The organism is Agromyces sp. H17E-10 (assembly GCF_022919715.1).
In the GTDB taxonomy this organism is placed as follows: Bacteria; Actinomycetota; Actinomycetes; order Actinomycetales; family Microbacteriaceae; genus Agromyces.
This window is the reverse complement of record NZ_CP095042.1, coordinates 2,556,998-2,614,144: the sequence shown is the minus strand read 5'-3', so window position 1 is coordinate 2,614,144 and position 57,147 is coordinate 2,556,998. Positions and strand designations below refer to the sequence as shown.

The window sequence follows — 57,147 nt, the reverse complement described above, 5'->3', positions numbered from 1 at the left end:
GAGCCTCAACGCGCCCAGGGTGAGCGTCAGCGCGTCAGCGTCAGCTGCACCGCCGAGCCCGGCTTCGCCGTGATGCGCAGCGTCTGCTTCTTCGCGTCGTAGTGCGCCTTTCCTCCCGTGACCGAGACCTTCGGCGCGGTCGCGTACGCGGCGCTCGGCACCCAGAGCTCGGTCGGGCCGGCGGCCGCCGTGTAGCTCAGCGTGTAGCGCCCGGTCGCCGCGTCGAAGTGCTCGGCACCCGGCTGGCCCGAGATCGCCCGCGCGTAGGGCCCGAACGCCGGTTCGTTGCCGGGAGCGGCCTGCCCCGAGGCATCCAGCGCGCAGTAGCCGCCCGAGGCGCTGCGGCACCAGTAGAACATCGCCCAGCCGCTCGCGAACCGTTCCATCGAGTCGACCTGCGCGGCGACGAGGGCCGCGTTGCCCGGGGTACGCGAGTTCGGCACGCCCCACTCGCCGACGATCGTCGGCATGCCGCTCGCCGCCGGGTAGGCCGAGATCGCGGCCTCGTAGTTCTCGACGAAGCCGTCGTCGCCGGTCCAGTCGCCGCCCTCTTCGACGGCGGTGTTGTAGAAGTGCGGGGCGTAGCCGATGCGCGGGCCGCCCGCGCGCGGGTCGTCGAACGAGCGCAGCTGGGTGGGCACGCCGTAGCCGACGAGCACGGTCGGCTCGACGAACAGCCACGCGTCGTCGTCGACCGTGCGGATCGCGCCGATCAGCCGGTCGTACATGTCGCTGAGCTGCGTCGCCTCGATGCGGCCCGACGCGGTCGCCAGGTCCTCACCTTCCTGGAACTCCCCGAACGGTTCGTTGAAGAGGTCGTAGCCGAGCAGGCTCTCGTGCCCCTCGAGTCGGTCGGCGAGCTTCACCCAGAGCTGCTCCTGCGCGGCGCGCAGGTCGGCGTCCTCGTAGAGGTGCGTGAACGCCCGCATGACCGCGGGCTGGAAGTAGTCGTTGAACCAGTTCGACGGGTCCATCTCGTAGGGCAGGCCGTCGGTGCGGGTCGCCCACGTGGGGATGCCGCCGTGGCCGAACGCCGGACCGTACACGTCCTGGTGCATGTCGAGCATGACGTGCACGCCCTCGCGGTCGGCGGCGTCGAGCACCGACTCGACGTAGTCGAAGTACGCCTCGTCGTAGTGGCCCTGCTCGGGCTCGAAGTACTCCCACTGCACGATCAGCCGCAGGAAGTTGAAGCCCTGGTCGGCCATCGCCGCGACATCCACGGCGGTGACCCGGTCGTTCTGCCACTTGCCGGCGTTGAAGCCGCGCAGCTGCAGGGCGCGACCCTGGTCGTCGGTGATGAAGGTGCGGCCGTCGGGCGTCGTGACGGTGCCGCGATCGCGGTCGGATGCCGCGGGGCCGACGGCCTTCGACGAGGTGCTCGTCGTGGCCGGCGTGGGGGCGGGGGTCGCGGCCGAGGCCGCCGTCGGAACGGCGAGGCTCGCGGCGAGCGCCAGTGCGAGTGCGGCACCGGTGCGGTGCAGGGTCGAGGGCACGTTCGGGTCTCCTTGCGCGTCGTTGCGGGGTCGAGATGCGAGGAGCCTACGACGAAGTGGGTCAATTGTCCAAGTACGGGAATCCGGGCCTCGCATAGCGGTCGCATTGCGTTCGTTCAGCCGCCGCATGGCGAACGGGGTACAGCAATGGGGGACATCCGGCACGATCGGGGGACACATTCGGAACCAAGCGGTAACAACCTCGAAACGGCCGTTCCTCAGGCCGGGGGTGCGGTGTTAGCCTCGCGGCACCGTGCCCGGCGACCCCGGGCGCTTCCACGAAGGAGTGCAAGTGAAACGACGCACGATGCTCGCCGTCACCGCGGCGAGCGCGACGATGATGACGGGGCTGGCGTTCGGCCCCGCGGCAGTGGCGGCCCCGCCGGCCCACGATCCCGGTTCGGCTCCCGCCGCCGCCCAGCGCCTCGACAACCGGCCCGGGCCGCTGACGAAGTCGCAGAACGAGCAGCGCAAGCTCGCGCAGCAGCTCATCCGGGAGGGCAAGGCCTCCCCGAACGAGGATGGCGTGGTCGCCCTCGACGCGGCCGACGACAAGTACGCCCAGGCGTCCGTCACCGGAACCGGACGGATCTTCACGATCCTGTCGGAGTTCGGCGACTCGGGCAGCGGCAAGCTGGGCACGGTGCCCGGGCCGCTCCACAACCAGATCCCCCAGCCCGACCGTGCGGTGAACAACAGCACGCACTGGATGGCCGACTTCAACAAGGCCAGCTACGAAGATCTCTTCTTCGGCGACGGCGAGTCGTTCGCCGACTTCTACTCGAAGCAGTCGAACGGGCTCTACACGGTCGACGGCGAGGTGAGCGACTGGGTGCAGGTGCCCGGCAACGCCTCGACCTACGGCGACAACTCGGTCGAGGACTACGGCGGCGCCTGGCAGTTCATCCAGGACACCGGCAACGCCTGGTACGACGCGCAGAAGGCCGCCGGCAAGAGCGACGCCGACATCAAGGCCGAGCTCGCCTCGTTCGACGTCTGGGACCGCTACGACGCGGACGGCGACGGTGACTTCAACGAGCCCGACGGCTACCTCGACCACTTCCAGGCCGTGCACGCCGGCGAGGGCGAGGACGCCGGCGGCGGCGCCCAGGGCGAGGACGCCATCTGGTCGCACCGCTGGTACGTCAACTCGACCGACTACGGCACGACCGGCCCCGAGGGCGCGAAGTTCGGCGGCGCCCAGATCGGCGACACCGGCTTCTGGATCGGCGACTACACGGTCGAGGCCGAGAACGGCGGCCTCGGCGTGTTCGCGCACGAGTATGCGCACGACCTCGGCCTGCCCGACTTCTACGACACGAACGGCGGCGAGAACTCGACCGCGTTCTGGACCCTCATGTCGAGCGGCTCGTGGCTCAACCACGGCCAGAACGACATCGGCACGACGCCGAACTACATGGGCCCGTGGGAGAAGATGCAGCTCGGCTGGCTCGACTACGCGATCGTGGACAAGGGCGAATCGGGCTCGTACACCCTGAGCCCGGCCGCGCTCCAGACGGACGGCCAGGAGCAGGCGCTCGTCGTCGACCTGCCCGATGAGCAGATCACGCAGACGTACACGACGCCGTACTCCGGCTCGAACGCGTGGTGGACCTCGAGCGCCGACGACCTGAACACGACCCTCACCCGCACGCTCGACCTGAGCAAGGTGAAGTCGGCGACGGTCACGGCGAAGGCCTGGTACGACATCGAGGCCGGCTACGACTACTTCTACGCGGAGTACTCGACCGGCGGCGGCGCGACGTGGCTGCCGGCCGGCAAGTCGCTGAGCGACACGTCGAACGGCAAATGGACGACGCTTCGGTACTCGGTGCCCGGCGGCTCGGCCGACACGCAGTTCCGGTTCCGCTACCAGTCCGACGGCGGCGTGCACCTCGCGGGCGCGTTCCTCGACGACATCGTCGTGAAGAGCGGCGGCACGACGCTGCTGAGCGACGACGTCGAGTCGGGCGACAACGGCTGGACCGCCGTGGGCGGCTTCACCCGCAGCGACGGAACCGGTTCCTCGACCGGCGACCGCTACTACCTCGCCGAGAACCGCACCTACTCCGGCTACGACTCGACCCTCCAGGTCGGGCCGTACCAGTTCTCGAAGGGCCTCACGGCTCCCGACTGGGTGGAGCACTTCGCGTTCCAGGAGGGCCTGCTGGTCTGGATGGTGAACGAGGCGTACACCGACAACAACACGATCGACCACCAGGGCGCGGGCCTCGCGCTTCCGGTCGACGCGCGGTCGGCCAAGTTCGGCTGGAGCGACGGCACGGCTCCGAGCAACCGGCGCCAGCCGTTCGACGCGACCTTCGGCCTGAAGGACTTCGCCGACGTCGTGCTCCACAAGGAGGTCGTGGTCGGCAAGGGCAAGGCGCAGCACGTCGAGACGCTCAATGCTGCCGCGCCGCCCGAGGCGCAGGACGCGACGTTCGACGACACGAACGTCGACGCGTTCAACGACCCGTCGAACCCGCTCGGCGGCGTCAAGGTCGCCGACGAGGGAGTCACGATCACGGTCACCTCGCAGAACACGGGCGGCACCATGGGCGTCACCGTGAACTACCCCGCGAACTAGCCTCCGGCTGTCGCTCGAACGGGCTCGCCTTCTCACGAAGGCGGGCCCGTTCCGCATGCGGCGCGGCCGGACGGCGATCGCTGGGGATGCCCCGGGGCCGACGCCGCACCGCCCGTCGCGTCGATCCCGCGATTCGGCTCGCCGCGGTCGTACGCTCGGCACAAGTCGTCGAGAGGGGGAACCTCGAATGGCCGAGCCCGTGTACCCGCCGCCGCCGTCGGACGCGCTCAACACGATCGAGGACATGCGCGACGCGGTCTTCTTCGACGAGCCGGGTCGGGCGCAGCGCGTGCGACGCTTCTGGATCCTGCTCGCGCTCTCGTCGGCCATCGCCGCGAGCGGGGTCGTCGGCGACTCGACCGCGACGGTCATCGGAGCCATGATCGTCGCCCCGATGATGCTGCCGATCCAGGGCACGATGCTCGCGACCGTGCTCGGCGAGCGCGTCAACTTCGGCCGCTCGCTGTTCACGATGATCGCCGGCGCCGCGGCGGCGATCGCGATCGGCTACCTCGTGGGACTGCTCGTCGTCGTGCCCGAGACGGCCGCGACGAACCCGCAGATCGCCGAGCGGGCGACGCCCGACCTCATGAGCCTGTTCGGCGCACTGGCGACGGGTGCCGTCGCCTCGATCGCACTCGTGCGCAAGGACATCTCCGACACTCTCCCCGGCGTGGCGATCGCCATCTCGCTCGTGCCGCCCCTCGTCGTCGTCGGTGTCGCCGCCGAGTCCGCCGACTATGCGGCGGCGATCGGATCGCTGCTGCTGTTCGTCGCGAACGTCGCGGCGATCCTCGGAACCGGGGTCGTCGTGATGGCGCTGTACCGGGTGCAGCGCTGGGGTTCGTTCGCCATCCCGGGCACGGCTCCCGTGACGACCGCGACGGGCACGATCCGGCCGCTCGCGACGGTGAACCGGCGACGCTCGCACATCACGATCGCACTGCTGCTCGTGCTCGTCGCGATCCCGCTCACGCTCTCGACGTACCGCACCGTGACGACGACGCTGCAGTCCTCCGACGTCGACGGCATCGCACGATCGTGGGCCGACGACGAGGATCTCGAGGTCCTCGACATCGCGACCGCGTCGCCCGGCTACGTCGTGCGCGTGACCGGCGGCGACTCGGTGCCCGACGTCGCGCCGCTGCGCACGGCGCTCGAGGCCGACGACATCGCCCCCTCGACCGTCGCCGTCGAGTGGGTGCCGACGACCCGCGTCAGCGTCGGCGGTTGAGCACTCGCCGCGGCATCCGGGTCAGGTCGGATGCCGCGCTGCACGCCGACCGCCGCGCTCAGCCCGCGCGCAGCCAGTCGCCGAGTGCGGCGCGGAACGCCTCGGGCTGCTCGACCCACGGGTAGTGTCCGCAGTCGTCGAGCCAGCGCAGCTCGGCACCGATCGCGTCGGCGTACGCCTCGACGGTGCGCACTCCGACGAGGATGTCCTCGTCGCCCGCGATCACGAGCGCCGGACGCCGCGGGGCGCTGCGGATCTGCTCGACGGCATCGTCGGGGATGCCGGTGAAGTAGGCGTCGAGCGCGGCGAGCGACCACCCGCCGACGGCGGCATGCTGCTGCTCGCGCTCGGTCCAGCGGGCGTAGCCGGCCGGGCCCTCGAGCTCTCGGGCGAGCTCGAACTCGGCCTGGTCGCGCGGTTCGGGCCCGGTGAGCGAGTCGAGCGCGCGGTCGACGAGCGGGTCGTTGCGGCGCCGCCCGATCTCGACGCTGTCGCGCGGCGCGTCGGTGAACCAGGCCGCAGCGGGCGTGACGAGCGCGAGACGGCGCACGCGGTCGGGCGTCCGCGCCCAGGCGGCGAGGGCGAGCCGCGTGCCCGCCGAGTGCGCGACGAGTTCGACCTCGTCGAGGCCGAGGTGGTCGGCGAGGTCGACCAGGTCGTCGGCGTCGGTCCACCAGCCGCGCGAGAGGCCGCCGGTGCTCGGGGTGCCGCGCGGGTGCAGCACGGCGAGCGTGCGCCCGGTGGCGTCGGCGACACCGGCGAGGTCCTCGAGGTACTCGGCGCCGCGGCACGGCCCGCCGGGCACGACGATGGCCGAGGCATCCCCGTTCGACGGGCCGATCAGGTGGAAGGCGATCTCGCGGCCGTCGCGCGCGGTGAAGGTCAGCACCCGCCCGACGATAGCCGACGCGGGCGACCCGCTCGGACGTCCAGGCGAGCGACGACGTATCGACGCGTCGGGCCGATGCGTCGGACCGACACCTCAGCCCATGCCGGCGCTGCCGATGTCGGGCCCCTCGCGCTCGCGCTCGCGCCGGTGCTCGCCGTTGCGTCGTTCGAGTTCGGCGCGCTCGGCGTCGACCCCTTCGGAGGGCGGCTGCCGTCGAACCTGCAACGACCGCACGATCATGACGATCACGAGGAGTGCGAGCACTCCGGCGACGATCCAGAACAACGGATCCATGGCGGACCTCCGCTCGAGCGGTCGGGTCGCTGCCGAAGCTACGCCCGCCCCGCACGCAGCCGCAAGCGATCGCGGACGAGCGGACGCGAACGCGAACGGGCCCGCCTCCGATGAGGCGGGCCCGTTTCCACGGCGCGGGGCAGGGGTGCGCCGCGGTCTCCGCGCACCGAGCGGCGGCGGGGTCTGCGCTGGGGCTAGCCCGCGAGCAGCGTGAGCGAGTCGATCACGCGGTTCGAGAAGCCCCACTCGTTGTCGTACCAGGCGACGACCTTGATGTGCTTGCCGTCGACACGGGTCAGCTCGGCGTCGAAGATCGACGAGTGCGGGTTGCCGACGATGTCGCTCGAGACGAGCGCCTCCTCGGAGTACTCGAGCACGCCGACGAGCGGGCCCTCGGAAGCGGCGGCCCGGTACGCGGCGAGCACCTCGTCGCGGGTGACGTCCTTCGAGACGGTCGCGTTGAGCTCGACGATCGAGCCGACCGGCACGGGAACGCGCATCGAGTCGCCGTTGAGCTTGCCGTCGAGGTTCGGCAGCACGAGGCCGATCGCCTTCGCGGCGCCCGTCGACGACGGCACGATGTTGACGGCGGCGGCGCGGGCGCGGCGCGCGTCGGAGTGCGGCGCGTCCTGCAGGTTCTGGTCCTGCGTGTACGCGTGGATCGTCGTCATGAAGCCGTGCTCGATGCCGGCGAGGTCGTCGAGGACCTTCGCGAGCGGAGCGAGCGCGTTCGTGGTGCACGAGGCGTTCGAGACGATGACGTGCGAGTCGGCGTCGTAGGCGTCGGTGTTCACGCCGTAGACGAGCGTGACGTCGGCGCCGCTGGCCGGCGCGCTCACGAGCACCTTCTTGGCGCCCGCGGCGAGGTGGGCCGAGGCGGCGTCCTTCGACGTGAAGCGACCGGTCGACTCGAGCACGACGTCGACGCCGAGCTCGCCCCAGGGCAGCTTCGCGGGGTCGCGCTCGGCGAGCACCTTCACGCGGCGGCCGTCGATCACGAGCACATCGCCGTCGACCTCGACGGGGTAGCCGAAGCGGCCGGCGGTGCTGTCGTACTTGAGCAGACGCGCGAGGGCGGCCGGGTCGGTCAGGTCGTTGACGGCGACCAGCTCGAGGTCGGCGCCGCGCTCGACGAGTGCGCGCACGACGTTGCGGCCGATGCGTCCGAAACCGTTGATGGCGATGCGGGTGGTCATGCGGGGGTGGGTCCTTTCAGTCCGCGATGGTTCCATGTTCGGCGATGGATGCCGCGGGCGGGAGTGGCACGCAAGACAGTGCTCGTAAGAATCTCGCCAAGCACGCACCGCTAGCCTGAACCCATGCCCTACGCCCCACTCGCCGACGCCCTCGAGACCGAACGACTGAGCCTCCGCCTCTGGAGCGAACGGGACGCCGAGGGCTACCGCCGGCTCGTGCTCGAGCGCGAGGAGACGCGGGCCGAACGCGAGGGCAACGAGGTCGATCCGGGCGCTCTGCTGAGCCTCGACGAGGCTCGCGCCGAGGTCACCGGCGCTCGCGAGAACGCCCCGGCACGCGGCATCCACGGCCTGACCCTGCGCCGTCGCGGCGACGACGAGTTCCTCGGGTACTGCGCGCTGGTCGTCGGCCGGGCGACGATCGACGAGCCCGAGCTCGCCTACGAGCTGCTGCGCAGCGCGCACGGGCACGGGTACGCGACCGAGGCGGCCGCGGCCGTCGTCGACGCGGCCCGCTCGACCGGCCGAACGCGACTCTGGTCGACCGTGCGCACCTGGAACACCCCGTCGCTGCGGGTACTCGAGAAGCTCGGGTTCCGGCACGACCACTCCACGACCGACGACAAGGGCGAGATCGTCTGGAACGTGCTCGACCTGTAGCCGCCGGGCGGGCGACTACTCGCCGCGCGCGAACGTCTCGCGGTAGTCGCTCGGCGAGGTGCCGAGGATGCGCTTGAAGTGCAGCCGCAGGTTCGCCCCGGTGCCGAGGCCCGAGCGGGCGGCGATCTGCTCGACGCCGAGGTCGCTGCGCTCGAGCAGCTCACGCGCCATGTCGACCCGGGCGCGCAGCACCCACTGCATCGGCGTGTAGCCCGTGTCCTCGACGAAGCGCCGCGAGAACGTGCGGGGAGAGACGTTCGCGTGCCGGGCGAGGTCGCCGAGAGTGAGCGGTTCGTCGATGCGCCGCAACGCCCATTCGCGGGTCGCGGCGAACACCGGCCCGAGCTCGGGCGGCAGGCTGCGCGGCACGAACTGCGCCTGCCCGCCAGATCGGTACGGCGCGGCGACGAGGCGACGGGCGGCGTGGTTCGCGACGCCGACGCCGTGGTCGCGGCGCACGAGGTGCAGGCACAGGTCGAGGCCGCTCGCGGCGCCGGCACTCGTGAGCACCTGCCCCTCGTCGACGAACAGCACGTTCGAGTCGACATTGACGAGCGGATGCCGCGCCGCGAGCTCGCGCGTGTAGTGCCAGTGCGTCGTCGCCCGGCGCCCGTCGAGCAGTCCGGTCGCGGCGAGCGCGAACGCCCCCGTCGAGATCGCGGCGAGCCGGGCGCCACGCGCGTGCGCCGCACGCAACGCCTCGACGACCGGCACCGGCGGCTCCTCGCGGTCGGGGTGCCGGTAGCCCGGGATGAACACCGTCTCGGCCCACGCGAGCGCGTCGAGCCCGTCGGCCACGTGGTACGAGAGACCGTCGCCGCCGGTCACGAGCCCCGGCGCGGGCCCGCACACGCGCACCTCGTACGGCATGCTCGCGCGCGTCGAGAACACCTGTGCGGGAATGCCGACGTCGAGCGGCTTCGCACCCTCGAGCACGAGCACGGCGACGCGATGCAGTCGACTGGCCATGAGGCCAGAATGCCATGGATCGCAAGGTGCGCGCCATCAGGCGGTCGTCGGCGGCTCCACCGGGATGCGGACGACGAAGCGGCAGCCGGCGCCCTCGTTGGCGACCGTGACCGTGCCGCCGTGCAGCTCGGCGACCCGCTGCACGATCGAGAGGCCCATCCCCGTGCCGCCGCCGCGTGCCGCACCGCCGTCGGGTCGACCCGGGCTGCGCGCCTCGGTGGCGCGCCATCCCGGCTCGAAGACCCTGTCGAGGTCGGCCTCGGCGATGCCGCCGCAGCGGTCGTGGACCGATACCTCGACGACCTCGCCGGCACGGACGGCCCGCACCCGGACCTCGCCGCCGGCCGAGGTGTGCCGGATCGCGTTGACCACGAGGTTCTCGATCGCTCGCCCGAGCCGGCCGGCGTCGGCCGCGATGACGAGATCGCCCCCGACGTCACCCGTGAGGGCGACCGAGGCGGCCTCGGCGAGCGGGGCCGTCGAGGCGATCACGCCGGAGACGACGTCGCCGACGTCGGTCGGCGAGCGATCGATGCCGAGTCCGGGCGCGTGCAGCCGCGAGTAGGCGAGCAGGTCGTCGACCATGGCGCTCATGCGGGCGTTCTCGCCGAGGATGCCGCGCAACGCGTCGCCCGGCGCGGTCACGCCGTCCTCCCCCGCCTCGGCGAGCGCCCGCACCGCGGCGAGCGGCGTGCGCAGGTCGTGCGAGATCCACGCGATGCCCTCGCGCCGTCGGGCCTCGGCGGCGGCATCCCGTTCACGAGCCGCGACGGCGGCGGCGCGCTCCTCGCCGAGCCGGTGGGTGCGCACCGCCGAGACGAGGCCGACCGCGAGCGCGGCGGGCACCGCAGCGACGAGGAGCCAGAGCACCGCCGAGACGGCGGCGTCGGGCAGCAGCATCGTCTGCACGCTCACCGCCACGCCGCCGGCGAGCGCGGCGACGACCGCGAGCGGGCCGAGCGCCGCGGCGAGGGCGGGACGGCGGCGGGCGACGGCCAGCACGACGAGGGCGCCGGCGAGGCCGATCGCGGTCGCGACGACGGCGGCGACCGCGAGGGCGGGCAGCATGTCGGGCTTCACGCGCGGTCCCATCGGTAGCCGATGCCGAAGACCGTCACGAGGCGCTGAGGCTTCGCCGGGTCGAGCTCGATCTTCTCGCGCAGGCGACGCACGTGCACCGTGACCGTCGACAGGTCGCCGACCTCCCAGCCCCAGACCTCGCGCAGGAGCGTCTCGCGGTCGACGACCGCACCCGGGTGCCCGAGGAACCACTGCAGCAGCCCGAACTCGCGCACCGTGAGCGACAGCTCGCGACCGTCGCGCCAGGCCCGGTGGGCGACCGGGTCGAGCCCGATCCCCGCGTCCTCGAGCACCGCGGACTCCGGTTCGCCGCCGCCCGTGCGCCGCAGCACCGCCTGCACCCGCAGCACGAGCTCGCGCGGGCTGAACGGCTTGACGATGTAGTCGTCGGCGCCCGCTTCGAGTCCGAGCACCCGGTCGTCCTCCTCGCCGCGGGCGGTGAGCATGAGCACCGGCACGCCGGGATGCGACGTGCGCAGGCGCCGGCAGACCTCGAGCCCGTCGAGGCCGGGCAGCATGAGGTCGAGCACGACCGCGTCGGGGGCGCTCGCCTCGGCTGCGGCGAGCCCGGCCGGTCCGTCGGCAGCACGGTCGACCGCCAGGCCGGCGCGCTCGAGGTACGCCACCACCACGTCAGCGACGGTGACGTCGTCGTCGACTACCAGCACGCGCGCCACGAGGCCAGCGTAGATCCCCGGCGCACCCGCATGTCCGCCGGACGCCCGCCCCGCGGCATCCGTCAGCACCTCGTAAGAGGACGGTAATCGCGCCGTCATGGTGTTCGGGACGAGCCCGCGCTGGACTGGCCGAGCGGCCGCCGGGAGCGGCCGCCCGCCCGGCCGGCCAGGTCGGCCGGATCGATCGGCCGGACCCGCTCCGGCGGAGAGGAACCCATCATGAACCGACGCACCCGCATCAGGCTCGCCGGCGCCGCCGCCTCGGCCCTCGCGCTCGTCCTCGTGCCGACCGCGGCGAACGCCGCAGGATCGGGCGGCGTCACGGGCGCCGCCTTCTACGTCGACGGCATCCAGTACCGCACGGTCGCGACGCCCAACAACCTGTCGGGCACCGGCGCCCCGACCCACTCGTTCGACGTGATCTACGACTTCGGCGGCGCCCAGCCGAACGTCGCCACGGCCGCCCCCGGCGACCGCGACTTCAACGGCGGACGCTGGATGGTGCACGCCCTCGGGTTCCCCGACGGCTACGCCGCCGCGCTCGCGATCGGCGACGCCGACGGTGACGGCGTGATCGACTCGGACACCGAGCTCATGACCGCGCTCGACGCGGGTGCCGCGGTCGACCTCGGGGTGGTCAAGTCGTTCACGTGCCCGGTGATCCCCCTGCACGGGTGAGGCGCGGTCGCGCCGCCCGGGCGTCGGCGCGCCCGGGCGGCGCAGACTCAGAGCAGCCCGCGCCGGGCGAGACCGCGGTAGAGCTCGTCGATGCCGAGGGTCCAGGGCGCGACGGTCTCGGCGTGGCGCACCCGGTTCACGAGGGCGCCGAGCTTCGGTTCGCGGATCGTGACGACGTCGTCGAGCTTGTGGGTGAAGCCGTGGCCGGCCTCGTCGCGCTCCTGGATGGGCGCGAACAGCGTGCCGAGGTAGAGCACGAACCCGTCGGGATACTGGTGGTGGCTGCCGACCGTCTGGGCGACGAGGTCGACGGGGTCGCGGCTGATGCGCTCGAGCGGGCTCGTCGCCTCGAGGCGGAACCCGTCGGCGCCCTCGACCTCGAGGGTCACGACCGCGCGCCGCACATCGTCGATGCCGTACCCGCCGTCGAAGAGCCGAATGAAGGGGCCGACCGCGGCCGACGCGTTGTTGTCCTTCGCCTTGCCGAGCAGCAGCGCCGACCGGCCCTCGATGTCGCGCAGGTTCACGTCGTTGCCGAGCGTCGCGCCCACGATGCGCCCGTCGGCGGCGACGACGAGCACGAGCTCGGGCTCGGGGTTGTTCCACACCGACTTCGACAGCACGCCGACGTCGGCGCCCGACCCCACGGTCGAGAGCACGGGCGCCTTCGTGAACACCTCGGCGTCGGGCCCGATGCCCACCTCGAGGTACTGGCTCCACAGGCCCTGCTCGATGAGCAGCTGCTTGAGGGCGGATGCCTCGGCCGAACCGGGCACGAGGTCGTCGAGCGATCCCCCGATCGTCGCGAGCACCTCGTCGCGCACGTCGGCGGCGGAGTCGGCGGCCCCGCGGGCGCGCTCCTCGATGATGCGCTCGATCATCGACACCGGGAAGGTGACGCCGGCCGCCTTCACGACGTGCAGGTCGATCGGCGAGAGCAGCCAGGGCCGGCCCGGGTCGCGCACGTCGTCGGGGGTGTTCGCGACGATCTCGGCGAGCGTGCCGAGCACGGGTCCGTGGGCCGCGGCGAGGGCCGCGGCCGGGTCGGCCGACTCGGTGAGCGCGCGCATCGTGGCGAAGTGGCGGCTCACGTCGACGACGCCCTCGGCGCGGATCGCGACGACGCTCGGCCCGCCCGCGGCGGGGTCGAAGACTCGGCCCGCGAGCGTGCCGGCCGTGCCGTCGACCGGCAGCATCGCGGCGGCGTCGGCGGTGGGGTGGCTGTGCAGTCCGTTCGTCACAGGTTCGAGCATCCCAGTTATGGGCCCCGACCGCACAGCCTCACGCCTACGATCGGAGCATGACCGACGAGAGCCAGCCGTGGTGGCGCGACGACGGAACGGGCAGCATCGGCTTCGCCCGATTCTTCGCGTGGACCGGGCTCCTCCTCGGTGCGGGTGCCCTCGTGATCGCACTGTTCGCACCACTCGACGGGCAGGCGCTGCGCTGCGTGTGGACGGTCGGCTTCGGCTGCGCGGGCATCTGGGTCGCGGGCATGGGGCTCGCCCGGTACCGACGCGCCGGGGTACGACGGTCGTGGGTCGTGCGCACGGCGTTCGTGCTCGGCGGCCTCGCGGTGCTCGTCGCCGCCTACGCGTTCGTGGTGATCTGGCTCGCCTCGGCCGGCATCGATCTACCGGCGCCCGGGTACTGGCTCGCACCCCCGCCGCCGACGATCGAGGTGTAGCGCGGCTCCGGTGGTCGAGTAGGGAGCGGCTCCGGTGGTGAGGGTCGGCGCGCTATTCGACCGACGCGGTCGCGTCGAGCGCCGCGAGCACGCGCGTGACCGAGCCGCCGAGGTTCCATTCGTCGGCGAGCCGCTCGAGCGCCTCACGTCGCGCACCCGTCACCGGGTGCAGGTGCGCGTCGACCTCGGGCAGGTCGAGGTCGCGCACGACCTCGACGACGGTCGGGGCGACCGCGAGGTAGTCGGCGGCGGCCACGAGCTTCGTGCGCACCCCGGCCGCCATCTTCACCGCGGGATCGGCGGCGGCCGCGACGATGCCGTCGAGGTCGACGTACTGCTGGATGAGCCCTGCGGCGGTCTTCTCCCCCACACCGGCGACGCCGGGCAGCCCGTCGGAGTTGTCGCCGCGCAGGGTGGCGAAGTCGGCGTACTGCTCGGGCAGCACGCCGTACTTGCCGACCACCGTCGCGTCGGTCACGAGCTCGAGCTTCGACATGCCGCGCGCCGTGTTGATGACGCGAACGGATGCCGCGTCGTCGACGAGTTGGAACAGGTCGCGGTCGCCCGTGACGATGTCGACGGGCCGCCCGGCGCCGGTGGCGAGGGTGCCGATCACGTCGTCGGCCTCGTGCTCGGCGGCGCCGACGATCGGCACGCCGATGAGGCCGAGCACCTCGCGGATGAGCGGGATCTGCGCGACGAGTCCGGGCGGTGTCTCCTCGACGTCGACCCCGCCGGGCACCGCGCGCACGACCCGGTGCGCCTTGTACGTCGGGATGAGCTCGACCCGCCAGGCCGGGCGCCAGTCGTCGTCCCAGCAGGCGATGAGCTCGGTCGGACCGAAGTCGGTCGTGAGCCGGGAGATCATGTCGAGCAGCCCGCGCACCGCATTGACGGGCGTGCCGTCGGCCCGCTTGATCGAGTCGGGCACGCCGAAGAAGGCGCGGAAGTAGAGGGAGGCGGTGTCGAGCAAAAGCAACTTGTCGGAACTCTCGGGCATTGGTATCAGCCTTCCACCTCGGGGCCATCGATCGCGGCCTCACCGCAACCGAAGTCCAGATTGTTGATCAGAGACACCCAACCGGCCATGACCTGCTGTGCCTCCAGCACCAGAGTCACTCCCTGGCGCATCTCCCGAATGACCGGCCGAATCTCGCGGGAAAGACTTTCAAGTGCGGCCGCGTTCTCGAGCATCCGTTCGAGAGGTGAGAGGGCTGCGGCAGCGGAGGCAGAAAGCTGCCGTACCTGAGCAAAGAAGCGACAAAACTCGTCCCGGTTCTGTGGCTGGCTCGGCGCTGTCTCAATGATGGTTCGGACGCCAGCATCCATGTCGTGAAGCTTGAGCGTGAACTCTTCGCCCAGCTCCGCGAGTTCAGCCGCTGGAGACGCGAGTTCATTCGAGAGGTCACCGACAACCCGAAGGCGCCACACGAAAGGAGTCGTTCCCGACGGGACAGCCTCGAGCCGAGGTGTCTGGGCAGCGGTTATTTGGCCCACTCGCGCGATCTGCTCGGCAATATTGTTCGATGTGCTCGTTAGGGCGGGAAGTGACTCTTCATAGGACGCAAGGATGTCGAGCGTCCCGGGCGCGTCCAGTTCCTCGGCGACTTCGAGAGTCGCCTCGGTCGACTCGGGCGTCTCAGCAACCCTGTTCGCCGTCACAAGCCGCTGAGCCAAATCGTGGACTGTCCTTCGGTACGAGCCATCGGTCCGATCACTGAAACGCAGTTCACGCCAGTCGACCCACTGAAACGATCGCGCAAGTTCAACCAGCTCGTCCTCGCCCTCATCGAAGTACAGGTCCGCATACAGAACGGGCAGTAGCAGGGCACGCAAGCCAAGTTGGTCTGCACGTCGGGAGAAGGTCTGTAGCTCGGACCTGCAAGCTGCACTCGCGAAATAGCGGGGGGTGAGTACGGGAACGAAGAACGCGATTGCCGCCAGTGAGGTTTCTATCCGCTCGCGCCACTGCGCGCCCCACTCCAGCGAGTCCCGGTCGAGGAAGAGCTCGATTGACTCGCCGGTGAGCAGCTCAAATTGCGCTGCGATGTCCCGGCCAAGCTGGGCGATACGCCCGCCCTCCGCATCGTCGTCGGCGTGGACATATGACCAAAACCCGGAGAGCGTCAATTCACCCCTCCACGAGGCAGATCCTCCGGTGTGTGCTCGGAGGCGGTGTCGAGGAGCATCAAACGGTCGGCCACACCGCGATCATGGCACGGACCTCCGGCAGCGCGTAGCGCGAGCGGAGAGAATGGACTCCATGGGGATCAGCTCCACGCTCCGCGCCGCGAAGCGCCCGCCGCTGCTGCAGGTCGCGAAGGCGTCGGTCGCGACGATCGCCGCGTGGCTCGTGGCGGGCTGGCTGATCCCGGGTCAGTTGCCGGTGTTCGCCGCGATCGCCGCCCTGCTCGTGGTGCAGCCGAGCGTCAACCAGTCGTTCGGCAAGGCCATCGAACGCTCGGTGGGCGTCATCCTCGGCGTGCTCATCGCGACCGCGATCTCGCTCACGGTCGGCCAGTCGAGCTGGATCATCCTCGTCGCGATCGTCGTCGCCATGCTCGTCGCCTGGGCGCTCAAGATGACGCCCGCGACCTCGAACCAGGTCGCGATCAGCGCGATGCTCGTGCTCGCGCTCGGCTCCTCGTCGCCCGAGTACGCGATCGACCGCGTCATCGAGACGCTCATCGGCGCGGCGATCGGCTTCGTCGTCAACGTGGCGATCGTGCCGCCCGTCGCCGTGGCCCCCGCCCGCCGCGACCTCGCGTTGCTCGGCGGCGAGCTCGCGGCATCCCTCGACCGCCTCGCCGGCGCCCTCGAGACCCCGCAGTCCCCGCCCCAGCTGCAGCAGCTGATGGTGGAGGCGCGCCTCATGCGACCGATGCGGGATGCCGCGGACGCGGCGATCACGGCCGGCGAGGAGTCGCTCACCCTCAACCCCAGGCGTTCCGCCCACCGCACCGACCTCGGCGAGATGCGCACGCTGCTCGAGCGCCTGAGCCCGATCGTCACCCAGGTGATCGGCATGACCCGGGCCACGTTCGACCACTACGACCCGTCGCTCGCCGAGGAGCCCACCGTGCAGGCGATCGCCGAGCAGCTCCGGCGCGCGGCGCACGACGTGCGGCTCGCGGTGCACCTCGCCGACGTCGATCCCGAGCCGATGACGAGCGCGATCCCGGCGCTCACGGCGCCGCTCGTCGTCACGCCGCCGAAGTCGGGCCACTGGATCCTGATCGGGTCGCTCATGGAGGACCTGCGCCGCATCCGCGCCGAGCTCGTCGAGGAGTAGCTACCCGTGCGCGGCCGACTGCCCCGCGAAGACGTTGAGCACGATCACCCCGGCGATGATGAGCGCGATGCCGACGAGCTTCGGCACGGTCAGGCTCTCACCGAGGAAGATCACGCCGATCGCGACGATCGCGGCCGTGCCGACGCCCGACCAGATCGCGTAGACGATGCCGATCTCGAGCTCGCGCACGGCCTGCGCGAGCATCGCGAACGAGATGCCGTAGCCGACGAGCACGCCGATCGTCCACCAGAGCTTCGTGAACCCCTCGGTCTTGCCGATGAAGCTCGTCGCCGCGACCTCGAAGCCGATCGCGAGCGCCAGGTAGACCCATGCCATGCAGCCATGCTCGCACGCGCCCGACCGTGTCGCCCTACCGTCGCACCGGCACCGAGGAGCATGATGAGACCGTGGACGGATGGCCGATCGTCGGTCGCGATCACGAACTGGCCCGGATGGCGCGCCGGCTCGTCGAACCGCCCGCGTCGGGCTCGCGTCGCGGGGCGCTGCTCGTCGGCCCGCCGGGCGTCGGCAAGACCCGTCTCGCGCGCGAGCTGTACCGCATCGTGCGGCGGCACCGGCTCGGCGCGGTGTGGGCGACGGCGAGCCGCACCGCCCAGCACCAATCGCTCGGTGCGTTCGCCGCGTTCGCGCGCGACGGCGGCGAGACACTCGACCTGCTCGCACGGCTCGCCGCCGAGATCAGCCCGGGCGATCGGCCGACGGCGGTGTTCGTCGACGACGTGCATGCGCTCGACCCGATGTCCGCACTGCTCGTGCAGACCCTCGCACGACGGCCCAACACGAGCCTCGTGCTCACGGCGCGTACGCCCGCACCGCTGCCCGACGTCGTCGTCGAGCTGTGGAAGGACGACGTCGTCGAGCGGCTCGACGTCGCACCGCTCGACGAGGCCGGCACCGGTCGGCTCGCCTCGGCCATCCTCGAACGGCCGCTCGAGGCCGTCGCCGCGCATCGGCTGTGGGAGCGGAGTCGGGGCAACCCGCTGTACATCACGCACATCGCGAAGGACTGGCGCGAAGCACTCGACGCCGAGACCGCGGTCGCCGCATCCGACGGTGCGCCCCTCGCGGCTGCGGGCGCCCCCGGCGCTCCCAGGCCCGGCGACGATCCCACCGCGCGCACGCCGTTCGTGCCCGACCCGGCGAGTCCGCTGCCCTCCGAGCTCGGCGCGCTCATCGAGCAGACCCTCGTCGGTCTCGACGACACCTCGCTCGAGGTGCTCGACGCGGTGTCGCTGCTCGAGCCGTTCCCGCTCGCGGCGATCATCGAGGCCGTTCCCGACGCCGACATTCGCTTGCTCGACGACCTCGAGGCGCGCGGCGTCATCGAGGCGGCGATCGACGACCCTGGCCGTCTGATCACCCTGCGCCCGGCGCATCCCCTGTTCGCGGAGGCACGGCGTGCGGCGATGGGCCCGTTGCGGGCCGGCCGGCTCCGGGGGCGCATCCTCGACGCGGTCGAGCGCACGGGCGTCGATCTCGACGTCGTCGCCCGTGCGATGCTCAGCCTGCAGGCCGACGGCACAAGCGCACCGGGCGACGCCGGACTCCTGCTCGAGGCTGCCGCGGCCGCGTTCGCCCGGCTCGACCTCGACCTCACGGCACGGCTGGCGACCGCGTCCGCCGAGCAGGGCGGGCCGATCGCGGCGACGACGCTCGCCGCCTACGCATTGTCGTTGCGCAGCCGCAGCGACGAGGCATCCGCGTTGCTCTCGCCCCTGCTCGACGCGCCCGACCCGCCCGTCGACGCCCTCGTCGTCGACGCCGGCAACCGGTATTTCGTGCTCGGCGAGCCCGACGCCGCGATCGCCCGCACTGAGGCCGCGTTCGCCGCCGCAGCTGCCGAGGCCGACCGTGCCGAGCTCGCCGCGATGCTCGCCTGGCTGCACGCCTTCCACGCGAACCCCGGCCGGGCGCTCGCGCTCGCCGACGTCGCGTTCGACTACCCGGGGCGCACCGATCGTGCGACGGCGTTCGCGACCGTCGCCCGGGTGACGGCGCTCGGCTGCGCGGGCCGGAGCGACGGGATCGAGGTCGTGGCCGAGCCCGGCTACGTCGCCGCCCGCGGCGGCTACGACGCGGCCGTGCTGCGCACCGTGCTGCTCGACGCGCACCTGCTCGCGCTGCACCTGGCCGGCCGGATGCGGGAGGCCGCCGAGCTCGCCGACCGGGTGCTCGCGGCCGATCGCGACGCGCCGCCCCCGTTCGACGGCCGGTTGCTCAACCTCACCGGCCGCGCGCTCGTGCGGAGCGGCCGGATCACGGAGGCGCTCGCGACGCTGACCGCCGCGCAGGCCTCGATCGGCGACGACGACCGCACCGGCTGGTCGCCGCTCAACCTCACCGACCTCACCGAGGCTGCCGCGCTCGCCGGCGACCTCGATCGCGCCGCGCGCACGCTCGAACAGGCCCGCGCCGAATGGCTGCCCGCGTTCCGGTATCGCCGCCCGCAGTTCGAACGGGTCGCCGCCCTCGTCGACGCCGCCGCCGGTCGGGCCGCCGAGGCCGCGGCGGGCGCGATCGCGGCGGCCGAGCTCGCTCGTGACCAGGATGCTCCGGGGCTGGCGCTGCGCGCGCTGCACGATGCCGTCCGCCACGGCGCCCACGGGCTCGGCGAGCGCATCCGCGACGTCGCCGACGGGCTCGACGGACCGAGGGCGCGACTCGCGCCCCGGCACGCCGACGCCTGGGACCGCGGTGACGCCGCCGAACTCGACGAGCTCGCCCGGGCGTTCGAAGCCGACGGCGACCTCGTCTCCGCGACCGACGCTGCGGCCCAGGCCGCCGTGCACTGGGCGGCCGCCGGACGCGGCGGACGTGCCGCCGCGTCGAAACTACGGGTGCGCGGCATCGAGGCGACGACCGGCCGCCTGCACACCATCGCGATCGCGCGCGCGAGCCTGGGGCCGAACCTCAGCGAGCGCGAGGTCGAGATCGCCGCGCTCATCGCACGCGGACACTCCGACCGTGAGATCGCCGTTCGGCTGGGCCTGTCGACCCGTACCGTCGAGGCGCATGCGCACCGCATCTACGCGAAGCTCGGCGTCGAGGGGCGCGCCCAGCTCAGGGGGCTCGCCGACGGCGGCTGACGATCGCGACGGGCCGGCGCGCGACCGACCCCGCGGCGGACGGCACCGACTCGCGTGAGCCCCGATTTACGTACCCGACTACGTACGGCGTGCACCGGAGGCATCCGTAGCCTTGTCGGCGAGCACCTCGACGAGCCGGCTCCCCGTACGACCGTTGCCCGACGGTCGCGCCCCGCCGAGGATCGCCCGCACCTGAAGGAGTGCGCCATGCGGCAGCTTCTCGCCCCCGAGACCACGAGCGCAGAATTCGACTGGATCGACGCCCGCGTACCCGACCTCGCCTCGCTCACGGCCGGCGAACTCACCGTGCTGCGCGCCCTCGCCTGCGGTGCGTCGAACGCCGCGATCGCGACCGGGCTCTTCCTCTCCGAACGCACGGTCGAGTCGCACGTGCGCTCGATCTTCGCGAAGCTCGGCCTGCTGCGCTGCGCCGACGAGAACCGGCGGGTCATCGCCGCGGTCGTGTGGGCGCGGGCGGCCGCCTGAGCTCGCGTCGCGCCGTCTAGTCTCGTAGCGGAGCGGCGCGCAGACGTGTCGGCCGCCCAGGAAGGCCGACGATGACCGCTGCACCGACCGGATTCGATTTCTTCTCGGTGGGCGAACTGCCGGCGCCCGCGCTGCCGGCCGACGAGGTGCGCGCGATCGTCGCCGCCGAGTGGGGGCTCGAGGTCGAGCTCGAGTCGCTCGGCAGCCAGCAGGACCAGAACTTCCTCGCGTGGGATGCCGCGGCCCGAGTCGCACCCGATGCCGGCGTCGTCCTCGGGGCGGGCGCTGCGCTCGGCGCCGTGCTCGGCGCCGGAGCGCTGCCCGGCGCCGCGCCGATCGGCGTCGTGAAGATCACGAACCCCGCCTTCACCGCCGCCGAACTCGCCGCACAGGACGCGGCGGCCGAGCGCATCGCCGCGACCGGGCGCGTACGCGTCGCCACCACGACGATGGGCACCGACGGGCGCTCGCGTTCGGTCGTCGTCGACACGAGCGAGGGTCCGCTCGCCGTGCGACTGCTCGGGTTCCTCGACGGCGGCACCCTGACGGGCGACGCGTATCTCGCGCCGGGCGTCGTCGCCCGCATGGGCGAGCTCGCGGCGACGGCGAGCCTCGCGCTGGCCGACCTCGACCACCCGGGGCTCGACCGGGTGCTGCAGTGGGATCCGCGCTTCGCCGACCGCGTCGTCGAACTGCTCGCGCCGCACCACCCCGACCCGCACCGGCGCGAGCTCGTGATCGATGCAGCACGTGACGCCTGGCGCGCCGTGGCGAGCCTCGCCGACGAGCTGCCGCAGCAGGCCGTTCACCTCGACCTCACCGACGACAACGTCGTGTGCCGCCTCGACGGCGGCCGGCGTGTGCCCGACGGCATGATCGACTTCGGCGACGTCACCCGCAGCTGGGCGGTCGGCGAGCTCGCCATCACGATCTCGTCGGTGCTGCACCACGCGGGCGCCGAGCCCGCCTCGGTGCTGCCGGCCGTACGGGCCTTCCACGAGCTGCGCCCGCTCGCACCGGCCGAGATCGCCGCGCTCTGGCCGCTCGTCGTGCTGCGCGGCGCCGTGCTCGTCGTGAGCGGCGAGCACCAGGTGCAACTCGACGGCGACGCCAACGAGTACGCGCGCGCCGCACTCGACCGCGAGTGGCGCATCTTCGAGCAGGCGACCTCGGTGCCCGCCGACGTCATGACGGCGGTCATCGCGGATGCGCTCGGCGCGGAGACTCCGGAGGGCTCCACCGGTGGTCGAGTAGGCGCGCCAGCGCCGTATCGAGACCCCGCGACCGAGTTTCGAGAGCCGGACACGGGGTCTCGATACGCTCCTTCGTCGCTCCTCGACCACCGGAGTGCTTCGTCGCTCCTCGACCACCGGAGTGCGGTGCAGCTCGACGTGTCGGTGTTCGCCGAGACGGTCGACGGGGGTGCGTGGCTCGAGGGCGAGGCCCTCGAAGAGCGGCTCGCGCTCGACGCGCTCGACACCGGCGCACCCGCTGCCTGGTTGCCCCGCGGCATCCCACGCCTGACGGCGAGCCGCACGCTCTCGCCGGTGTCACCGGCGACCGTGCCCGTGGGCGTCGACGTCTGGTACGCCGCACCGCAGCGGCTCGAGGCGTCCGAGCACCTCGTCGTCGACGGCGCCACGCTCAGCGCTGACGGCGAGTGGGTGGTGCCCGCACGCACGCGGATCCGGGTGCGACTCGGCCGCGCCGACGCGCCGCACCTCGTTCGCCCCGAATACGCGGCGGGCTGGCTCGCGGCGACGCTCGACCCGGCGCCGATGCTGGGGCTCGGGGGTCTCGATACGCTCGCTGGCGCTCGCTACTCGACCACCGGTGGGGCGGGCGCTCCTCAAGCCGCGGCCGGGCTCGTCGAGCGGCGCAACGCCGCCTTCGCCGAGGTGCAGGAGCACTACTACGACGCGCCCCCGCAGATCGAGCGCGGCTGGCGCGAGCACCTCGCCGACACCGACGCCCGCGTCTACCTCGACATGGTCAACAACGTGACGCCGCTCGGGCACGGGCACGTCGGCCTCGCGGATGCCGTGCACCGGCAGCTCCGCCGCCTCAACACGAACTCGCGCTTCAACTACGAGGCCGTCGTCGAGTTTTCGGAGCGGCTCGCGTCGCTCCTGCCCGACCCGCTCGACACCGTGTTCCTCGTGAACTCGGGGTCCGAGGCCGCCGACCTCGCGATCCGCGTGGCGCTGGCGGCGACCGGTCGCCGCGACGTCGTGAGCGTGCTCGAGGCCTACCACGGCTGGACCTACGGCTCCGACGCCGTCTCGACGTCGACGGCCGACAATCCGAATGCGCTCGAGACGCGCCCCGACTGGGTGCACGCGGTCGAAGCGCCGAACTCCTTCCGCGGCAGATATCGAGGGGCGGATGCCTCGCGCTACGCGCCCGAGGCCGCGGCGCGCATCCGTGAACTGGCCGCGTCGGGCAAGCCGCCGGCCGCGTTCATGGCGGAGACCTTCTACGGAAACGCCGGCGGCATCCCGCTGCCCGACGGGTACCTCGCCGAGGTGTACGCGGCGGTGCGCGAGACCGGCGGGCTCGCGATCGCCGACGAGGTGCAGGCCGGCTACGGGCGACTCGGCGAGTGGTTCTGGGGCTTCGAGCAGCAGGGCGTCGTGCCCGACGTCGTCGCCGTCGCGAAGGCGATGGGCAACGGCTACCCGCTCGGCGCGGTCATCACGACGCGCGAGATCGCGGCGCGGTTCCGCACCCAGGGGTACTTCTTCTCGTCGACGGGCGGAAGCCCCGCGTCGTCGATCGCCGGGCTCACGGTGCTCGACGCCTACGAGCAGATGGGCCTGCAGCGGAACGCGGCCACGACAGGCGCGTACCTGAAGTCGATGCTCGAGGAGCTCGCCGAGCGGCATCCCCTCATCGGAGCCGTGCACGGGCTCGGGCTCTACCTCGGCGTCGAGTTCGTGCGCGATCGCGAGACCCTCGAACCCGCGACGGCGGAGACGCGCGCGATCTGCGACCGGCTGCTCGAGCTCGGCGTCGTCATGCAGCCGACCGGCGATCACCAGAACGTGCTGAAGACGAAGCCGCCGCTCTGCGTCGAGACCGAGTCGGCCGAGTTCTTCGTCGAGATGCTCGACCGAGTGCTCGGCGAGGGGTGGTAGCCGCTCGGTGGTCGAGTAGCGACAACGGAGCGTATCGAGACCCTGTGAGCCGCTCTCGAAACCCGGTCACCTGGTCTCGATACGCGTGCTCCTTCGTCGCGCGCTGCTCGACCACCGGAGTGGGTGGTAGGCGTTACGCGAGCAGGTCGCGCACGGCGAGACCCCACTCGAAGCCGCAGTCGCGGCAGTCGAAGATCGGCGCCTCGTCATCGGTCGGGAACGCGACGACCGCCTCGGTCTCGACCGCGAGGTCGAGCGGACCGTAGACGATCGCGCGCACGGCCGCCGAACCGCACCGGGGGCACGGCTCGTCGAGCACGTCACGCGGGGCTTCGGTGTGCAGCAGGTTCGTCATGGCAGTCAAGGTACGCCGCCCCTCCGACATCCGGCGGAGGGGGCCCGCGCGTCGCCCGGTGCATGATCCCTAGACTGGGCGCGTGCTGACCGCCGTCGTCCTCCTCGCGATCGTGCCCGCCTGCCTCATCCTGGTACTCGGGCTCGTCGCGCGCGCGTTCGCCGCGCAACCGGTGACGGCACCCATCGTGCAGTACTCGCCCGAGCGGGGGTCGACCGTGCTGCGCGACGCCGTGCTCGTCGACGCCGACCGTCGTGCCGCGGCGGCCGCGCTCATCGACCTCGCGGTCAAACGCAAGGTGCGGCTCGTCGCCGCGGGCGACCGCGAACCGATCGGCGTCGAGCTCATGGAGAGCGCACGGCTCACGACGGCCGAGACGGCCTTGCTCGAGGCGCTGTTCGGCCCCGAGCACACGGGCGAGCGCCTGCGGCGGTTCTCGGCTGACCGCCGCGCACTCGCCGGACGCCTCAAGACCCTCCTCCTCGTCACCGAGATGCAGCTCGCCCGCGAGGGCCTCGTCGCCGAGCGCCGGGTCAGCTGGCCGGGAACGACGCTCACCGTGCTCGCCTACCTCGGCATGCTCGTCGAGGCGCTGCTGCTCGTCTTCACCCTGATCGCGGGCGACTGGCCGGCCTTCTTCGGCACCCTCGCCGCGCTCGCGGTCACGATCGCGACGATCTTCGCCACACCGTCGTCGTGGCGTCGGTTCCTGCCGCCGTCGCGTCCGCACCGCGAACACCTCGCGGGCCTCCGCCGCTACATCGAGGTCGCCGAGGCCGACCGGTTGCGGGTGCTGCAGTCCCCGAGTGGCGCGGAACTCCGTGCGAGCCCCGCCCTCGGTGGCGCGGCCGGTGCGACGCCCGGCCCGGCCCCGACCACCTCGACCGCCGCGTCGTCATCGCCGGCGGGCGTCGATGCCGCGACCTCGGCCCGGGTCGAGCGCTTCCACCTGCACGAGCGGCTGCTGCCGTACGCCGTGCTGTTCGGCCTCGAACGCGAGTGGCTCGCCGAGCTGCGGCTCGAGGCCGACGCCCTCGCCCGCACGAACCTCGACACGATGGGCGACCTCACCGCGGCCACCGTCGACATCGCCTCGGCGATCGACGCGGCGGGCGGCGTGCTCGACCTGACGTCGGCGGTCGGCGACCTCGTCGACGGTGCCGGGTCGGTCATCGAGGGCATCGGCGGCATCTTCGAAGGACTCGGATCATGACCCTCACCGCGCTCGAGCAGGCCATCACCGTCGACCTCGACGGCACGACGGTCTCGGGCGTGTACGCCCGGCCTGCGAGCGGTGCCGCCGAGGCCACGATCGTCGTCGCGCATGGTGCGGGCGCTGGCATGGAGCATCCGTTCATGTCGGGGTTCACCCGCGCCCTGAACGACGACGGGTTCGCGACCCTGCGCTTCAACTTCGCCTATCGCGAGGCGGGCCGCCGCTTCCCCGACCGGCCGCCGGCGGCGATCGCGGCATGGCGCACGGTCATGGATGCCGCGGCCGAACGCGCGGCGCAGGCCGGTTTCCCCGGCGAACCCCGGTGGGCCGCGGGCAAGTCGTTCGGCGGGCGCATGGCCTCGATGGCGGTGGCCGAGGGCATGGATGCCGCGGGCCTCGTGTTCCTCGGGTACCCGCTGCACGCGCCCGGAAAGGCCGACAAGCCGCGCGACGAGCACCTGCCCGGCATCACCGTGCCGATGCTGTTCCTGCAGGGGCGCAACGACCCGTTCGCGATCCCGAACGAGCAGCTCGACGAAGTCGCCGAGCGCGTCGGACCGAACGCCGTCGTCGACTGGATCGAGAACGCGAACCACTCGTTCGAGGTGAAGGGCGCGAAGCGGCCCGCCGCCGAGATCGGGGCGTCGCTCGCGGTGCCCGCGGCCGCGTTCGTTCGAGAGCACGCGACGGTGGCCTGACCCGGGCGGCGTTCCGACGCCCGCGCCACCGGCCACCGGCCACCGGCCACCCGCCACCGGCCACCCGCCACCGGCCACCGGCCACCGGCCACCGGCCACCGGCCACCGGGATCTTACGGTTCGTGAACGTCACCCCGAACCGAGCGGTTCGTGCGGGAGGCGGCGCGTACGCTGTGGCCATGACGAGCACGCGCACCTGGTGGCGGCCTGCGGTCGCGGGTGCGGCGGCGGCTGCGTTCGGCGCGGGCCTCGGCGAGCTCGTCGCGGCCGTCGTCGCGCCCGAGTCGGGGCCGGTCGTCGTCATCGGCGCCGCGCTCATCGACCTCGCGCCGCCGTGGGCGAAGGATACGGCGATCGCCTTGTTCGGCACCGCCGACAAGGTCGCGCTCGTCAGCGGCATCGTGCTCGTGCTGCTCGTCGCCGCGTGCGGAGCCGGCGTGCTCGAGGCCCGCAGGCCGCCGTGGGGCATGGTCGTGTTCGCGGCGTTCGGCGTCGCGGGCGCCCTCGCTGCGGCGACCCGGGCGAACGCCCCCATGCTGGCCGTCGTGCCATCGCTCGTCGCGGGTGTCGGCGCGATCGTGGCGCTGCGACTGCTCGTGCAGCGGCTGCCGCGAGCTGAGATGCCGGCCGGCGCTGCAGCATCCCCGCCCGAAGCGACGTCGCCGAGCGCCTCCCCGACCCGTCCGGCGGGGTCGACCCGTCGCGCGTTCCTCGGCTGGGCGGGCGGTGCCGCCGCGATCGGCGTGCTCGCCGCGCTCGGCGGTGCCGCGATCCAGGCCGGCGGGCGTGCGGTGAACGCGGTTCGCGAGGCGATCCGCCTGCCGGCGCCGACGTCGAAGGCGACCGTGCCGGCGGGCGCCGACCTCGGCATCGACGGGCTCTCCCCCGTGATCACCCCGAACGCCGAGTTCTACCGCATCGACACCGCGCTCGCCGTGCCCACGCTCGACCCGGCCGAGTGGAAGCTGCGCGTGCACGGCATGGTCGACGAGGAGTTCGAGCTCACGTGGAAGGAACTGCTCGCCCTTCCGCTCGCCGAGAGCATCACGACGCTCACGTGCGTGTCGAACGAGGTCGGCGGCGATCTCATCGGCAACGCCGTCTGGCTCGGCCACCCGATCCGTGAGCTGCTCGCCCGGGCGAAGCCGCATGCCGACGCCGACATGGTGCTCTCGCGCAGCTCCGACGGGTTCACGGCGTCGACGCCCATCGAAGTGCTGCAGGACGACCGCGACGCGATCCTCGCGGTGGGCATGAACGGTGAGCCGCTGCCCGTCGAGCACGGGTTCCCGGTGCGCATGGTCGTGCCGGGCCTCTACGGCTATGTCTCGGCGACGAAGTGGGTGGTCGACCTCGAGGTGACCCGGTTCGACCGCGCCCGCGCCTACTGGACCGACCGCGGCTGGAGCGAGCGCGGCCCCATCAAGCTCTCGTCGCGCATCGACGTGCCGCGGCGCGGGCAGTCGGTCTCCGCGGGCGACGTCGTCGTCGCCGGCGTCGCCTGGCACCAGCACGTCGGCATCGCCGCCGTCGAGGTGCAGGTCGACGACGGCCCGTGGCGCCCCGCAGAGCTCGCGACCGCGATCTCCGACGACACGTGGGTGCAATGGCGTTTCGAATGGCCGGATGCCTCCGCCGGAAGCCACACATTGCGCGTGCGGGCCACCGGGGCCGACGGCGAGGTGCAGACCGCCGAGGAGCGGCCCGTCGTGCCCGACGGCGCCACCGGCCTCGACGAGATCACCGTCGACGTGCAGTGACCCTCCCGCTGGTGGCGGAGCGCGGGCACCCGCCTGCCGGTTGAGTAGCGCCGACGCGCAGCGACGACGCGTATCGAAACCCATGCCCCGCCGAATCCGAAGTGTAGGAACTTCCGTGGCTTGTGCGGCGTGTCGGCACCGATACGCCGCGCGCCGGGCAGAAGTTCCTACAGAAGCGCGAGTGGTGCGGAGGGTTGTTCGATACGCGTCCGACGCCGTCGGGCGCTACTCGACCGGCGGGGCTCTATGAGAGGCGCGGAGTGCGGGGCGGCTCGGTGCGACGTGAGCCGGTGGCCTCGAAGGCCGCGGCGAGCGCGAGCAGCGCGGTGTCGTCGTAGGCGCGCCCCGCGAACGTGAGGCCGACGGGCATGCCGATGTCGGCCATCGTGCCCATCGGCACCGTCACGGTCGGGATGCCGAGGTGGCGCGGCACGAGGTTGCCGTTCGCGACCCAGACGCCGTTGCGCCAGCCGAGGTCGGCCGAGGCCTCGTTCACGTCCATGTCGGCGGGGCCGACGTCGGCGACCGCGGGGAACACGACGGCGTCGAGACCCTGCTCGTCCATCCACTGCTCGAGGTCGACGCGGCGGGTCTCCTCGAGGCCGCGAACGCCCTGCTCGAGCTCGGGGATGTCGGTGAACGACGCGTACGGGTGCTCGCGCACCTGCCCGGGGTACTCGGCGATGTCGTCGTCGAAGCCCGTGTACCGGTCGGGCAGCGCGCCCGCCGGCTGCGGGAAGATCGTCGCACCGTCGACGCCCGTGAGCGTCGAGAGCGCGGGGTCGCCGTTGGCCTGCAGGAAGTCCTCCCACGCCCACGCCGAGAGGTCGACGATCTCGTACTTGAGGAACTCCTCGCTGACGAGCCCGCGGGTCTTCACCGTCGGTGCGCCGGGGCGGTCGCCCTCGTAGTTCGACACCACGGGGAAATCGACCTCGACGACCTCGGCACCGGCCGCCTCGAGGTCGCGACGCGCGGCCTCCCACAGCTCGATGACCGACGCACGCGTCTCGATGCGCTCGCCCGTCGGGCCGCCGATGCCGCCGTCAGGGTTGGTGCCGGACTCGGGGTCGGCGTTGATGTACATCTTCGGCACGCCGACGCGCTTGCCGGCGAGCGTGTCACGCGCCGCCACGGCGTCGACCGGGGCGAGCGCCGGGTACGACTCGGGCCGCACCTCCGACGATGCCGCGATCTGCACCCACGGCTGCGCGCGCCAGAAGTCGCCACGCGTCTCGACGTCGTCGGCGACGATGACGTCGAGCAGCTCGAACAGGTCGGCCATGGTGCGGGCGTGGGGCACGACGACGTCCATCGTCGGCACGAGCGGCCAGTTGCCGCGCACCGAGATGACGCCGCGCGACGGCGTGTACGCGCAGAGGGCGTTGTTCGACGCCGGGGCGCGGCCGCTCGACCAGGTCTCCTCGCCGAGGCCGAACGCCCCGAACGACGCCGCGGTGGCGGTGCCCGAGCCGTTCGACGAGCCCGAGCCGAACGCGCTCGTGAGCCACTCGGCGTTGTACGGGCTCTCGGCGCGACCGTAGACGCCGCGCTGCATGCCGCCGTTCGCCATCGGGGGCATGTTCGTGAGCCCGATGAGCACGGCACCGCCGGCGCGCAGCCGCTCGATCGTGAACGCGTCGCGCTGCGCGACGAGGTGCTCGAACGCGGGGCTGCCGGCGGCTGCGGTGAGGCCGCGGGCGAGGTAACTGTCCTTGGCGGTGTACGGGATGCCGTCGAGCGGGCCCAGCGTCTCACCCCGTGCGCGGCGCTCGTCGGAAGCGCGGGCCTCGGCCGCGGCATCCGGGTTCATGACGACCAACGCATTGAGGGCCGTCTCGGTGCCGGGTGCGTCGTAGGCCGCGATGCGTGCGAGGTACGCGTCGAGCAGCTCGACGGCGGTGGTCTCGCCGGCCTCGAGCGCGGCGCGCAGGCGTGCGATCGGCGCCTCGACGACGTCGATGCCGCTCATCGGGCCACCACCGGCTGCTGCTGGGTGATGCAGTGGATGCCGCCGCCGCGGGCGAAGATGTCGCGCGAGTCGACCGTCACGGCCCGCCGGCCGGGGTAGGCGGCCTCGAGGATCTCGCGGGCCGCGGCATCCGCCTGCTCCTCGCCGAAGCCGCACGCGATGATGCCGTCGTTCACGACGAGGTGGTTGACGTAGCTGTAGTCGACGAAGCCCTCCTCGTCGCGGAGCGTCGCGGGCGCGGGGATGTCGACGATCTCGAAGCTGCGGCCCGCGGCATCCGTGGCCTGCTCGAGCACCGCGCGCAGCTCGCGCGTGACCTCGAAGTCGGGGTGCTCGGGGTTCTGCTGCGCGTGCAGCAGGAGGGTGCCGGGCGAGGTGATCGTCGCGACGATGTCGACGTGCCCGTTGGTGCCGAACTCGTCGTAGTCGCGGGTGAGGCCGCGCGGCAGCCAGACGACCTTGGTGGCGCCGATCGTGCGGGCGAGCTCGGCCTCGACGCGGGCCTTGTCGGCGTACGGGTTGCGGCGCGGGTCGAGCTGCACGGTCTCGGTGACGAGCACGGTGCCCTCGCCGTCGACGTGGATGCCGCCGCCCTCGTTGACGAGCACGCTCGACACCAGTTCGGCGCCGACGAGCGGCGCGATGAAGCGGGCGATCTCGGCCGACTTGCGCCACTCGGCCCACTCGGGCGCGCCCCAGCCGTTGAAGGTCCAGTCGACCGCGCCGAGCACGCCGGGACGCTCGTCGTCGACGACGAAGGTCGGGCCGAAGTCGCGCATCCAGAACTCGTCGAGGGGAGCCTCCACGATCTCGATGTCGCCGCTGAGCATGCGCTTCGCGCGGGCGATCTCGGTCGGGTCGACAACCATCGTCACGGGCTCGAACTCGGCGACGGCGTGGGCGACGGCCGTCCAGGCGGCGTAGCCGGTCTCGCGCTCGGAGGCCTCCTCGCCGAGGGTGAAGCCCTCTCGGGGGAACGCCATCCAGGTGCGCTCGTGCGGTGCGGTCTCACTCGGCATGCGCCAGGCCATGCGTGGTCTCCCCTTCGAGATGTCGTGGTCGCCCGGCGCCGGCGGCGTCGTCGCGTCCTCGAAATTTATTGACCAAATGATCAATACTGCTGCGAGATTACCTATGATGGGTGATCATGTCAACGCCGACCCGACCCCGCGCCGCCCGCAAGTCGCCCGACGAACGCACCCGCGACATCGTCGGCGCCGCCCGCGAGCTCGCCCTCGAGGAGGGTCTCGCAGCCGTCACCCTGCGCGCGGTCGCCGCGCGCGCCGGCGTCGCGCCCGCCCTCGTCGCCCACTACGTGCCCAGCATGGAGTCGCTCATCGCGAGCACCTTCGCGACCGTCGTCGGCGCCGAGATCGCCGAGGTCGAGGCGCTCGTCTCGACGCTCGACGGGCCGCGCGCGCAGCTCGGCACCCTCATCCGCACAGTGCTCGACGGATCGCGCGACGACGTCACGGTCGTCTGGGTCGAGGCGTGGGCGCTCGGCCGGCGCAACGAGACGCTCGCGCTCGCCGTGCGGGAGCAGATGGACGCCTGGCAGACGGTGCTGCAGGGCGTCATCGAGACCGGCGTGCGGTCGGGCGACTTCGAGACGACGGATGCCTCGGGCGTGGCGTGGCAGGTGCTCGGCATGATCGACGGACTCAACGCGCAGGCGCTCGTGCGCTGGGGCGACACCGCGCACCGCGGCGAGCTCACGCTGCACGCCGTCGAGGGCCTGCTCGGGCTGCCGCGCGGCGGGCTCGGGTAGGCGCCGCGACTTCGGTGGTCGACTGACTCCGGCGGTCGAGTCGGCACGCAGCGCCGTCGTCGGTCGAGTAGGTGCGCAGCGCCGTATCGAGACCACGCCGGCGCGCTACTCGCTGTCGCGCTCGCCGACCCAGCCCTGCGCGAGCTTCGGCGGCGCCATCACGAGCCACGCCTCCTCGACGAGCTCGTCCAGCCGCTCGTCGCCGATGCGGTCGAGCCGGGCGAGGATCGCCGGCCATCCGTCGAAGTGCGGGATCGTGAAGAACACGTCGGCATCCTCGTCGACGAGCGCGAGCTTCTCGTGCTCGTCCTCGACGCGGGCGCCCATGATCGGCCCGGGCTGCTCGTCGAGGCCGAGGTGGGCGAGGTCGGTCTTCCGCAGCGGTCGCTCCCACACGAACCCCTTGCCGTGCACCCGCCAGTGCGCCGAACCCCAGCTCACCGCCTCGCTCGTGTCGGGCAGCGCGAGCGCGAGGCGCCGCAGGTCCTCCCAGTCCGCCATGGCCGTCACCCTACGCCGCGACGTCGGGAGCGGCATCCCACCCGCTCGTCGCGCCCGAGGCGCCGGGGATGTCGCACGCTGCCGCTACCGTGGGAGCACGCCCGGCGAGAGGAGCACGCCAGATGTACCTGCTGAAGAACGCCGGCCTGCTGAACGGCATCGTCGTGACGAGCGCGAGCGACCTCAAGAAGGCGAGCGACTGCGAGTTCGCGTTCCTGCGCGAGCTCGACGTCAAGCTCGGGCGCGACACGCTGTTCGCACCGCTCGACGACCCGATGCTGCGGCGTGCCGGCGAGCTCGGCGACGCGCACGAAGAGCGGGTGCTCGAGCGGTACCGGGCCGAGTTCGGATCGGGGGTCGTCGAGATCCCCCGACCCGACGTGCGCGAGCCCGACGAGGTGGCCGCGGCGACGGCCGCGACGATCGCCGCGTTCGAGGCCGGCGCGCCCGTCGTCTTCCAGGCGACGTTCTCCGACGAACCGGTTCCGGGGCAGGGGTTCATCGGCTTCGCCGACTTCATCGTGCGGCAGCCCGACGGCCGCTACCGGGTACAGGACTCGAAGCTCGCGCGGCACGCGCGCGTCACGGCGCTGCTGCAGCTCGCCGCCTACGCCGAGCAGCTCACCCGGCTGGGCGTGCCGCTCGACGACACGGTCGAGCTGCTGCTCGGCGACGGCACGGTGAGCGCGCACCGGCTCGACGACATCCTGCCGGTGTACCGCGAGCGCATCGCGCGCCTGCAGCGCATCGTCGACGACCGCGTGGCCGACCTCGAACCCGTCGTCTGGGGCGACCCGCGCTACGGCCACGACGGGCGATGCCCGACCTGCGAACTCGAGGTGCAGGCGCACCGCGACGTGCTCATGGTCGGCGGCCTCCGGGTGACGCAGCGTGAGCCGCTCGCGGCGGCCGGCATCACGACCATCGACGAGCTCGCTGCGACGCACGAGCCCGTGCCGCACATCATGGAGGCGACGCTCGACAACCTGCGCGCCCAGGCCCGGCTGCAGCTGCGCGCCGAGGTCGAGGCCGCCGACGCGGTCGCCTCGGGTGCCTGGCGCGAGGGCGACCCGCCCCTGCCGCCACCGGTCGGCGTGCGCGACGCCCGGGCGATCGCCGCGATCCCCGAGCCGAGCGCAGGCGACCTCTTCTTCGACTTCGAGGGCGACCCGCTCTACACCGAGGGCGACGGCACGAAGTGGAACCTCGACTACCTCTGGGGCATGGTCGACAACTCCGAGACCTATACGGCGTTCTGGGCGCACTCGTTCGCCGAAGAGCGCGAGGCGCTCGTGCGCTTCCTCGAATTCGTGAAGCTGCGCCGCCAGGTGCACCCCGACCTGCACATCTTCCACTACGCGAGCTACGAGCGAACCCACCTCACCTCGATCGCCGCTCGCCACGGCGTCGGCGAGGCCGAGGTCGACCAGCTGCTCGCCGACGGCGTGCTCGTCGACCTCTACCCGATCGTGAAGCGTGCGGTGCGGGTCGGCAGCCGCTCGTACTCGATCAAGAAGCTCGAGCCCCTCTACATGGGCGCAGAGCTCCGAGAGGCCGACGTGAAGTCGGGCGCCGATTCCATCACCGAATACGTGAGGGCGGGCGAGCTGCAGGCGTTCGCGCAGGCGCACGGCACGACGTCGCCGGTCGAGGCTGCGGATGCCGCGGCCGAGGCCGCGCGAATCCTCGACGACCTCGCGGACTACAACCGGTACGACTGCGTCTCGACCCTGCGGCTGCGCGACTGGCTGCTCGGAGTGGGGGCTCGCGAGGGCGTACGCCCCGTCGCCGCGTCGATGCTCGCCGACCGCGCCGAGGGCAAGATCTACGAGGCCTCGCCCCTCGCGCTGCAGCTCAGGTCGCTCGTGCGCGAGCGCGAGGAGGCGGCGGAGCTCGCCGCCCGCGCGGGCCGCGTCGTGGCGACCGGGGGCGGTCTCGCGACGGTCGGCGCCTCCCGCCGCGACGCCGACACCGAGGCCCTCGCGCTCGCGTCGGCGGCGATCGACTACCACGCACGCGAGGCGAAGAGCTTCTGGTGGTCGCACTACCTGCGCTGCGACCAGCCGCTCGAGAGTTGGGAGGAGCACCGCGACGTGCTCGTCGTCGACCCCGAGCGATCTCGTGCGGTCGGCAACTGGTACGAGGAGCCGAGGTGGAACAGCGCTCGCCGCGAACTCCTGCTCGACGGGCGCATCGCCCCCGGGTCGAGGTTCAGCGTGGGCGGCGACGTGTTCCTGCTCTACGACTGGCCGGCTCCGTTCCACTCGCAGTCGACGCGGCCGGGCCAGCGCGCGTGGTCGTACGCGACGGTGGTCGAGGTCTCCGATGCCGGCGTACGGGTCGAGGAGCGCGGTCAGCCCGGCCTCACGTGGAGCGAGCTGCCGCTCGCGATCGCGCCCGGCGCCCCGCCGCGCGCCGACGCGCTGCGTGACGCGATCGCCGAATGGGCGGCTCCGATCCCGGGACGCACGCCCGACCTGCCGCTCGACCCGGCGATGGACATCCTGCGGCGCCACCCGCCGCGTGCGATCGGTGGACTCGCGCCGCTCGGCGGCGACCACGACTACCAGGCGGCGGTCGTCGACTCAGTACGCCGGCTCGAGCACTCCTATCTCGCGGTGCAGGGCCCTCCCGGCACGGGCAAGACCTACCTCGCCGCCCACGTGATCACCGCGCTCGTGCGCGATCACGGCTGGCGCATCGGCGTCGTCGCGCAGTCGCACTCGGTCGTCGAGAACCTGCTCGACGCCGTCGTGGGTGCGGGGCTCGATCGCGACCGCGTCGCGAAGCACCTGAAAGACGCGGGCGAGGCGGCGCAGCACGGCTTCACCGCGCTCGGGCGCAAAGACGATGTGGCCGAATTCGCCGCAGAGCGCACCGATGGCTACGTCGTCGGCGGCACGGCCTGGGACTTCTGCAACGTGCGCCGCATCCCGCGTGCCTCGCTCGACCTGCTCGTGATCGACGAGGCCGGGCAGTTCTCGCTCGCTTCGACGATCGCCGTCTCGGTGGCCACCCGCAACCTGTTGCTGCTCGGCGACCCGCAGCAGCTGCCGCAGGTGAGCCAGGCGCTCCACCCCGAACCGGTCAACGCCTCCGCGCTCGGCTGGGTCGCCGACGGCCACGACGTGCTGCCGGCGGAGCTCGGCTACTTCCTCGCGGAGAGCCGGCGCATGCACCCCGCTGTCGCGACCCCGGTGTCGCGGCTCTCGTACGAGGGCGAACTGCACTCGCATCCGGTCGCGGCGAGCCGCTCGCTCGACGGCGTCGCACCCGGGGTCACGCCCATCCCGGTCGAGCACGAGGGCAACGCGACGTTCTCGCCCGAAGAGGCCGACGCGGTCGTTCACCTCGTGCGCTCGCTCATCGGTCGCGAGTGGACCGATGCGAACGATTCGCCGAACGGTCCGGTCACGTCGCCGCCGCGACCGCTCGGGCAACGCGACCTCATCGTCGTCACGCCGTACAACGCTCAGCTCGGCACCGTGCGCGAGGCGCTCGATACGGCCGGATTCCCCGACGTGCCCGTCGGCACCGTCGACAAGTTCCAGGGCCAAGAGGCCGTCGTCGCGATCGTCTCGCTCGCGGCATCCTCGGCGGCGAGCGCGCCGCGAGGCCTCGAGTTCCTGCTGCTCAAGAACCGCCTCAACGTCGCGATCTCGCGGGCCAAGTGGGCGGCGTACCTCGTGTACTCCCCCGGCCTCGTCGACGGGCTCCCGCACCGGGCCGAAGGCGTCGCGCAGCTCAGCGCGTTCATGCGGCTCGTCGGCGCGGGAATAACCGAGAGGGTTCCTGCGTAGGGTATCGGTGTGACTTCCCCTGCAACGCACCCCGACCGCATCACGATGTACGGCGCCGCCTGGTGCGGCGACTGCCGCCGCTCGAAGCGACTGCTCGACGCGCGCGGCGTCGACTACGACTACGTCGACCTCGAAGTGAACATCGAGGCCGCCGACGTCGCGAAGTCGATCTCGGGCCGCACGAACATCCCCGTGGTCGTGTTCCCCGACGGCACCCACTTCACCGAGCCGACCGACGCCGAGCTCGGCGCGAAGCTCGACGAGGCGCTCGCCGCCTAGGTCGCTCACAGCGCTCGGGGCGACCGTCGAATTCGTGTGAGCATTCGCCGCCCCGCCGTCTGCGTCCCGTAACAATCGCGCACAGTGCGCCCGACCGGCGTACAACGGAGGAATGCCTCCCACCACGCGGCACCTCGCATGACGCTCACGCGTCTGCTGCCGACCCTGCGGCGATCGATCCCCGATCCGATCGCCCCCGCGCAGTGGCCCGCGGGTACGCGGGTGACCACGACCGACGTCATCGTCGGCGGATTCTCGATGGTGCGGCTCGCCGAGCGCAGCGGCACCCCGCTCGCGCACCTCGATCCCGCGCCCGCCGCGGCCGACGGCGTCGATCACGCCCGGCACCTCGGCGTCGTGCTCGCGACGGTGCAGTCGGTCACGAACGGCCGATCGGGCGACGCGGCCGCAGGCGGTCAGCCCGAGATCGCGATCGACGCCCGGTTCGGACCGCATCGGCCCGGCTGGGCCGAAGCGCGTCTCATCGGCCGGGTGTCGGTTGCGCGCGTGTCGCCCGTCACCGTGCGCTTCGCGGCGGGCGGATGCCACGTGCTCGCACCCGTCGAACTGCCCGGTGACCTCGTGGCCGGCGATCTCATTGCGGTGCCGATCGAGGCGCACGCGATCAGGTTCGCCAGCGCTGCAGACGGGCACAGCGCCGCCGCATCCGGCCGTCTGCGCGAACCGGCGCTGCGCGCCTGACCCACTTACAGGACCAGCGCGCAAGCACCCCCGCATGCAGACCCGCCGACCGAATAGTCCTGCAAGTCGCCCGCGGCCGGCGCCCCGACGAGCACGACGAGCACGACGAGCACGACGAGCACGACGATCAGCGCAGCGCCGGCGCGACCTCCGCGGCGAACAGCTCGAGCCCCGAGCGGTCGTACGCCGCCTCGGGGGCGTAGAAGACGGCGTAGTCGAGGCCCACCGCCCGGCGGGCCTCGAGCTTCGCGACGATCTCGTCGGGCGTGCCGACGAGTGCTCCGGGCGCAGCGACGTAGTAGTCGTGCACCGCCTTCGCCGCACCCTCGGCTCCGAGGTGCGGCACGTACCGCTCCTCGATCCGCGCGAGACGGGCCGCGACATCCGCCGCCGACGACCCGATGACGGTGTTGAAGTTCATCGATCGGGTGATCTCCGCGGCATCCCGCCCGATCGCGGCGCAGTGCCCGCGCAGCACCTCGTCCTTGTGGGCGAACTCCTCGAGCGAGCCGGTGAAGTTCGTGTAGTCGGCGTACGTCGCCGCGATCTTGAGGGTGACCTGCTCGCCGCCGCCCGCGACCCAGATCGGGATGCCGCCCGGCTGCAAGGGCTGCGGCTGCACGATCGCGCCGTCGACCTGGTAGTACTTGCCGTCGAGCGTCGCCTGGCCGGTCGTCCACGCCTGGCGCATGATGTCGACGCCTTCGCACAGGCGACCGAGCCGCTCGGGCACGGGCGGGAACCCGTAGCCGTAGGCGCGCCACTCGTGCTCGTACCAGCCGCCGCCGATGCCCATCTCGATGCGTCCGCCCGAGATGAGGTCGGTCGTCGCGGCGACCTTCGCGAGGTAGGCGGGGTTGCGGTAGCTCATGCATGTGCACATCTGGCCGAGCCGCACCCGCGAGGTCGAGGCGGCGAACGCGGCCATGAGCGTCCACGCCTCGTGCGTGGCTTCGGTCGGCGACGGCACGGGGGTCGTGTGGAAGTGGTCGTAAACCCAGATCGACTCGTAGGGCGAGTCGGGTGCGTCGGCGAACGCCGCCACGTCGCTCATGGTCGACCAGTGGTCGGCGGGATCGATGCCGACGAGGTCGAAACGCCAGCCCTGGGGAACGAACAATCCGAATCGCATGCCTGTCAGCCTAGGAGGCGCCCGAGCCGGCGCGTGACCTGGTGCCGGCGGCTGACCTGCGGTCCGGCGCGAGACCTGCGGGCGGGCACGGGCCGCGATTCAGCGTCAGCACTGAGGCCGACCGCGCCGACGCGGCGTACCTTCGGCGGAATGAACGGTCAGCTCCACTGCGATTACTCGCTCGCCGATTTCGACGCAACCGTCGTCGAGACCTGCGACGCACGCCTCATCCGGGTCACCGGCCACGGACTCGCCCCCAGCCACGGCTGGCACCTCGAGCTCGTCGCCGCCAACCCCGGCGTCGTCGCCCACCCCGAGAGCCTCTGGCTCGAACTCCGCGAGACCGCCCCCGGCGAACCCAAGCCCCGGGTGCTCACCGAGGTGCCCGTCGAGGCCATCATCGAGGACTCCCACGCCCAGGAGATCATCATCAGGTTCCGCTGGCGGGAGGGCTTCCGGGTGCCGCTGCGCGAACGCGTGCCCGCCTTCCGCTGAGCGTCGACCTCACCGCTTCACCGGCGACGAACGACGACGCGGATGCCTCGGGGCCGGCCCCGAGGCATCCGCGTCGTCGTTCGTGTGCGAGCCGTCAGGCGAGCGCGAACCGAAGCTCGGCGACCGCCGGGCCCGACCACACCGTGCCGTCGAGGTCGTCGCTGCGCACCGTGACGACCTTGCCGCCCTTCGCGATCACGAGCAGTGCGAGCTGCGGCAGCAGGTCGCCCGCGCGGGTGCCGTCGGCGAGCGCCTCGCCGGAGCCGTTGCCGCTCGCGAACTCGATCGCACCGGACTCGCGGTCGAGCGTGCCGTTGACCGAGGTCGTGAAGTCGAACCAGAGCGTCTCGACGGCGCCGTCGGCCGCCTCGCGGCCGATCGCGGCGAGGTCGCGCTCGATGCGGCCGGCCGTGCCCTCCGAGAGCTGGCGCAGCGACTGCTCGGCCTCGCGCACGTTGAGGGCGGCGAGCTGCTGGCGCACGGCCTCGTCGACCTCGGCGGCGCCGAGGCGGTCTGGCGATCCGGGCACGGCGATGACGCGCCGCGAGTTGCGGGTGTTCGCGAGGAACAGGCTGAGCAGCGGCTCGGCGGCGAACACGAAGACGGGCACGCGCTCCTCGGGGTCGCGCGCGAGCAGTTCGCGACGGGCGATCTCGATGACGCGCTTCGAGTACTGGTCGAGCAGGGTCTTGCGGCCCTCGTCGCCGACGAGTCGGCTCGCGCCGCCCTGACCGGGCACGCCGCCGCGGGCCGCGCCTCGCGGGCGATCCTCACCGGGCTCGCGGTTCGTGGCCTCGTCGAGGTTCGCGGCGCCCGACTGGTCGATCTCGAGCTTGACCGCTCGGTCGGTCGGGGTCGCGTGCCAGACGCACCACTCGTGCGCCGAGAGCGTGATGGCGAACGCCTCCTGGTCTTGGCTGGGCGCACGAAGCAGTTGGCCGAGCGTGAAGTGGGAGCCGACGTGCCACGAATCGTCGAGCCGGTTCGGCAGCACGAAGACCTCGCTGAATCCGGGGGCGACGAAGATCGCGATCGACCGCGCGAGTCCGCCCCAGAGGCGCTGGTCGCCGAGGATCTTGTCGCGTTCGGCACGCAGTGCCGAGAGTTCGGCGGCCGATGCGCCGCCCTGCTTGATCTGTTCGATCGCGTCGTCGAAGCCGCTCTTCACGGCGACCTCGGCCCGCTCGCGTTCGCTCACGACCGGTGAGGTCGCCGCATAGATCGTGATCGCGGGGTGATGCGCCCCCGCGAGCGCTGCGAAATCGGCAGTGGTGGGCAGTTCGTAGTGGACGGTCATTCGTTCCTCCCCCGAGTCCCGCGACGACGATGTCGCTCGCCCCCAGCCTATGAAGGCCGGGGCGCGAGCGACACCCCCATCTGCGGGTCGCGCGGCATGTTCCGCGCGCCGCGAACGCTCAACCCACCGGGTGGTTCGAGCGGATCAGCCGGGTCGGGTCGACGGCGCGCTTGATGGCGCGCAGCCGGGCCAGGCGGCCCTCGCGTCCGCCGAAGATGCGCTCGGGCTCGCGGCGGTGCTCGGCGAAGTTGAGGTACTCCTGCTCGGCGCGCCACGGCTCCATCGCGGAGAGCAGTCGGCCGAGCGACCGGGCGATCGCCTCGTCGGCGCCGGGCATCGCCATCGCGCCGCTGTAGAGCAGGTAGCCGGCATCGAACCCGGCGGTCGCTCCGGGCGTCGGCAGGCCGAGGTCGGCGGCACGCTGCACGGCCGCGTCGGGCTCGATCATGCCGCCGAGGTGGCGGATCTCGGTCGTCATCATCGCGGTCTCCGACCCGGCGCCGACGGCGCCGACGAAGGCGCGCACGGCGGCGGGCGTCAGCTCGCGCAGCGTCATGCCGTCGCCGCGCCCGGGCACCGGCCCGGGCGGGTCCATGTGCAGGGCGAGCAGCTCGGCCGGCGCCTGCGGGTGCATCGTGTCGAGCTCGGGCGCGAGGGCGCGAAGCGGGGCGAGCAGCGCGTCGGCGCGGTCGGATGCCTCGAGCACGACGGCCTCGACCACGACGATCGAGCGGCCGGAGAGGAACGGCGGCAGTTCGGGAAGCGGCGGCAGGTGCAGGATGCGCACGACGCTCTGCACCGAGTCGGGCACCGTGCGCGTCCACTCGGCCCAGGCCTGCGCGACCTCGTCGGCCCGCTCGACGGGCCAGAGCAGCATGCCCGCGACGACCTCGGCGATCGGGAAGAGCCGGAACTCCATCGCGGTCACGACGCCGAAGTCGCCGCCGCCGCCGCGGACGGCCCAGAACAGGTCGGGGTCGTGCTCCTCGTCGACGCGACGGTGGCGGCCGTCGGCGGTCACGAGCTCGACCGCGAGCACCTGGTTGGCGGCGAGCCCGTGCGAGCGGGCGAGCCAGCTCACGCCGCCGCCGAGGGTGTAGCCCACGACGCCGACGTCGTGCGACGATCCGGCGAGCGCGGCGAGTCCGTGCGGCGCCACGGCGGCGACGACGTCGCCCCACAGGGCGCCGGCCTCGACGCGGGCGACACGGCGCTCGACGTCGACGTGCACGTCGCGCAGTTCGTGGGTCCGGACGAGGATCGCGTCGGCGAGCCCGTGGTCGGCGGCGAGCGGACCGGCGTTGTGGCCGGTGCCCTGCGGGGCGACGGCGAGGCCGTAGCGGCCGGCGAGCTCGATCGTGCGGGCGACGTCGGCGGCCGAACGGGCGATCACGACGGCCGCGGGGCGCTGGTCGACGTCGAGGTTCCAGGCGGTGCTGGCGGCGTCCCAGTCGGGCTCGCCCGGCAGCACGAGGCGGCCGTCGAGCATCGAGTCGAGTCGGGCGAACGCCTCGCGCAGCGAGAGCGCGAGATCGTCGGCGGCGGCCTCGACGAGGAGGGCGCCGGTCGGGGGCACAGGGGTGTTCACGGATGGTTCCTTTCGGGTTTGCGTTCGCGGGCCGGCCTCTCGGTCCTCGAACCGGCCCGGCGGCCGCATCGATCGGGATGCAGCACTCGCGACGAGATCCCATCCAACGAGTTCCGCGCTTCCCGGTCACCGGGGGTGTCCCTCCGATCGCCTCAGGGGTGTCCCTGTCCCATCCGCGGGTTGAGGAGCGCCCGACGAAGGAGGACGCGTCTCGAAACACGCTCATTCGGGTTTCGAGACGCTCCTTCGTCGCTCCTCGACCCGCCCGTCGACGGAATACCCGATGCCCCGACGCGGTTGGCGCAGGGGATGGACACGACCTCGCCCCGACTCTCCGTACTCGACCTCGTGCCGGTGCGCACCGACCAGACCAGCGCAGGTGCCGTCGCGGCATCCGTTCGCCTGGCGCAGCTGGCCGACCGACTCGGCTTCACCCGCTACTGGTTCGCGGAGCACCACAACATGCCGGCGGTCGCGTCGACCACGCCGCCCGTGCTGATCGCGTCGATCGCGGCGCGCACGGAACGCATCAGGGTGGGCTCGGGCGGGGTCATGCTGCCGAACCACGCCCCGCTCGTCGTCGCCGAGCAGTTCGCCGCGCTCGAGGCGCTCGCCCCGGGCCGCATCGACCTCGGCATCGGGCGTGCGCCGGGCAGCGACCCCGTCATCACCCAGCTGCTGCGGGTGTCGGGGCCGACGGCCGACGTCGACCGGTTCCCCGACCACGTGGCCGACATCCTCTCGCTGCTCTCGCCCGACGGCGCGACCCTGCGCCTGACGAGCGGGCGCGAGTACCCGATCCAGGCGACGCCCGCGGCGACCGCGGTGCCGACGCTCTGGCTGCTCGGCTCGAGCGACTACTCGGCGAAGCTCGCCGCCGAGCTCGGCCTGCCCTACGTGTTCGCGAACCACTTCTCTGGCGAGGGGCTCGAGCGCGCGCTCGAGCTCTACCGCACCGAGTACCGGCCGAGCGAGGCGCACCCGTCGCCCGAGACATTCCTCACGTTGAACGCGTCGGTCGCTCCGACCGTTGAGGAGGCGCGCGAGCGCGCGCTGCCGCAGCTGCGCTCGATGGCGCGGCTGCGGCTGAACCGTCCGATGCGACCGCTCGAGACGGTCGACGAGGCGCTCGCGGCACCGGCCGACTCCGACGCCGAGGGCCTGATCGACGCGATGGAACGACGCTGGGTCATCGCGGATGCCGCCGGCGCCGCATCCGAGGTGAAGGCCCTCGCCGAGCGCCACGGCATCGACGAGGTCATGATCGCGCCGATCGGCGGCTCGTACGCGGTCGAGCCGAGCGACGCGACGCCCGGCCGCGAGCAGACCCTCGAGCTGCTCGCGGGGGCGCTGCGCTCCTGACGGCTCAGGCCGCGAGGCCGAGCCGGCGCAGGTCCTTCGTCGTGGCGCGGTACTCGTCGCCGTCGGCGATCACGGTCTCGCGCGGCACGCGTGCGGCGTTGTGCACCTTGGCGCCGACGCCGACCGTGACGTACGGGCCCAGCACGGCGCTGCGGCCGATGACGGCCTGACGGCCCACGCGGGCGTTCACGCCCACCACGGCGCGCTCGGCGACGATCGCATTGCTCTCGATCCAGGCCCGAGGGCCGATCTGGGCGCCGCGCTGCACCTCGGCGCCGGGGTCGACGTAGGCCGTCGGGTCGACGAACGCGGTCGGGTCGACCTTGGCGGTCGTGGCGACGAGGCCCCGGCCGTTCACGTGCTTGCGATAGCGACGCAGGATCCCGGCTTCGTCCTCGAACTCGACATAGCTGATGCCCACGTTCTCCTCCTCCCGGCGTGGAGGCTCCACCTGCCGGACATCAATACAACATCGGGCCTGACCGGGGTATTCCCGCGACCGTGCGCGAGCGCCCGTCACCCCGCCACTGCCGCTCACAGGGCGCAGTTAGGCTGTCCTCAGCATGCCCGGATCCCCCCTTCTCGAGCTCGACCGCGTGAGCATCCGCCACGAGGGCGCCGAGCGGCCGACCCCCGCCGAGGTCTCGTTCGAGATCGCACCCGGCGAGGTCGTGCTCGTGCTCGGGCCGAGCGGCTGCGGCAAGTCGACGCTCACGCTCGCGCTCGACGGGCTCATCCCCCACGCCGTGCCCGCCGAGCTCGACGGCACCGTGCGCGTCGCGGGCCTCGACAGTCGCGACCACCCCGTCGGCGTGCTCAGCGAACACGTCGCGATGGTCTTCCAGGACCCCGACGCGCAGATCGTGACCGGCACCGTGCTCGACGAGGTCTGCTTCGCGCCCGAGAACCAGCTCGTCGAGGCATCCGAGGTGCTCGCGAGAGCCGAGCGCGCGCTCAAGCTCGTCGGCCTGTGGGACCGGCGCGCCGAGAACCCCGACACCCTCTCGGGCGGCGGACGCCAGCGTCTCGCGATCGCGTGCGCGCTCGCGATGTCGGCGCCCGTGCTCGTGCTCGACGAACCGACCGCGAACCTCGACCCCGCGGGCATCGACGAGGTGTACGCCGTGCTGCGCGAGCTCGCCGACGACGAGCACGCGATCGTGCTCGTCGAGCACAACCTCGACGCGGCCGTCGACCTCGTCGACCGAGTGCTCGTGCTCGACGCCGACGGGCGGCTCGTCATCGACGGGCCCGCTCGCGAGACCCTCCGCGGGCGCGCCGACGAGCTCGTGGACCTCGGCGTCTGGCTGCCGGTGTCGACCCTCGCCGCGATGCGGTTGCGCGACGCCGGTCTGCCGATCGACCCCCTGCCCGTGACGCCCGCCGAGCTCGGGGCCGCGCTCGACGCGATGCCCGAGTTGCCGCCCCCGCTCAGCGAATCGTCGCCCGTGCGCTCGACCGCCCTCGCCCCGACGCCCTCGCTGACGCCCACGGGCAGCACCCCCGCGCAGTCGGCGCCCGCGATCCGGGCGAGCGGGCTCTCGGTGCGGCGGGGCGGCCGGCGCGGCCCGATCGTCGTCGACGGCGTCGACCTGGAGGTCGCGCGCGGCGAGTTCCTCGCGATCGTCGGCACGAACGGCGCGGGCAAGACCTCCCTCCTGCAGGCCCTCGCGGGCGTCATCACCGCTCCGCGCGGTGCGGTCGACGTGCTCGGCATCGACCCGGCCCGTGCCGACGCGCGCGAGCGGGTGTCGCGGGTCGGGTTCGTGTTCCAGAACCCCGAGCACCAGTTCGTCGCCCCGACCGTGCGCGAGGAGCTCGAGCAGGGGCTCCGGCTGCAGGGACTCGACGACGCGGCCGTCGCCGAGGCGCGAGACCGGATGCTGCGCCGATTCGGCCTCGAGGACCTGGCCGAGCAGCATCCGTTCCTGCTGTCCGGCGGACAGAAGCGCCGGCTCTCGGTCGGCACGGCGCTCGTGGCGGGCGCCCCGGTGCTCGCCCTCGACGAGCCCACGTTCGGCCAGGACCGCGCCCGAGCGGGCGAACTGCTCGACATGCTGCGCACGCTCAACGACGAGGGCACGACGGTGCTCGTCGTGACGCACGACCTGCAGCTCGTCGCCGACTACGCGAGCCGCCTCGCGGTCATCGCGGGCGGGCGGCTCCTCGGCGTCGGCGCGACCGCCGAGGTGCTCGCGGGCCCGCTCATCGAGCAGTCCGGCCTCCGGCACCCCCCGCTCGCGCGCGCGACCCGCGGGCTCGATCACCACCCCGAGTGGCACGGCGTGACCCGCATGTCGCAACTGCCCGTCGCGGCGGGCCGCTCGTGAGCGCCGGTCCGATGCGGGATGCCGCGGCCGCGACCCCCTCGGGCGCACCCGAGCCGAGCTCGTCCACGTCGGGTGCCTCGACGGGCGGGAGCCGTGCCGCCACGGGCACCCCGACCTCCCGCGCCGTCGCACGGGGCGGGCCGCTCACGACGCTCAACCCCCTGGCGAAGCTCGCGGCACCGTTGCCCGCGATGATCGTCGTCGTCTTCAGCCGCGACCTGCTGCTGCCCGCCGCGCTCATCGTGCTCGCCCTCGTCGTGTTGCTCGTCGGCGCGCGCCTCTCGCCCGGGATCGTCGCCGCCCTCGTCGTCGGCACGCCCGTCGCCGCGCTCGTGCTCGGCGTGAGCTTCGGCATCTGGGTCGACCCGGCGAGCGCCGCGGTCGCGGGCGTCGACGGCCCCGCGGCATCCACCGTGCTCTTCGGCATCGGCGACTGGCAGTTCACGCTCGCCGCCTACCTCGTCGGCGTCGCGACCGCGCTGCGCGTGCTCGCCGTGCTCATGCTGTCACTCATCGCCGGACTCACATCGACCGGCACCGAGTTCGTGCGGGCGGCCGTGCAGAACCTGCGGGTGCCGTACCGCATCGGCTACACGGCGCTCGCCGCGCTGCGGTTCGTGCCGCGGTTCGGACACGAGCTCGAGATCATCCGGGCGGCCCACCGCGTGCGCGGCACCGTGGCGGGGCGCGGCCCGATCGCGGCGCTCCGCCGGGGACTCGGCACGGCGGTGCCGCTGCTCGCGTCGGCGATCCGGCACGCGGAGCGGGTCGCCCTCGCCATGGACGCCCGCGCGTTCGGCGCCCACCGCACCCGCACCGAGCGCTACCTCATGCCGTGGCGAGCGCGCGACACCGTGTTCGTCGTCGCGTTCGTCGCGGCGAGCGCGGTCATCGTGTGGCTCGTGTGGGCGACGCTCGCGCGCTGAGCGTCGTCCGCTCCGGAGACGACGGAGGGGCCGGGCGTCGCCGCCCGGCCCCTCCGCTCGCGTCCGCCGACTACTGGCCGGCGGGCGCGGTGTCGACGATCTCGATGAGGAAGACGAGCGTCTGACCGCCGAGCGCGTTCTGGTCGCTCTTCTCGGTGCCGTAGGCGTACTCCGGCGGGATCGTCACGATGAGCTTCGTGCCGACCTTCTGGCCGACGAGTGCCGCACCGAAGCCCTGGATGACCTGGTCGGTCGAGAACGTCGCCGGCTCACCGCGCGTGTAGCTCTGGTCGAAGATCTCGCCCGTGTCCCAGCTGATGCCCTGGTACTGCACGGTCACGCTGTCGCCCTCGCCGACGGTCGCGCCGTCGCCCTCCTCGAGCACCTTGAGCTGCAGGTCGGGCGACGGGTCGGTCTTCGGCAGGGTCACCGTCGGTGCCTCGCCCTCGGCGCCCCACTTCACCTCGGGGACGTTCTCGGTCCAGTCGGCCGGCTTCAGCGGCTGCTGCACCTCGACGACGTCGACGACGATGACGACGGTCTCGCCCGCCTTGATGCCGACCGACTCGTTGCCGGTGTCGCCGTACAGGGTCGACGCGGGCGCGACGGTGACGGTGCGCGAACCCACCGGCACGCAGTCGACACCCGCGAGGAACGCCTGGTAGAGGGTGTCGTCGCCGGCCGTGATCGTCGCGGGCTGCGAGAACAGCTGGTCGCCCGACTCGCCGGAGAACGTCGTGACGACGGCGTTGATCTTCTGGCCCGACTCGGTCGTCTCGCCGTCGCCCTCGGTGACGATCGTGCGCTGCAGCTCGTCGGCCTCGAGCGGAGTCGTGAACTCGGCGGTCGGCGCCTTCGAGAACTCGCCGTCGACCTTCACGCTGTCGCTGAGGTCGCCCGACGGCACATCCATGCACGCGGCGGCGTCGGGGGTGGGGGTTCCGGATGCCTCGGGGGTGGCGCCTCCGGCGCAGCCGGCGAGGAGCAGGGCGGCCGAGGTGGCGAGCGCGATGGGCGCGCCGCGGCGCAGGGCACGATTCATGGGAAGGGACTCGGTTCGATCGGAGAACGTGATGCAGTGGCATCCAGTCTGCACCGTCTGGCTTTCTCTTTGCTGAATTCCCGGAAATCGGGCCGATCAACGCGAGAATGGGCGCATGGGGGAGTTGACGGACGAGCCTGACCATGTCGGCGCGTTCGCGGCGGGGGCCGCGAAGTTCGCCGAGCTGGACGAGGTGGTGTGGGATCCGATCTCGACCGCGACGCTGGCGCGGACGAGGCCGATGTTCGACGAGCTGGTGCTCGACGCGTGCTCGGGCGACGGGGCCTCGGCGCTGCCCGCGGCCGAGCTCGTCGGCCCGGGCGGCCTGGTCGATGCCGTCGACCTGACCGAGGAGCTCGTGGCGATCGCCCGTGAGCGCGCCGGCGAGCGGCTGCCGCAGCTGCGTCTGCACGTCGCCGACGTCACGGCCTGGGAACCGACCGGGTACGACCTCGTGCAATGCGTGCTGGGTGTGTTCTTCTTCCCCGACATGGATGCCGGGACCCGTCACCTCATCGAGCGGGCGAAGCCGGGCGGACGCGTCGGCGTGACGGTGTGGGCGCGCGGCGCGCTCGGCTCCTTCCTCGAGGCGCTGACCGCCTCGCTGCCGGGCGAGCACGACGACGAGCACCACTCGCCCGCATTCGAGGGCATCGACACCCCCGGCGGGCTCGCGCGCTGGCTCACCGACCTCGGGCTCGAGCGGGTGCGCGCCGATGAGGCCCGCCGCCACGTCGAGGTGACGCCCGAGCTCGCGTGGACGCTCGTCGAGGGCACCGGCATCCGCACCGCGATCGCGGGCCTCGACGACGACGAGGTCGCCGCGGTGCGCGAACGGTTCGTCGCGCGGCTCGAGGCGTCGCCCGAGGCGCGCACGCTCGACCTCTCGACGCTCATCGCGGTCGGCTACCGGCCGCGCTAGCCGACGGGAGGCTCGTCGCCCGTGGCCACCGGTCGCGACTCGTCGTTCGACCACTGGCTCCACGAGCCCGGGTAGAGGGCGGCGTCGACTCCGGCGATCGCGAGTGCGGCGACCGCATGGGCCGCGGTGACGCCCGAGCCGCAGTACGCGGCGACGGGTGTGCTGCCGTCGGATGCGACGCCGAGTGCGGCGAATCGGTCGCGCAGCACGTCGGCGGGCAGGAACCGCCCGGCCTCGTCGAGGCTGCCCCCGCTCGGCGCCGACCGCGCCCCCGGGATGTGCCCGGCGCGCGGGTCGATCGGCTCGACCTCGCCGCGGTACCGCTCGACGGCCCGCGCGTCGAGCAGCACGCCGCTCGCGGCGAACGCGGCCGCCCCGTCGATGTCGATCACCGGCATCCCGCCGAAGTGCGCGGTCGCGTCGCCGGGTTCGGGTGCGGCATCCCCGGTCTCGAGCGGCAGCCCCGCCGCACGCCAGCCGCCGAGCGCGCCGTCGAGCATGCGCACGTCGGCGACGCCGGCGTGCCGCAGCAGCCACCAGGCGCGCGCGGCCGACTGGTTGCCGAGATCGTCGGTCGCGACGACCGTGTCGCCGTCGCGCAGACCCCAGCGCCGCATCGCCTCGGTGAACGCCGCCTCGGTCGGCAGCGGATGCCGCCCCTCCCCGACCGCGTCGTGGTCGGCGAGCTCGGCGTCGAGGTCGACGTAGACCGCGCCCGGGATGTGCCCGGCACCGAACGCCTCGCTGCCGTCGGGCTGCGCGAGCGACCAGCGCACGTCGAGCACCACGGTGCGGGTCGCCGCGCGGCCGTCGCGTTCGGCGTCGAGACGTTCGGCGAGCTCTTCGGCGGAGATCAGGATCGGCATGCCTCCATCCTCCCCCGGGTTTCGAGACGCTCGCGGCGCTCGCTCCTCAACCCGCTGCGACGACGACGGATGCCCCGGGCATGAGTCCGAGGCATCCGTCGTGTTCTTCCTGATCGTGGTCTCGATACGGCGCTTGGCGCCTAGGTTTCGATACGGCGCTTCGCGCCTACTCACCCCACCGCTCGACCGACGACGTTCAGGCGAACGGGTTGGTGATGACCTCGTAGGGCGCCTCGACCTGGCCGTCGCCGAACTCGCTGTCGACGTAGAGGGTGCGGCCGTGCAGCGACTTGGCGGTCGTGAGCACCCGACTCGGGTCGGTCGCGACGTCGCTCACGAAGCGCGCGGTGGAGCCGTCGGCCGAGATGCGCAGCGTCGTGATCGCCTTCGAGAAGTTGCGCACGATCGTGAGCTCATTGCCCTCGCGGACGAGGCCGTCGGCGTTGACGAGGTCGGCGCCGGGGGTCGCGATCTCGGTGACGGTGCCGTCGAAGCCGAAGCGGAACAGCTTGCCGACGTTGCCCTGGGCGACGACGAAGGCGCTCCGGTCGGCGGTCAGCACGATGCCGCCGAGGTTGAATCCGGCCACGCGTGAGACGGTGCCGGTCGCGTCGGCCCACAGCTCGGCGCCCCACTGGCCGTCGGAGCCCTGTGCGACGCGGAACACCTGCGGGTCGTTCGAGTTGGTGAAGTACGCGGCGCCGTCGGCGCCGATCGCGACGTCGTTGAGGAATGCGTCGGCCGTGCCGGGCACGCGGAGCGAGGCGAGCAGGTCGCCCTCGGGCGAGTACACCCAGAGGTCGGGGCGGCCGGTGCCGATGCCGTTCGGGCCGCCCGCGACGTAGACGTTGCCGTCGCGGTCGACGGTGATGCCGCGGGCCGTGTAGCGGCCGTCGGTGCCGTCGCCGGCGATCCACTGCTCGGTGGCCGACGAGCGCACGTCGCCCCGGTGGATCTCACCGCCCGTCACCTCGCTCACGTAGAAGGCGCCGCTGCGCTGGTCGGCGCCGATGCCCTCGAAGCGGCTGCCCTCGGCGTCGCCGTTCAGGGTGTACGTGCCGGGGCGGCCGTGGTCGGTCGCGCCGTCGGCGGCGAATGCGGGCGCGGCGCCGGTCGTGACGATGGTGGTCAGGGTCGCCGCGGCGAGCAGCCCGGCGATGGTGGTCTTGCGGTTCATGGAATCCTCCTGTGGCGGCCGGTTCGAACCGGTCTCGTGGTCCGGTGTCGGCCGGGGTGATTCCACTTCACCGCAGCTTTCGCAGCGGGGCGTCGGGCATCCGGCTCGAATCGAATAGCCGATCGGATGATGCCCGCCTCCCCCGGCTGTCCGTAGGCTGTGCGCTCATGGAGCACGACAACCGGTCGGCGGCCGACGGCATGCGGGGCATCCTCGCGCCCGTGGCCCGCTTCGACCGGTGGCTGCACGCCGTGCTGCTCGTGCTGCTCGTGGTGTGCGCGGCGCGCTACGTCGACCGGCACGGCTGGGCGCCCGAGACCGCGGCCGTGCTGGCCGGTGCCGCAGCGCTCGCGGGCGTCGCGTCGCTGCGCCCGCTGCTGCCCCGACGCGGCGCCTGGCCGACCGTGTGGGTGGTCGGCGTCGTCGTGCTGTGGATGGCGCTGACCCTCGCCGCGCCCTCGTTCGCGTGGTGCGCGGTGCCGCTCGCGTTCGCCGTGCTGCGGGTCATCCCGTTCGGTGCGGCCGTCGCGGTCGTCGTCGTCATGACCGCCGTCGTGAGCATCGCGTGGTCGCGCATCGACGACGGCATCGACCCCACCGTCATCGTCGGCCCCGCGGGCATCGCGATCGCCACGGTCATCGCGTACCGCGCACTCGAACGCGAGTCGGCCGAACGGCAGCGCCTGCTCGACGAGCTCACCGAGGCTCAGCACGAGCTGGCCGACGCCGAGCGCCGCTCGGGTGCACTCGCCGAGCGCACCCGGCTCTCGCGCGAGATCCACGACTCGGTCGGCCAGCAGCTCTCGAGCATCAACCTGCTGCTGCAGGCCGCCGAACAGGACTGGGGCGATCGCCCGGACTCGGCGCGCGAGCACGTGCGCACCGCGGCCGCGACCGCGCGTGAGGGCCTCGACGAGGTGCGTCGCGTCGTGCGCGACCTCGCCCCGGCCGCGCTCGAGGGCGGCGGCGCCGACGCGCTCGCCGACGCCCTCGAACGGTTGATCGCGGATGCCTCCGCCACGGGCGCCGGACCCGCCCTCGCATTCCATCGTCACGGCGACGCCCGCACGGTGCCCGCCCCGATCGCCGTCGCGCTCCTGCGCAGCGCGCGTGGCGCCGTCGCCAATGCGGTCGAGCACGCGCACGCGCGACGGGTCGTCGTGAGCCTCACCTACCAGCCCGACGAGGTGCGCCTCGACGTGCGCGACGACGGGGTCGGGTTCGAGACGTCCTCGGCGGTGGGTCGCGGCGGGGACCATGGCGAGCCCGAGAAGCGCGGCGACCGCGGACACGGCCTCCGCGGCCTGCGCGAACGCGCCGCCGAGCTCGGCGGGCGCGCCGACATCGAGAGCGCGCCCGGCGAGGGCACCACCGTGTCGGTATCGTTCCCCCTGTCGGACGCCCCGACGTCGTCGACGGGCGACGCCGACGGGACGGAGCGCACGTGACCGAGGCATCCCCCGCATCGCAGGCCGCCGACGGCGTGCGCATCATCTTGGTCGACGACCACCCGGTGGTGCGCGCGGGCCTCGCCGCCCTGCTCGGCGGCAAGCCCGGGTTCGAGGTCGTCGCCGAGGCGGGCGATGCCGACGAGGCCGTCGCGAAGACCCGCGCGTACCGTCCCGACGTCGTGCTCATGGATCTCAACCTCGGCAGCGGCCCCGGCGGGGTCGAGACGACGGCCCGGCTGCGCGCGCTCGACGAACCGCCGGCCGTGCTCGTGCTCACGACGTACGACACCGAGGCCGACATCATCCGCGCGCTCGAGGCGGGCGCGGGCGGCTACCTGCTGAAGGACGCGCCGCCCGACGAACTCTTCGCCGGCATCCGCGCGGTCGCCCGGGGTGAGACGGTGCTCGCCCCGTCGGTCGCCGCGACGCTCGTACGTCGCGCGGCCGCGCCCGGCCCCGTCGTCACCGAGCGCGAGGTCGAGGTGCTCGAGCTCCTCGCCGACGGCCTCGGCAACAAGGAGCTCGCGCGCGAGCTGCTCGTCTCGGAGGCGACCGTGAAGTCCCACCTCTCGCACATCTACGCGAAGCTCGGCGTCGACACCCGGGCGGGCGCGGTCGCCGCCGCGATCGAGCAGCGCATCATCCGCCGGTAGCGATCGGACCGGTTCCGCGCTGCCACCGCCCGGTAGGCTGGTGGCCGGACGATTGCGCGGCGTGAGGAGGATGGATGATCTTCAGCCTCGTCGCCTTCGGCCTGCTCTCGCTGCTCGCCCCGATGCTGACGAGGCTGCTCGGGCGCCGCGTCTTCCTGCTGCTGGCCGTGCTGCCGGTCGCGGTCTTCGTGTGGCTGCTCACGCTCATGCCGACGATCGTCGGCTCGGGCGGCGCCGGCGAGGCCCTCGTCGAATCCGTCCAGTGGATCCCCACGCTCGACATCAACCTGACGTTCCGCCTCGACGCGCTCGCGCTGCTGCTGGCGCTCATCGTCACGGGCATCGGCGCCCTCGTGCTCGTCTACTGCACCTGGTACTTCTCCGACGACGAGCCGGCGCTCGGCCGCTTCGCCGCACTGCTGCTCGCGTTCGCGGGCGTCATGTTCGGGCTCGTGACCGCCGACGACGTGTTCATCCTGTTCACGTTCTGGGAGGCGACGAGCGTGCTCTCGTACCTCCTCATCGGCCATTACACGGGCCGCAAGGAGAGCCGCGGTGCTGCCCTGCAGGCGCTCACGGTGACGACGTTCGGCGGCCTCGCCATGCTCGTGGGCCTCGTCATCCTCTCGGTCGCGGGCGGTTCGACGAGCCTGGCCGAGCTCGTCGCACACCCCGTCGCGGGGCCGGCCGGCGAGTGGGCGATCGCGCTCATCCTCGTCGGCGCGATCTCGAAGAGCGCGCTCGTGCCGTTCCACTTCTGGCTGCCCGCGGCGATGGCCGCGCCGACCCCCGTGTCGGCCTACCTGCACGCGGCCGCGATGGTGAAGGCCGGCATCTACCTCGTCGCTCGCCTCGCCCCCGGCTACGCGGACCTCGAGGTGTGGCATCCCATCGTCATCGGACTCGGCGCGCTCACCATGCTCGTCGGCGGCTGGCGTGCACTGCGCCAGTACGACCTCAAGCTGCTGCTCGCGTACGGCACCGTCAGCCAGCTCGGATTCCTCGTGATGGTCACGGGCCTCGGCACACGCGACGCCGCGCTCGCCGGGCTCGCGCTGCTCGTCGCCCACGCCCTCTTCAAGGCGACCCTCTTCCTCGTCGTCGGCATCGTCGACCACGCCGCCGGCACGCGCGACTGGCGCAAACTCTCGGGCCTCGGCCGCCGCATGCCCGTGATCGCGACGATCGCCTTCGTCGCCGCCGGTTCGATGGCGGGCCTGCCGCCGCTGCTCGGCTTCGTCGCGAAGGAGGCCGTCTTCACCGCCGACCTCGACGCCGCCCTCGCGGGCGACGCGTGGGGCTGGGTCGCGCTCGTCGCCGCCTTCGTCGGTTCGGTGCTCACCGTCGCCTACACGGTGCGGTTCGTGTGGGGTGCGTTCTACACGAAGCGGGATGTCGCGCCCACTCCCCTGCACAGCGAGAGCCCGGCCATCGCGATCGCCCCGGCGATCCTCGCGGCGGCGTCGCTCGTGTCGGCGTTCACGATCGCGTTCATCGAGCCGCTGCTCGCGGCGTACGCCGACACGCTGCCCGGCGCGCACGACTACCACCTGGCGCTCTGGCATGGACTCGAGCCGGCGCTCTGGCTCTCGGCGGGCGTGTTCGCGATCGGCGCGCTCCTCGTCTGGGGCCGTCAGCGGGTCGCCCGCATGCAGGCGTCGCTGCCGCCCGCGATCGACTCGGCCCGCGGCTACCTGCGCATCGTGTCGGTCGTCGACCGCGGTGCGGCCTGGATCACGACGGCGTTCCAGGTGCGCGGCCTCGCCGGATACCTCGCGATCATCGTGGTCGTCTTCATCGCGGGGCTCGGCACCGCGGCGTTCCTCAACAGCACGTGGCCCGACGGGGTGCGCCTCTGGGACTACCCCGCCCAGCCGTTCATCGCGTTCATCATGGCGGTCGCCGCGATCGCCGCCGCGATCATCCGACGCCGCATGACCTCGGTGCTGCTCGTGAGCGTGACCGGCTACGGGCTCGTGCTCCTCTTCGGCATGTCGGGTGCGCCCGACCTCGCCCTCACGCAGGCGCTCGTCGAGACCCTCACCCTCGTCGTCTTCGTGCTCGTGCTGCGCCGGCTGCCGAAGCAGAGCACCGTGCACCCCACCGCGCTCGGGCGCGTGACGCGCACGATCATCGGCGTACTCGCCGGGCTCGTCATGGCCGTCATCGGCCTCGTCGCGCTCGGCGCCCGCATCGAGCCCACGATCGCCGACGGGCTGCCGGCACTCGCGCTCGAAGCGCACGGCAAGAACATCGTCAACGTCATGCTCGTCGACATCCGCGCATGGGACACGCTCGGCGAGATCTCGGTGCTCGTCGCCGTCGCGACGGGCGTCGCGAGCCTCATCTTCGTGTCGGGGCGCACGGGCGGTGCGCCGCGGCTCGACGAGCCCGACCGCCGCAACCGGCTCCAGCCGGTGCTCGAGCCGGCCTCCAGCATCCGCGCGGCCAAGCCGCGACTCGCCGACGTCGACGACGAGACGGACGCCGCTGCCGAAGCGCACGAGAATCGGCAGACGTGGCTGCTCGCCGGTCGCACGCTCTCGCCCCGCAACCGCTCGATCCTCATCGAGGTGCTCGTCCGGCTCCTGTTCCACCCCGCCATCATCGTGTCGGTGTACCTGCTGTTCGTCGGGCACAACGCCCCCGGCGGCGGCTTCGCGGGGGGCCTCCTCGCAGGCCTCGCGCTCGTCGCCCGCTACCTCGCGGGTGGCCGCTACGAGCTCGGCGAGGCGGCGCCCGTCGACGCGGGCGCACTGCTCGGCACCGGCCTGCTGCTCGCCGCAGGCACCGCGACGTCGTCGCTCGTGTTCGGGCTCACCGTGTTCGAGTCGTCGTGGTTCGAGACCGACGTGCCGCTGCTGGGGCACCTCTCGATCGGCACCTCGACGCTGTTCGACATCGGCGTGTACCTCGTGGTGGTCGGGCTCGTGCTCGACATCCTGCGATCGCTCGGCGCGGAGGTCGACCGGCACCAGGAGGAGTCCGAGGCCGACCCCGAGGGTGCCGACCCGACCGCCGCCGACCGCGAGGGGGCGCCGGTATGACCGCCTCGCTCACCCTCGTCATCCTCATGGCCGTGCTCTTCGGCGCCGGCATCGCCGTCATGCTCGAGCGCAGCCTGACCCGCGTGCTCATCGGGTTCCTGCTCGTCGGCAACGCCGTGAACATCCTCATGTACCTCATGAGCGGGGCCCCCGGGCTCGCGCCGATCCTCGGCGAGGGCGTCGACGAGGGCGAGATCTCCGACCCGCTGCCCCAGGCCTTCGTGCTCACGGCGATCGTGATCAACCTCGGCATCACGGCGTTCATGCTCGCCCTCATCTACCGGTCGTGGTGGCTGGCGCAACTCGGTGCGAAGGGCGACCTCGTCGACGACGAGGCCGAGCTCGCAGAAGACGCCGAGGAGGCCGCCGACCTCATCCGCTCGTCCGCGGCCGACGACGAGGCGATCCAGTCGATCATCGACGCGAGCGACGAGGAGTTCGACCTCGACGAAGAACTCGAACGCGAGGCATCCGCCCGTGACGACGAAGGGAGCCGCCAGTGACCGCCACGCTCGTGCCCCTCGTCGTGCTGCTGCCGCTCCTCGGTGCGGCCGTCGCACTCATCCTCGGCCGGCGCCGCCGCGCACAGATGGCGGTCGGCGTCGCGGTGCTCGCGGCGGTCACCGTCATCGCGGCCGTGCTGCTCGTGCAGGTCGACGCGACCGGACCGGCCGTCGTCTACATCGGCGCGTGGGACGCGCCGTGGGGCATCACCCTCGTCGTCGACCGGCTCGCCGCGATCATGCTCGTGATCTCGGCGATCATGCTGCTCGTCGTGCTCGTGTACTCGGTCGGGCAGGGCATCGCCGACCAGCATCGCGAGACGCCGGTGTCGATCTTCCACCCGACCTACCTGATCCTCGCCGCGGGCGTGTTCAACGCGTTCATCGCGGGCGACCTGTTCAACCTCTACGTCGGCTTCGAGATCCTGCTCGGCGCGAGCTACGTGCTGCTGACCCTCGGCGGCACCGGCGAGCGCATCCGCTCGGGCGTCACGTACATCATCACGAGCCTCGTCTCGTCGCTCTTCTTCCTCAGCGCGATCGCGCTCATCTACGGCGCGACGGGCACGGCGAACATCGCCCAGCTCTCGGTGCGGCTCGCCGAGCTGCCGCAAGACGTGCAGCTCATCCTGCACCTGCTGCTGCTCATCGCGTTCGGCATCAAGGCGGCCGTCTTCCCGCTCTCGTTCTGGCTGCCCGACTCCTACCCGACCGCGCCCGCACCGGTCACCGCCGTGTTCGCCGGATTGCTCACGAAGGTGGGCGTCTACGCGATCATCCGCACCGAGACGGTGCTGTTCCCCGAGAACGACCTCTCGACGCTGCTCATCGTGATCGGCGGGCTCACGATGCTCATCGGCATCCTCGGTGCGCTCACCCAGGCCGACATCAAACGACTGCTCTCGTTCACGCTCGTCAGCCACATCGGCTACATGATCTTCGGCATCGGCCTCTCGAGCATCATCGGCCTGACCGCGACGATCTACTACGTCGTGCACCACATCACGGTGCAGACCGCGCTCTTCCTCACGACCGGGCTCATCGAGCGCTTCGGCGGCGCGACGTCGATCAACCGGCTCGCGGGCCTGCTGAAGGCCTCGCCGCTGCTCGCGATCCTGTTCTTCATCCCGGCCATGAATCTCGGCGGCATCCCGCCGTTCTCGGGCTTCCTCGGCAAGGTCGGCCTGTTCGTCGCGGGCGCGCAGGGGGCCGGGGCCGAGGCGGGCGCGGATGCTGCGGGCACGCCGTCCTGGCTCATCTGGGTCGTGATCGCAGCGGGCGCAGCGACCTCGCTCATCACCCTGTACGCGCTCACGCGATTCTGGAACATGGCGTTCTGGCGGCGTCGCGACGAGCTCGAGGGCTACGAGTCGGTGCTGCTCGGCTCGGTGCTCGAGGCGCCCGAGGGCGCGACGGTCACCGCCACCCGCACGACACCCGTGCTCATGGTCGTCGCGACCGCGACCCTCGTCGTCGTCACCGTGTGCCTCACCGTGTTCGCCGGCCCGCTGTTCGAGTACGCCGGCCGCGCGGCCGAAGGGCTCAGCGACCCGTCGATCTACGTGTCGATCGTGTTCCCCGGAGGCACCCGATGAGCCACACGAACGAGCCCGTGTCGCGCTGGCGGTCGGTGTGGCGGCAGCTGCCCCTGCTCGTCGGCCTGCTCGTGCTGTGGCTGCTGCTGTGGGACCACATCGACGCGCTCAGCATCGTCACCGGCGTCGTGCTCGCGATCGCCGTGACCCGTCTGCTCTACCTGCCGCCCGTGCTGCTGAGCGGCCGGTTCAACCCGTGGCGCGGGCTGCTGCTGGGCCTGCGCATGATGCTCGACGTCGT

At 72.5% G+C, this 57,147-nt stretch carries 49 protein-coding genes (1 of these 49 running past the window's edge); 27 read left to right on the top strand and 22 right to left on the bottom strand.

Annotated features, from left to right (window positions below):
* Positions 1-26: 26 nt before the first annotated feature.
* Entirely contained in the window at positions 27-1,496 is a 1,470-nt protein-coding gene (locus tag MUN74_RS11845; protein ID WP_244852383.1) for a cellulase family glycosylhydrolase, read from the bottom strand.
* A gap of 292 nt (positions 1,497-1,788) precedes the next feature.
* Here MUN74_RS11845 and MUN74_RS11840 point away from each other — a divergent pair, with 292 nt between their 5' ends.
* Together MUN74_RS11840 and MUN74_RS11835 are read left to right on the top strand one after the other, a co-directional pair.
* Complete coding sequence (locus MUN74_RS11840; RefSeq protein ID WP_244852381.1) at positions 1,789-4,083, top strand: immune inhibitor A domain-containing protein; 2,295 nt, start codon at positions 1,789-1,791, stop codon at positions 4,081-4,083.
* A 187-nt stretch (positions 4,084-4,270) separates the two neighbouring features.
* Positions 4,271-5,317, top strand: a complete 1,047-nt coding sequence (locus MUN74_RS11835) for a DUF389 domain-containing protein (RefSeq protein WP_244852380.1) — start codon at positions 4,271-4,273, stop codon at positions 5,315-5,317.
* A 58-nt stretch (positions 5,318-5,375) separates the two neighbouring features.
* Here MUN74_RS11835 and MUN74_RS11830 read toward each other — a convergent pair whose 3' ends face one another.
* From MUN74_RS11830 to gap, 3 genes are all read right to left on the bottom strand, one after another.
* The gene (locus MUN74_RS11830; protein ID WP_244852378.1) at positions 5,376-6,206 is read right to left on the bottom strand and encodes an alpha/beta fold hydrolase; all 831 of its coding nucleotides are present in this window, start codon (positions 6,204-6,206) and stop codon (positions 5,376-5,378) included.
* Between the two features lie 93 nt (positions 6,207-6,299).
* Positions 6,300-6,500 carry a hypothetical protein gene (locus MUN74_RS11825; RefSeq protein WP_244852376.1) on the bottom strand — a complete coding sequence of 67 codons (201 nt, stop codon included), beginning with the start codon at positions 6,498-6,500 and terminating at the stop codon, positions 6,300-6,302.
* A 194-nt stretch (positions 6,501-6,694) separates the two neighbouring features.
* Positions 6,695-7,696, bottom strand: a complete 1,002-nt coding sequence (gene gap / locus MUN74_RS11820; RefSeq protein WP_244852374.1) for a type I glyceraldehyde-3-phosphate dehydrogenase — start codon at positions 7,694-7,696, stop codon at positions 6,695-6,697.
* Between the two features lie 123 nt (positions 7,697-7,819).
* Here gap and MUN74_RS11815 point away from each other — a divergent pair, with 123 nt between their 5' ends.
* On the top strand, positions 7,820-8,356 hold the full coding sequence (locus MUN74_RS11815) for a GNAT family N-acetyltransferase (protein WP_244852372.1): 537 nt from the start codon (positions 7,820-7,822) through the stop codon (positions 8,354-8,356).
* A gap of 15 nt (positions 8,357-8,371) precedes the next feature.
* On the opposite strand, the gene MUN74_RS11810 is transcribed toward MUN74_RS11815, so the two are convergent.
* The 3 genes from MUN74_RS11810 to MUN74_RS11800 are packed head-to-tail and all read right to left on the bottom strand — an operon-like array spanning position 8,372 to position 11,082.
* Positions 8,372-9,325: a GlxA family transcriptional regulator gene (locus MUN74_RS11810; protein WP_244852370.1), complete on the bottom strand. Its 954-nt coding sequence runs from the start codon at positions 9,323-9,325 to the stop codon at positions 8,372-8,374.
* A gap of 36 nt (positions 9,326-9,361) precedes the next feature.
* Positions 9,362-10,405 carry a sensor histidine kinase gene (locus MUN74_RS11805; protein WP_244852368.1) on the bottom strand — a complete coding sequence of 348 codons (1,044 nt, stop codon included), beginning with the start codon at positions 10,403-10,405 and terminating at the stop codon, positions 9,362-9,364.
* Positions 10,402-11,082 (bottom strand): response regulator transcription factor, encoded by a 681-nt coding sequence (locus tag MUN74_RS11800; RefSeq protein WP_244852366.1) that lies wholly within the window; start codon positions 11,080-11,082, stop codon positions 10,402-10,404. The genes MUN74_RS11805 and MUN74_RS11800 overlap by 4 nt, the downstream gene beginning before the upstream one ends.
* Before the next feature lie 219 nt (positions 11,083-11,301).
* Here MUN74_RS11800 and MUN74_RS11795 point away from each other — a divergent pair, with 219 nt between their 5' ends.
* Positions 11,302-11,760, top strand: coding sequence for a hypothetical protein (locus tag MUN74_RS11795; RefSeq protein WP_244852364.1), 459 nt, complete (start codon positions 11,302-11,304; stop codon positions 11,758-11,760).
* A gap of 47 nt (positions 11,761-11,807) precedes the next feature.
* Here the strand turns inward: MUN74_RS11795 and MUN74_RS11790 are convergent, their stop codons facing one another.
* Positions 11,808-13,001 carry a fumarylacetoacetate hydrolase family protein gene (locus MUN74_RS11790; protein ID WP_244852363.1) on the bottom strand — a complete coding sequence of 398 codons (1,194 nt, stop codon included), beginning with the start codon at positions 12,999-13,001 and terminating at the stop codon, positions 11,808-11,810.
* A 59-nt stretch (positions 13,002-13,060) separates the two neighbouring features.
* Between MUN74_RS11790 and MUN74_RS11785 the strand changes: the two genes are divergently transcribed.
* The gene (locus tag MUN74_RS11785; protein ID WP_244852361.1) at positions 13,061-13,447 is read left to right on the top strand and encodes a hypothetical protein; all 387 of its coding nucleotides are present in this window, start codon (positions 13,061-13,063) and stop codon (positions 13,445-13,447) included.
* A 52-nt stretch (positions 13,448-13,499) separates the two neighbouring features.
* Here the strand turns inward: MUN74_RS11785 and MUN74_RS11780 are convergent, their stop codons facing one another.
* Positions 13,500-14,447, bottom strand: a complete 948-nt coding sequence (locus MUN74_RS11780) for a 5'-3' exonuclease (RefSeq protein ID WP_244852359.1) — start codon at positions 14,445-14,447, stop codon at positions 13,500-13,502.
* Positions 14,448-14,452: 5 nt separating this feature from the next.
* The gene (locus tag MUN74_RS11775; RefSeq protein ID WP_244852357.1) at positions 14,453-15,577 is read right to left on the bottom strand and encodes a toll/interleukin-1 receptor domain-containing protein; all 1,125 of its coding nucleotides are present in this window, start codon (positions 15,575-15,577) and stop codon (positions 14,453-14,455) included.
* Positions 15,578-15,710: 133 nt separating this feature from the next.
* On the opposite strand from MUN74_RS11775, the gene MUN74_RS11770 reads away from it, so the two are divergent.
* Positions 15,711-16,739 (top strand): FUSC family protein, encoded by a 1,029-nt coding sequence (locus MUN74_RS11770; protein ID WP_244852356.1) that lies wholly within the window; start codon positions 15,711-15,713, stop codon positions 16,737-16,739.
* Here the strand turns inward: MUN74_RS11770 and MUN74_RS11765 are convergent, their stop codons facing one another.
* Positions 16,740-17,075, bottom strand: coding sequence for a DMT family transporter (locus tag MUN74_RS11765; RefSeq protein WP_244852354.1), 336 nt, complete (start codon positions 17,073-17,075; stop codon positions 16,740-16,742). It abuts the gene before it with no gap.
* A gap of 71 nt (positions 17,076-17,146) precedes the next feature.
* Between MUN74_RS11765 and MUN74_RS11760 the strand changes: the two genes are divergently transcribed.
* The 3 genes from MUN74_RS11760 to MUN74_RS11750 all read left to right on the top strand — a co-directional run bounded on the left by MUN74_RS11760 (position 17,147) and on the right by MUN74_RS11750 (position 23,469).
* Positions 17,147-19,846, top strand: coding sequence for a helix-turn-helix transcriptional regulator (locus MUN74_RS11760; protein ID WP_244852352.1), 2,700 nt, complete (start codon positions 17,147-17,149; stop codon positions 19,844-19,846).
* Between the two features lie 207 nt (positions 19,847-20,053).
* Positions 20,054-20,332, top strand: coding sequence for a helix-turn-helix domain-containing protein (locus tag MUN74_RS11755; RefSeq protein ID WP_244852351.1), 279 nt, complete (start codon positions 20,054-20,056; stop codon positions 20,330-20,332).
* 71 nt (positions 20,333-20,403) lie between these two features.
* A complete protein-coding gene (locus MUN74_RS11750) occupies positions 20,404-23,469 on the top strand; it encodes an aminotransferase class III-fold pyridoxal phosphate-dependent enzyme (RefSeq protein ID WP_244852349.1) in 3,066 nt (1,021 codons plus the stop codon).
* A gap of 133 nt (positions 23,470-23,602) precedes the next feature.
* On the opposite strand, the gene MUN74_RS11745 is transcribed toward MUN74_RS11750, so the two are convergent.
* Positions 23,603-23,824: a hypothetical protein gene (locus tag MUN74_RS11745; protein WP_244852347.1), complete on the bottom strand. Its 222-nt coding sequence runs from the start codon at positions 23,822-23,824 to the stop codon at positions 23,603-23,605.
* An 82-nt stretch (positions 23,825-23,906) separates the two neighbouring features.
* Between MUN74_RS11745 and MUN74_RS11740 the strand changes: the two genes are divergently transcribed.
* The 3 genes from MUN74_RS11740 (at position 23,907) to MUN74_RS11730 (ending at position 27,498) form a co-directional block, all read left to right on the top strand.
* Positions 23,907-25,037, top strand: coding sequence for a DUF2207 domain-containing protein (locus MUN74_RS11740; RefSeq protein ID WP_244852345.1), 1,131 nt, complete (start codon positions 23,907-23,909; stop codon positions 25,035-25,037).
* The gene (locus MUN74_RS11735; protein WP_244852343.1) at positions 25,034-25,738 is read left to right on the top strand and encodes an alpha/beta hydrolase family protein; all 705 of its coding nucleotides are present in this window, start codon (positions 25,034-25,036) and stop codon (positions 25,736-25,738) included. The genes MUN74_RS11740 and MUN74_RS11735 overlap by 4 nt, the downstream gene beginning before the upstream one ends.
* A gap of 179 nt (positions 25,739-25,917) precedes the next feature.
* Positions 25,918-27,498, top strand: coding sequence for a molybdopterin-dependent oxidoreductase (locus MUN74_RS11730; protein ID WP_244852341.1), 1,581 nt, complete (start codon positions 25,918-25,920; stop codon positions 27,496-27,498).
* Between the two features lie 244 nt (positions 27,499-27,742).
* On the opposite strand, the gene MUN74_RS11725 is transcribed toward MUN74_RS11730, so the two are convergent.
* Together MUN74_RS11725 and MUN74_RS11720 are read right to left on the bottom strand one after the other, a co-directional pair.
* Positions 27,743-29,470: an amidase gene (locus MUN74_RS11725; protein ID WP_244852339.1), complete on the bottom strand. Its 1,728-nt coding sequence runs from the start codon at positions 29,468-29,470 to the stop codon at positions 27,743-27,745.
* A complete protein-coding gene (locus tag MUN74_RS11720) occupies positions 29,467-30,501 on the bottom strand; it encodes an agmatine deiminase family protein (protein ID WP_244856436.1) in 1,035 nt (344 codons plus the stop codon). The genes MUN74_RS11725 and MUN74_RS11720 overlap by 4 nt, the downstream gene beginning before the upstream one ends.
* A gap of 116 nt (positions 30,502-30,617) precedes the next feature.
* Between MUN74_RS11720 and MUN74_RS11715 the strand changes: the two genes are divergently transcribed.
* The gene (locus MUN74_RS11715; protein WP_244852338.1) at positions 30,618-31,238 is read left to right on the top strand and encodes a TetR/AcrR family transcriptional regulator; all 621 of its coding nucleotides are present in this window, start codon (positions 30,618-30,620) and stop codon (positions 31,236-31,238) included.
* A gap of 105 nt (positions 31,239-31,343) precedes the next feature.
* Here the strand turns inward: MUN74_RS11715 and MUN74_RS11710 are convergent, their stop codons facing one another.
* On the bottom strand, positions 31,344-31,739 hold the full coding sequence (locus MUN74_RS11710; RefSeq protein WP_244852336.1) for an MmcQ/YjbR family DNA-binding protein: 396 nt from the start codon (positions 31,737-31,739) through the stop codon (positions 31,344-31,346).
* Between the two features lie 122 nt (positions 31,740-31,861).
* Here MUN74_RS11710 and MUN74_RS11705 point away from each other — a divergent pair, with 122 nt between their 5' ends.
* From MUN74_RS11705 to MUN74_RS11695, 3 genes are all read left to right on the top strand, one after another.
* On the top strand, positions 31,862-35,539 hold the full coding sequence (locus MUN74_RS11705) for a TM0106 family RecB-like putative nuclease (protein ID WP_244852335.1): 3,678 nt from the start codon (positions 31,862-31,864) through the stop codon (positions 35,537-35,539).
* Between the two features lie 9 nt (positions 35,540-35,548).
* Complete coding sequence (locus MUN74_RS11700; RefSeq protein ID WP_244852333.1) at positions 35,549-35,818, top strand: glutaredoxin family protein; 270 nt, start codon at positions 35,549-35,551, stop codon at positions 35,816-35,818.
* A 138-nt stretch (positions 35,819-35,956) separates the two neighbouring features.
* Positions 35,957-36,520, top strand: a complete 564-nt coding sequence (locus MUN74_RS11695; protein ID WP_244852331.1) for a hypothetical protein — start codon at positions 35,957-35,959, stop codon at positions 36,518-36,520.
* Between the two features lie 127 nt (positions 36,521-36,647).
* Here the strand turns inward: MUN74_RS11695 and MUN74_RS11690 are convergent, their stop codons facing one another.
* Positions 36,648-37,652, bottom strand: coding sequence for an LLM class F420-dependent oxidoreductase (locus MUN74_RS11690; RefSeq protein ID WP_244852329.1), 1,005 nt, complete (start codon positions 37,650-37,652; stop codon positions 36,648-36,650).
* Positions 37,653-37,802: 150 nt separating this feature from the next.
* Between MUN74_RS11690 and MUN74_RS11685 the strand changes: the two genes are divergently transcribed.
* On the top strand, positions 37,803-38,147 hold the full coding sequence (locus MUN74_RS11685; RefSeq protein WP_244852327.1) for a hypothetical protein: 345 nt from the start codon (positions 37,803-37,805) through the stop codon (positions 38,145-38,147).
* 94 nt (positions 38,148-38,241) lie between these two features.
* Here the strand turns inward: MUN74_RS11685 and MUN74_RS11680 are convergent, their stop codons facing one another.
* Together MUN74_RS11680 and MUN74_RS11675 are read right to left on the bottom strand one after the other, a co-directional pair.
* Positions 38,242-39,444 (bottom strand): baeRF11 domain-containing protein, encoded by a 1,203-nt coding sequence (locus MUN74_RS11680; protein ID WP_244852325.1) that lies wholly within the window; start codon positions 39,442-39,444, stop codon positions 38,242-38,244.
* Positions 39,445-39,562: 118 nt separating this feature from the next.
* On the bottom strand, positions 39,563-41,032 hold the full coding sequence (locus MUN74_RS11675) for an FAD-binding oxidoreductase (RefSeq protein ID WP_244852324.1): 1,470 nt from the start codon (positions 41,030-41,032) through the stop codon (positions 39,563-39,565).
* A 309-nt stretch (positions 41,033-41,341) separates the two neighbouring features.
* Here MUN74_RS11675 and MUN74_RS11670 point away from each other — a divergent pair, with 309 nt between their 5' ends.
* A complete protein-coding gene (locus MUN74_RS11670) occupies positions 41,342-42,394 on the top strand; it encodes an LLM class flavin-dependent oxidoreductase (protein ID WP_244852322.1) in 1,053 nt (350 codons plus the stop codon).
* A 4-nt stretch (positions 42,395-42,398) separates the two neighbouring features.
* Here the strand turns inward: MUN74_RS11670 and MUN74_RS11665 are convergent, their stop codons facing one another.
* Positions 42,399-42,815 (bottom strand): transferase, encoded by a 417-nt coding sequence (locus MUN74_RS11665; RefSeq protein ID WP_244852320.1) that lies wholly within the window; start codon positions 42,813-42,815, stop codon positions 42,399-42,401.
* Positions 42,816-42,957: 142 nt separating this feature from the next.
* Here MUN74_RS11665 and MUN74_RS11660 point away from each other — a divergent pair, with 142 nt between their 5' ends.
* A complete protein-coding gene (locus tag MUN74_RS11660) occupies positions 42,958-44,724 on the top strand; it encodes an ABC transporter ATP-binding protein (RefSeq protein WP_244852318.1) in 1,767 nt (588 codons plus the stop codon).
* On the top strand, positions 44,721-45,650 hold the full coding sequence (locus MUN74_RS11655) for an energy-coupling factor transporter transmembrane component T (RefSeq protein WP_244852317.1): 930 nt from the start codon (positions 44,721-44,723) through the stop codon (positions 45,648-45,650). Before MUN74_RS11660 ends, MUN74_RS11655 begins: the two co-directional genes overlap by 4 nt.
* A gap of 70 nt (positions 45,651-45,720) precedes the next feature.
* Here MUN74_RS11655 and MUN74_RS11650 read toward each other — a convergent pair whose 3' ends face one another.
* Positions 45,721-46,692, bottom strand: a complete 972-nt coding sequence (locus MUN74_RS11650) for an FKBP-type peptidyl-prolyl cis-trans isomerase (protein ID WP_244852315.1) — start codon at positions 46,690-46,692, stop codon at positions 45,721-45,723.
* Positions 46,693-46,807: 115 nt separating this feature from the next.
* Here MUN74_RS11650 and MUN74_RS11645 point away from each other — a divergent pair, with 115 nt between their 5' ends.
* A complete protein-coding gene (locus MUN74_RS11645) occupies positions 46,808-47,614 on the top strand; it encodes a class I SAM-dependent methyltransferase (protein WP_244852313.1) in 807 nt (268 codons plus the stop codon).
* On the opposite strand, the gene MUN74_RS11640 is transcribed toward MUN74_RS11645, so the two are convergent.
* Together MUN74_RS11640 and MUN74_RS11635 are read right to left on the bottom strand one after the other, a co-directional pair.
* The gene (locus MUN74_RS11640; protein ID WP_244852311.1) at positions 47,611-48,480 is read right to left on the bottom strand and encodes a sulfurtransferase; all 870 of its coding nucleotides are present in this window, start codon (positions 48,478-48,480) and stop codon (positions 47,611-47,613) included. The genes MUN74_RS11645 and MUN74_RS11640 overlap by 4 nt on opposite strands.
* Before the next feature lie 196 nt (positions 48,481-48,676).
* On the bottom strand, positions 48,677-49,657 hold the full coding sequence (locus tag MUN74_RS11635) for an SMP-30/gluconolactonase/LRE family protein (RefSeq protein ID WP_244852310.1): 981 nt from the start codon (positions 49,655-49,657) through the stop codon (positions 48,677-48,679).
* 167 nt (positions 49,658-49,824) lie between these two features.
* Between MUN74_RS11635 and MUN74_RS11630 the strand changes: the two genes are divergently transcribed.
* From MUN74_RS11630 to MUN74_RS11605, 6 genes are all read left to right on the top strand, one after another.
* Entirely contained in the window at positions 49,825-51,105 is a 1,281-nt protein-coding gene (locus MUN74_RS11630) for a sensor histidine kinase (protein WP_244852308.1), read from the top strand.
* On the top strand, positions 51,102-51,761 hold the full coding sequence (locus MUN74_RS11625; protein WP_244852307.1) for a response regulator: 660 nt from the start codon (positions 51,102-51,104) through the stop codon (positions 51,759-51,761). The genes MUN74_RS11630 and MUN74_RS11625 overlap by 4 nt, the downstream gene beginning before the upstream one ends.
* A gap of 74 nt (positions 51,762-51,835) precedes the next feature.
* The gene (locus MUN74_RS11620; RefSeq protein ID WP_244852305.1) at positions 51,836-54,808 is read left to right on the top strand and encodes a Na+/H+ antiporter subunit A; all 2,973 of its coding nucleotides are present in this window, start codon (positions 51,836-51,838) and stop codon (positions 54,806-54,808) included.
* Positions 54,805-55,311 (top strand): NADH-quinone oxidoreductase subunit K, encoded by a 507-nt coding sequence (locus MUN74_RS11615; protein WP_244852303.1) that lies wholly within the window; start codon positions 54,805-54,807, stop codon positions 55,309-55,311. Before MUN74_RS11620 ends, MUN74_RS11615 begins: the two co-directional genes overlap by 4 nt.
* On the top strand, positions 55,308-56,906 hold the full coding sequence (locus tag MUN74_RS11610; protein ID WP_244852301.1) for a Na+/H+ antiporter subunit D: 1,599 nt from the start codon (positions 55,308-55,310) through the stop codon (positions 56,904-56,906). The genes MUN74_RS11615 and MUN74_RS11610 overlap by 4 nt, the downstream gene beginning before the upstream one ends.
* On the top strand, positions 56,903-57,147 hold the beginning of the coding sequence (locus MUN74_RS11605) for a Na+/H+ antiporter subunit E (protein ID WP_244852299.1). 379 nt of this gene lie beyond the right edge of the window; only the first 245 of its 624 coding nucleotides appear in the window; the start codon lies at positions 56,903-56,905; its stop codon lies off the right edge, out of view. Before MUN74_RS11610 ends, MUN74_RS11605 begins: the two co-directional genes overlap by 4 nt.

Bases quoted from the DNA above. Each gene is read 5' to 3' on its own strand.
- MUN74_RS11730 (WP_244852341.1), top strand. From the start codon at position 25,918: ATGACGAGCACGCGCACCTGGTGGCGGCCTGCGGTCGCGGGTGCGGCG.
- MUN74_RS11710 (WP_244852336.1), bottom strand. From the start codon at position 31,739: ATGGCGGACTGGGAGGACCTGCGGCGCCTCGCGCTCGCGCTGCCCGAC.
- MUN74_RS11660 (WP_244852318.1), top strand. From the start codon at position 42,958: ATGCCCGGATCCCCCCTTCTCGAGCTCGACCGCGTGAGCATCCGCCAC.
- MUN74_RS11780 (WP_244852359.1), bottom strand. From the start codon at position 14,447: ATGCCCGAGAGTTCCGACAAGTTGCTTTTGCTCGACACCGCCTCCCTC.
- MUN74_RS11825 (WP_244852376.1), bottom strand. From the start codon at position 6,500: ATGGATCCGTTGTTCTGGATCGTCGCCGGAGTGCTCGCACTCCTCGTG.
- MUN74_RS11670 (WP_244852322.1), top strand. From the start codon at position 41,342: ATGGACACGACCTCGCCCCGACTCTCCGTACTCGACCTCGTGCCGGTG.
- MUN74_RS11815 (WP_244852372.1), top strand. From the start codon at position 7,820: ATGCCCTACGCCCCACTCGCCGACGCCCTCGAGACCGAACGACTGAGC.
- MUN74_RS11795 (WP_244852364.1), top strand. From the start codon at position 11,302: ATGAACCGACGCACCCGCATCAGGCTCGCCGGCGCCGCCGCCTCGGCC.
- MUN74_RS11750 (WP_244852349.1), top strand. From the start codon at position 20,404: ATGACCGCTGCACCGACCGGATTCGATTTCTTCTCGGTGGGCGAACTG.
- MUN74_RS11810 (WP_244852370.1), bottom strand. From the start codon at position 9,325: ATGGCCAGTCGACTGCATCGCGTCGCCGTGCTCGTGCTCGAGGGTGCG.
- MUN74_RS11705 (WP_244852335.1), top strand. From the start codon at position 31,862: ATGTACCTGCTGAAGAACGCCGGCCTGCTGAACGGCATCGTCGTGACG.
- MUN74_RS11620 (WP_244852305.1), top strand. From the start codon at position 51,836: ATGATCTTCAGCCTCGTCGCCTTCGGCCTGCTCTCGCTGCTCGCCCCG.
- MUN74_RS11680 (WP_244852325.1), bottom strand. From the start codon at position 39,444: ATGACCGTCCACTACGAACTGCCCACCACTGCCGATTTCGCAGCGCTC.
- MUN74_RS11615 (WP_244852303.1), top strand. From the start codon at position 54,805: ATGACCGCCTCGCTCACCCTCGTCATCCTCATGGCCGTGCTCTTCGGC.
- MUN74_RS11640 (WP_244852311.1), bottom strand. From the start codon at position 48,480: ATGCCGATCCTGATCTCCGCCGAAGAGCTCGCCGAACGTCTCGACGCC.
- MUN74_RS11685 (WP_244852327.1), top strand. From the start codon at position 37,803: ATGAACGGTCAGCTCCACTGCGATTACTCGCTCGCCGATTTCGACGCA.
- MUN74_RS11630 (WP_244852308.1), top strand. From the start codon at position 49,825: ATGGAGCACGACAACCGGTCGGCGGCCGACGGCATGCGGGGCATCCTC.
- MUN74_RS11835 (WP_244852380.1), top strand. From the start codon at position 4,271: ATGGCCGAGCCCGTGTACCCGCCGCCGCCGTCGGACGCGCTCAACACG.
- MUN74_RS11785 (WP_244852361.1), top strand. From the start codon at position 13,061: ATGACCGACGAGAGCCAGCCGTGGTGGCGCGACGACGGAACGGGCAGC.
- MUN74_RS11695 (WP_244852331.1), top strand. From the start codon at position 35,957: ATGACGCTCACGCGTCTGCTGCCGACCCTGCGGCGATCGATCCCCGAT.
- MUN74_RS11770 (WP_244852356.1), top strand. From the start codon at position 15,711: ATGGGGATCAGCTCCACGCTCCGCGCCGCGAAGCGCCCGCCGCTGCTG.
- MUN74_RS11635 (WP_244852310.1), bottom strand. From the start codon at position 49,657: ATGAACCGCAAGACCACCATCGCCGGGCTGCTCGCCGCGGCGACCCTG.
- MUN74_RS11645 (WP_244852313.1), top strand. From the start codon at position 46,808: ATGGGGGAGTTGACGGACGAGCCTGACCATGTCGGCGCGTTCGCGGCG.
- MUN74_RS11720 (WP_244856436.1), bottom strand. From the start codon at position 30,501: ATGGCCTGGCGCATGCCGAGTGAGACCGCACCGCACGAGCGCACCTGG.
- gap (WP_244852374.1), bottom strand. From the start codon at position 7,696: ATGACCACCCGCATCGCCATCAACGGTTTCGGACGCATCGGCCGCAAC.
- MUN74_RS11735 (WP_244852343.1), top strand. From the start codon at position 25,034: ATGACCCTCACCGCGCTCGAGCAGGCCATCACCGTCGACCTCGACGGC.
- MUN74_RS11715 (WP_244852338.1), top strand. From the start codon at position 30,618: ATGTCAACGCCGACCCGACCCCGCGCCGCCCGCAAGTCGCCCGACGAA.
- MUN74_RS11690 (WP_244852329.1), bottom strand. From the start codon at position 37,652: ATGCGATTCGGATTGTTCGTTCCCCAGGGCTGGCGTTTCGACCTCGTC.
- MUN74_RS11745 (WP_244852347.1), bottom strand. From the start codon at position 23,824: ATGACGAACCTGCTGCACACCGAAGCCCCGCGTGACGTGCTCGACGAG.
- MUN74_RS11725 (WP_244852339.1), bottom strand. From the start codon at position 29,470: ATGAGCGGCATCGACGTCGTCGAGGCGCCGATCGCACGCCTGCGCGCC.
- MUN74_RS11755 (WP_244852351.1), top strand. From the start codon at position 20,054: ATGCGGCAGCTTCTCGCCCCCGAGACCACGAGCGCAGAATTCGACTGG.
- MUN74_RS11650 (WP_244852315.1), bottom strand. From the start codon at position 46,692: ATGAATCGTGCCCTGCGCCGCGGCGCGCCCATCGCGCTCGCCACCTCG.
- MUN74_RS11765 (WP_244852354.1), bottom strand. From the start codon at position 17,075: ATGGCATGGGTCTACCTGGCGCTCGCGATCGGCTTCGAGGTCGCGGCG.